This is a genomic window from Bradyrhizobium sp. SZCCHNS3052 (assembly GCF_032484495.1).
Classification (GTDB): Bacteria; Pseudomonadota; Alphaproteobacteria; order Rhizobiales; family Xanthobacteraceae; genus Bradyrhizobium.
This window is the reverse complement of the sequence record NZ_JAUETB010000015.1, coordinates 115,068-172,738: the sequence shown is the minus strand read 5'-3', so window position 1 is coordinate 172,738 and position 57,671 is coordinate 115,068. Positions and strand designations below refer to the sequence as shown.

The 57,671-nt window shown below is 65.7% G+C and carries 41 protein-coding genes (1 of these 41 only partly in view); 19 read left to right on the top strand and 22 right to left on the bottom strand.

Features of this window, described 5'->3' with window-relative positions; genetic code table 11:
• Positions 1-563 precede the first annotated feature (563 nt).
• Positions 564-2,126: an AMP-binding protein gene (locus QX073_RS31145; protein WP_316226905.1), complete on the bottom strand. Its 1,563-nt coding sequence runs from the start codon at positions 2,124-2,126 to the stop codon at positions 564-566.
• 154 nt (positions 2,127-2,280) lie between these two features.
• Between QX073_RS31145 and QX073_RS31140 the strand changes: the two genes are divergently transcribed.
• The 4 genes from QX073_RS31140 to QX073_RS31125 all read left to right on the top strand — a co-directional run bounded on the left by QX073_RS31140 (position 2,281) and on the right by QX073_RS31125 (position 5,097).
• A complete protein-coding gene (locus QX073_RS31140) occupies positions 2,281-2,910 on the top strand; it encodes a hypothetical protein (RefSeq protein WP_315826567.1) in 630 nt (209 codons plus the stop codon).
• Positions 2,911-2,967: 57 nt separating this feature from the next.
• Positions 2,968-3,939, top strand: a complete 972-nt coding sequence (locus tag QX073_RS31135; protein ID WP_316226904.1) for a nitronate monooxygenase — start codon at positions 2,968-2,970, stop codon at positions 3,937-3,939.
• An 82-nt stretch (positions 3,940-4,021) separates the two neighbouring features.
• A complete protein-coding gene (locus QX073_RS31130; protein WP_315716274.1) occupies positions 4,022-4,288 on the top strand; it encodes a hypothetical protein in 267 nt (88 codons plus the stop codon).
• Between the two features lie 182 nt (positions 4,289-4,470).
• Positions 4,471-5,097, top strand: coding sequence for a hypothetical protein (locus tag QX073_RS31125; protein WP_315716458.1), 627 nt, complete (start codon positions 4,471-4,473; stop codon positions 5,095-5,097).
• Between the two features lie 98 nt (positions 5,098-5,195).
• On the opposite strand, the gene QX073_RS31120 is transcribed toward QX073_RS31125, so the two are convergent.
• Together QX073_RS31120 and QX073_RS31115 are read right to left on the bottom strand one after the other, a co-directional pair.
• The gene (locus QX073_RS31120; RefSeq protein WP_316188203.1) at positions 5,196-5,675 is read right to left on the bottom strand and encodes a hypothetical protein; all 480 of its coding nucleotides are present in this window, start codon (positions 5,673-5,675) and stop codon (positions 5,196-5,198) included.
• A gap of 126 nt (positions 5,676-5,801) precedes the next feature.
• Positions 5,802-6,653, bottom strand: a complete 852-nt coding sequence (locus QX073_RS31115) for an NAD-dependent epimerase/dehydratase family protein (protein WP_316226903.1) — start codon at positions 6,651-6,653, stop codon at positions 5,802-5,804.
• A gap of 191 nt (positions 6,654-6,844) precedes the next feature.
• Here QX073_RS31115 and QX073_RS31110 point away from each other — a divergent pair, with 191 nt between their 5' ends.
• The 5 genes from QX073_RS31110 (at position 6,845) to QX073_RS31090 (ending at position 12,061) form a co-directional block, all read left to right on the top strand.
• A complete protein-coding gene (locus QX073_RS31110) occupies positions 6,845-8,884 on the top strand; it encodes an NAD(+) synthase (protein ID WP_316226902.1) in 2,040 nt (679 codons plus the stop codon).
• A gap of 94 nt (positions 8,885-8,978) precedes the next feature.
• Positions 8,979-9,668 carry a substrate-binding domain-containing protein gene (locus QX073_RS31105; protein WP_316165525.1) on the top strand — a complete coding sequence of 230 codons (690 nt, stop codon included), beginning with the start codon at positions 8,979-8,981 and terminating at the stop codon, positions 9,666-9,668.
• A gap of 100 nt (positions 9,669-9,768) precedes the next feature.
• Positions 9,769-11,001, top strand: a complete 1,233-nt coding sequence (locus QX073_RS31100; protein ID WP_316226901.1) for an MFS transporter — start codon at positions 9,769-9,771, stop codon at positions 10,999-11,001.
• Positions 11,002-11,127: 126 nt separating this feature from the next.
• The gene (locus QX073_RS31095; RefSeq protein ID WP_315716269.1) at positions 11,128-11,349 is read left to right on the top strand and encodes a hypothetical protein; all 222 of its coding nucleotides are present in this window, start codon (positions 11,128-11,130) and stop codon (positions 11,347-11,349) included.
• A gap of 85 nt (positions 11,350-11,434) precedes the next feature.
• Entirely contained in the window at positions 11,435-12,061 is a 627-nt protein-coding gene (locus tag QX073_RS31090) for a hypothetical protein (RefSeq protein WP_316226900.1), read from the top strand.
• A 114-nt stretch (positions 12,062-12,175) separates the two neighbouring features.
• Here the strand turns inward: QX073_RS31090 and QX073_RS31085 are convergent, their stop codons facing one another.
• Positions 12,176-12,418 carry a hypothetical protein gene (locus QX073_RS31085; protein WP_315716267.1) on the bottom strand — a complete coding sequence of 81 codons (243 nt, stop codon included), beginning with the start codon at positions 12,416-12,418 and terminating at the stop codon, positions 12,176-12,178.
• A gap of 1,272 nt (positions 12,419-13,690) precedes the next feature.
• Between QX073_RS31085 and QX073_RS31080 the strand changes: the two genes are divergently transcribed.
• The 6 genes from QX073_RS31080 to QX073_RS31055 all read left to right on the top strand — a co-directional run bounded on the left by QX073_RS31080 (position 13,691) and on the right by QX073_RS31055 (position 34,616).
• Positions 13,691-16,207, top strand: coding sequence for a M64 family metallopeptidase (locus tag QX073_RS31080; RefSeq protein WP_316226899.1), 2,517 nt, complete (start codon positions 13,691-13,693; stop codon positions 16,205-16,207).
• Positions 16,200-19,706 carry a DUF6603 domain-containing protein gene (locus QX073_RS31075; RefSeq protein ID WP_316226898.1) on the top strand — a complete coding sequence of 1,169 codons (3,507 nt, stop codon included), beginning with the start codon at positions 16,200-16,202 and terminating at the stop codon, positions 19,704-19,706. Before QX073_RS31080 ends, QX073_RS31075 begins: the two co-directional genes overlap by 8 nt.
• Positions 19,707-19,757: 51 nt before the next feature.
• Positions 19,758-23,054, top strand: a complete 3,297-nt coding sequence (locus QX073_RS31070; RefSeq protein WP_316226897.1) for a hypothetical protein — start codon at positions 19,758-19,760, stop codon at positions 23,052-23,054.
• Positions 23,055-23,091: 37 nt separating this feature from the next.
• A complete protein-coding gene (locus QX073_RS31065) occupies positions 23,092-28,761 on the top strand; it encodes a hypothetical protein (RefSeq protein ID WP_316226896.1) in 5,670 nt (1,889 codons plus the stop codon).
• Complete coding sequence (locus tag QX073_RS31060) at positions 28,754-30,637, top strand: hypothetical protein (protein WP_316226895.1); 1,884 nt, start codon at positions 28,754-28,756, stop codon at positions 30,635-30,637. The genes QX073_RS31065 and QX073_RS31060 overlap by 8 nt, the downstream gene beginning before the upstream one ends.
• 874 nt (positions 30,638-31,511) lie before the next feature.
• Positions 31,512-34,616 (top strand): DEAD/DEAH box helicase, encoded by a 3,105-nt coding sequence (locus QX073_RS31055; RefSeq protein ID WP_316226907.1) that lies wholly within the window; start codon positions 31,512-31,514, stop codon positions 34,614-34,616.
• 297 nt (positions 34,617-34,913) lie between these two features.
• On the opposite strand, the gene QX073_RS31050 is transcribed toward QX073_RS31055, so the two are convergent.
• From QX073_RS31050 to QX073_RS30965, 18 genes are all read right to left on the bottom strand, one after another.
• On the bottom strand, positions 34,914-35,411 hold the full coding sequence (locus QX073_RS31050; protein WP_315751462.1) for a 2Fe-2S iron-sulfur cluster binding domain-containing protein: 498 nt from the start codon (positions 35,409-35,411) through the stop codon (positions 34,914-34,916).
• Between the two features lie 21 nt (positions 35,412-35,432).
• Complete coding sequence (locus QX073_RS31045; protein WP_316226894.1) at positions 35,433-35,963, bottom strand: hypothetical protein; 531 nt, start codon at positions 35,961-35,963, stop codon at positions 35,433-35,435.
• 7 nt (positions 35,964-35,970) lie between these two features.
• On the bottom strand, positions 35,971-36,960 hold the full coding sequence (locus QX073_RS31040; protein ID WP_316226893.1) for a 2Fe-2S iron-sulfur cluster binding domain-containing protein: 990 nt from the start codon (positions 36,958-36,960) through the stop codon (positions 35,971-35,973).
• A 57-nt stretch (positions 36,961-37,017) separates the two neighbouring features.
• The gene (locus QX073_RS31035; RefSeq protein ID WP_316226892.1) at positions 37,018-38,043 is read right to left on the bottom strand and encodes a toluene hydroxylase; all 1,026 of its coding nucleotides are present in this window, start codon (positions 38,041-38,043) and stop codon (positions 37,018-37,020) included.
• A 21-nt stretch (positions 38,044-38,064) separates the two neighbouring features.
• Positions 38,065-38,364: an MmoB/DmpM family protein gene (locus QX073_RS31030; protein WP_316226891.1), complete on the bottom strand. Its 300-nt coding sequence runs from the start codon at positions 38,362-38,364 to the stop codon at positions 38,065-38,067.
• 9 nt (positions 38,365-38,373) lie between these two features.
• Positions 38,374-38,754 carry a Rieske 2Fe-2S domain-containing protein gene (locus QX073_RS31025; RefSeq protein ID WP_315826578.1) on the bottom strand — a complete coding sequence of 127 codons (381 nt, stop codon included), beginning with the start codon at positions 38,752-38,754 and terminating at the stop codon, positions 38,374-38,376.
• Complete coding sequence (locus tag QX073_RS31020; protein WP_315716251.1) at positions 38,747-38,992, bottom strand: toluene-4-monooxygenase system B family protein; 246 nt, start codon at positions 38,990-38,992, stop codon at positions 38,747-38,749. The genes QX073_RS31025 and QX073_RS31020 overlap by 8 nt, the downstream gene beginning before the upstream one ends.
• An 89-nt stretch (positions 38,993-39,081) precedes the next feature.
• Positions 39,082-40,566, bottom strand: coding sequence for an aromatic/alkene/methane monooxygenase hydroxylase/oxygenase subunit alpha (locus QX073_RS31015; protein ID WP_316226890.1), 1,485 nt, complete (start codon positions 40,564-40,566; stop codon positions 39,082-39,084).
• Between the two features lie 427 nt (positions 40,567-40,993).
• Positions 40,994-41,317 carry a 2Fe-2S iron-sulfur cluster-binding protein gene (locus tag QX073_RS31010; RefSeq protein ID WP_315751474.1) on the bottom strand — a complete coding sequence of 108 codons (324 nt, stop codon included), beginning with the start codon at positions 41,315-41,317 and terminating at the stop codon, positions 40,994-40,996.
• A 16-nt stretch (positions 41,318-41,333) separates the two neighbouring features.
• On the bottom strand, positions 41,334-42,095 hold the full coding sequence (locus tag QX073_RS31005) for an SDR family NAD(P)-dependent oxidoreductase (protein WP_315751476.1): 762 nt from the start codon (positions 42,093-42,095) through the stop codon (positions 41,334-41,336).
• Positions 42,092-42,709, bottom strand: coding sequence for an HD domain-containing protein (locus tag QX073_RS31000; RefSeq protein ID WP_315751478.1), 618 nt, complete (start codon positions 42,707-42,709; stop codon positions 42,092-42,094). The genes QX073_RS31005 and QX073_RS31000 overlap by 4 nt, the downstream gene beginning before the upstream one ends.
• Complete coding sequence (locus tag QX073_RS30995) at positions 42,706-44,151, bottom strand: aldehyde dehydrogenase family protein (protein ID WP_316226889.1); 1,446 nt, start codon at positions 44,149-44,151, stop codon at positions 42,706-42,708. The genes QX073_RS31000 and QX073_RS30995 overlap by 4 nt, the downstream gene beginning before the upstream one ends.
• A 16-nt stretch (positions 44,152-44,167) precedes the next feature.
• Complete coding sequence (locus QX073_RS30990; RefSeq protein WP_316226888.1) at positions 44,168-44,770, bottom strand: HD domain-containing protein; 603 nt, start codon at positions 44,768-44,770, stop codon at positions 44,168-44,170.
• A 54-nt stretch (positions 44,771-44,824) separates the two neighbouring features.
• On the bottom strand, positions 44,825-46,633 hold the full coding sequence (locus tag QX073_RS30985; protein WP_316185420.1) for a PEP-utilizing enzyme: 1,809 nt from the start codon (positions 46,631-46,633) through the stop codon (positions 44,825-44,827).
• 43 nt (positions 46,634-46,676) lie between these two features.
• Positions 46,677-47,756: a PEP/pyruvate-binding domain-containing protein gene (locus QX073_RS30980; RefSeq protein ID WP_315751486.1), complete on the bottom strand. Its 1,080-nt coding sequence runs from the start codon at positions 47,754-47,756 to the stop codon at positions 46,677-46,679.
• Positions 47,757-47,838: 82 nt separating this feature from the next.
• Positions 47,839-49,095, bottom strand: coding sequence for a cytochrome P450 (locus QX073_RS30975; RefSeq protein WP_316226887.1), 1,257 nt, complete (start codon positions 49,093-49,095; stop codon positions 47,839-47,841).
• Positions 49,096-49,292: 197 nt separating this feature from the next.
• The gene (locus tag QX073_RS30970; protein ID WP_315751492.1) at positions 49,293-50,792 is read right to left on the bottom strand and encodes a bacterial transcriptional activator domain-containing protein; all 1,500 of its coding nucleotides are present in this window, start codon (positions 50,790-50,792) and stop codon (positions 49,293-49,295) included.
• A 300-nt stretch (positions 50,793-51,092) separates the two neighbouring features.
• Positions 51,093-52,796 carry a hypothetical protein gene (locus QX073_RS30965; protein ID WP_316226886.1) on the bottom strand — a complete coding sequence of 568 codons (1,704 nt, stop codon included), beginning with the start codon at positions 52,794-52,796 and terminating at the stop codon, positions 51,093-51,095.
• A gap of 230 nt (positions 52,797-53,026) precedes the next feature.
• On the opposite strand from QX073_RS30965, the gene QX073_RS30960 reads away from it, so the two are divergent.
• From QX073_RS30960 to QX073_RS30945, 4 genes are all read left to right on the top strand, one after another.
• On the top strand, positions 53,027-54,151 hold the full coding sequence (locus QX073_RS30960) for a phosphatase PAP2 family protein (RefSeq protein ID WP_316226885.1): 1,125 nt from the start codon (positions 53,027-53,029) through the stop codon (positions 54,149-54,151).
• A 17-nt stretch (positions 54,152-54,168) separates the two neighbouring features.
• Positions 54,169-56,286, top strand: a complete 2,118-nt coding sequence (locus QX073_RS30955; protein ID WP_316226884.1) for a S8 family serine peptidase — start codon at positions 54,169-54,171, stop codon at positions 56,284-56,286.
• Between the two features lie 260 nt (positions 56,287-56,546).
• Positions 56,547-56,852 (top strand): hypothetical protein, encoded by a 306-nt coding sequence (locus tag QX073_RS30950; RefSeq protein WP_315716237.1) that lies wholly within the window; start codon positions 56,547-56,549, stop codon positions 56,850-56,852.
• A 100-nt stretch (positions 56,853-56,952) separates the two neighbouring features.
• Positions 56,953-57,671, top strand: the 5' portion of a protein-coding gene (locus QX073_RS30945) for a hypothetical protein (protein ID WP_315716236.1). It continues 298 nt past the right edge of the window; the window shows 719 of its 1,017 coding nt (coding positions 1-719); its start codon is at positions 56,953-56,955; the stop codon falls past the right edge of the window.

Here is a 57,671-nt window from a genome sequence, read left to right as displayed (position 1 = left end):
ATCGCGCAGGGAAGGCCGGGTCTATCCGGCCGAACCTGTGGTTCTGCCGCGTGCTTTTTTGCTGCACGCGGACCGCAGGCCTCGGTCGAGGCCTGGCCTTCCCTGCACCCTCCGTGAGTTGGAGGGGAACGACACCAGCAAGACTCGGACGCAGATGCGCCGCGAGGCAGCAATGTCATGTCTGCAATGGGGGCAGCGCATTCAGTGTTGTTTGGATACAGCGGATCGCGTGGCGAGTATCGCGCCACACAAAGGCTGTCGTCCCGGCGAACGCCGGGACCCATGATCATAAGACGACGGTCGAGGCACGCGGGTCGCTACGTCAGCGCTTACGACGCTGCCCTGTGGTTATGGATCCCGGGTCGCGCTTCACTTGCCCGGGACGACAGCGGAGCGCGGCGGCTACGGGCGAGAGCTTCCATCGGCATTGCAAAGCCGCGAGTCTGGATTGCCGTCGTTGCGAGCGGAGCGAAGCAATCCAGGGCCTCATCCGCGGCCCTGGATTGCTTCGGCGCAAGAGCGCCTCGCAATGACGGTGGCGATCGAGGGAGCTGATGATGCCGCTACCCCACCATCCGCCCGCGGCCCTCCCAGAACCGTGCGCGCAGCACCTTCTTGTCGACCTTGCCGACGCCGGTCATCGGCAGCTCCTTGACGAACGAGATGCTCTTGGGCGCATGGGCCGAGCCCTTGCGCGCCTTCACGAGCTCGATCAGCTCGGCAGCGTCGATCTGCGCGCCGGCGCGCGGCACCACGATCGCGGTGACCGCCTCGCCCCATTTGTCGTCGGGCACGCCGACCACCGCGCACATCGCCACGTCGGCATGTTGCGTCAGCACGTCCTCGATCTCGCGCGGGAAGATGTTGAAGCCGCCGGAGACGATCATGTCCTTCTTGCGGTCGAGGATGTACATGTAGCCGCGCTCGTCGCGGCGGGCGATGTCGCCGGTGTGCAGCCAGCCGTTCTTCAAGGTCTCGGCGGTGATGTCCGGCCGCTGCCAATACTCCGCCATCAGATGCGGTGCGCGCACGCAGATCTCGCCGGCCTCGCCCAGCGCGACCTCCTGATCGTGGTCATCGAGGATCTTGACCTCGCAGGCCGCGATCGGGAAGCCGCAGGACAGGAACAGCTCCGGCTGCTTCGGATCATGATCGGCCTTCCGCAGCACCGAGACGGGATAGCATTCGGTCTGGCCATAGAGCTGCGAGAACACCGGGCCGATGCGCTCGATGCCTTCGACCAGCCGTGTCGGCGACATCGCCGAGGCGCCGTACAGCACGAGCTCGAGCGAGGAGAGATCTGTCTTAGCTAACGCGGGATGATCGAGCAGCACGTAGATCATCGTCGGCACGAACAGCGTGAAGTTGATGTGCTCGCGCGCGATGGTCGCGAGCACGGCCTCCGGATCGAAGCTCTTCAGCATGTGCACGGTGCCGCCGCGCATCAGGGTCGGCAGCACCTTGGTGCCGGCGACATGGCTGATCGGGGCGACCGTCAGATAGCGGGCGCGCTCCGGGATCTCGAAATCGGCGAGGATCGCGGTGGCGAAGCCGCCATATTCCCGGTGATGGCGCAGCGCGCCCTTCGACTTTCCGGTGGTGCCGCCGGTGTAGTTCAAGGTCGCGATGTCCTCGGGCGTGGCGAAGTTGCGCGCGCTGGCGTGGCCTGACTGCTCGATCGCGGCGAGGAGGTCGACGCCATAGCCGGCTGCGCCCAGCGTGAACACGTGGCGCAGGCCGCCCGAGCGCGCGGCCAGTTCGCCGCCGCGGTCGTGGAACGCGGCGGCATCGATCACCAGCACCTGCGATTCGGAATCGGCGAGCTGGAACAGCTGATCGTCGAGCGAGCCCAGCGGATGCAGCCAGGTGATGGCGAGCCGCGACAGCTGCGCCGCCGTGCCGGCGCACCAGGCATCGGCGCGGTTCGCGCTGAGGAACGCGACGCGTGTTCCCGGCGGCAGGCCGAGCCGCATGAACACGTTCTGCATGCGGCCGATCAGGTCGATCGCGCCCTGATAGGTCAGCGATCCGTCCGGCCAGCTGAAGGCGGTGCGCGACGGATGACGCGACAGCGTGAGCAGGGTCTGCTCGCAGACGACCGGAAACGAATGAAGCTGTAGGCTCATGGACGATCCTCCCGAGATGCCGCGATCGTTATGGCGTCGCGGGGCTTGTTGCCGACGCTATCAGAAAGCCCATCGCGCTCAAGGCGCGCTTGTCGTCCTCGGAACATCGCTGCGCGCGCCGCGTTGCCCGGCCGAACAATAGCGGAGCAAGGCCATGCGCACCTCGACAGCTTTTTTTGCGGGAGCCGGAACGGTCGCCATCGCCGTCGCGGCCGGTCTCGGCGGCGGGCTCATGATCGCGGAGGGCATGCATCCGAGTTCGCAGGCGTTCGAGCAGGCCAAGCTCGCGCGTTCCGTGCCGGAGACGCCGTCGCCAAGTCCGACGACCACCTCGTATCTTGCGGCAACGCAGGCGGCCGCGACCACGCCGATCAAGGTGGCGCCCGCAGCAGCGGAGACGGGGCCGGCGACGCCGGTATCGCCCAATCCCTCGCCCCCGCCGCAGGCTGCCGTGCCGGACGCGACGGCTGTGCCCGCCGCCTCTTCGGCGCCGGCCAGCACGCAGGCCGGTACCGCCGAGGACGTTCAGGAGAAGGGACAGGACAAGGCCGCAGCGAAGGCCGAGGACGCGGATATCAAGGCGCGCGGGGCGGAGCGCAAGCGCGTCGCGGAGCAGCGCCGCACCGAGCGGCACCGGCAATATGTCGAGCGCCGGCGCCAGCGCCGCGAGCAGGATCTGCGCGCGGTCGAGCAGGCCGTGCGTGAGGATACGACGCCGCGCGCCTATGCGGCGCAGCCGGTCGGCATGGAGGGGCCGCGCTTCAGCTTCTTCGGCGACGATTGATCGCACGCGGCGGCGCCGTTATCCCTGAGCCCAACAAGGATCAGGGAGGGACGCGCCGTGCAGGACACTCGATGGGACGGGCTGCGGGCGCGGCTGCGCCTGCCGCTGATCGCAGCGCCGATGTTCCTGGTGTCGGGAATCGAGCTGGTGAGCACGGCCTGCACCAACGGCGTGATCGGCGCGTTCCCGACGGTCAATTGTCGAACCCCCGACGAGCTCGACGCCTGGCTGCTCCAGATTGCCGATCGGCTTGCGCGCGGCAGCGATGCGAGCGGGGCGGCGGCTGCGCCGGTCTGCCCGAATCTGATCGTGCATCACTCCAACGCGCGGCTGCAGGACGATCTCGCGGTGCTGTTGCGGCGCCGCCCGGAGATCGTGATTACCTCGGTCGGCTCGCCGGCAAAGGTTGTTGCGCCCTTGCATGATGCGGGCGCGCTGGTGTTCGCTGACGTCGCCTCGATCCTTCATGCAGAGCGCGCGGTCGAGGCCGGCGCAGATGGCCTGGTGCTGCTCACGGCCGGGGCGGGCGGCCAGACCGGCTGGCTCAATCCATTTGCCTTCGTGCGCGCGATCAGGGCGTTCTTCGCCGGGCCGATCGTGCTCGCCGGCGGCATCAGCGACGGCGTGGCGTTGCGGGCGGCCGAGGTGCTCGGCTGCGATCTCGCCTACATGGGCACGAAGTTCATCGCCACGCGCGAAAGCCTTGCCGATGACCGGTACAAGTCGATGCTGGTCGCGAGCTCGGCCGACGACGTGCTGCTCACCTCGGCCTTCACCGGCCTGCCGACCAGCATGCTCCGGCCGTCGATCGTCGCGGCCGGGCTCGATCCCAAAGCCTTGCCGGCGCGTGGCGCGATCGAGATCGGCAGTGACATCGACATCGCTGCGCGCGAGGCGCGGCCGAAACGCTGGCGCGACATCTGGAGCGCCGGGCACGCGACCTCGGGGGTCACCGACATCCCGTCGGTCGCCGTGCTGGTGGCGCGCACGGCTGATGAGTACGGCGGCGCGGGTGGCCTCCGGCCATGAGAAAACGTGATGTGTGTCCTTAAGGCACCATTAACCATCGGGTCCCACAATCCGCGGAGCTTGAACTTGGCGGAATCGTGCGATGGGCATCGGGCTACGGCAGGACAAAGAGCGGGTGACGCTCGAGGAGATCCGGATCCGCGTCGGGCATGCTCTGCAGCGGCATCCGCTATGCCGCAACGTCCAGTTCGACATCATGAGCGTTCCCCGCACCGCCCGCGGCGGGAACTGGACCATCAGCTTGCATTCGGTGGAACCGGCCGCGCTTTGGGAAGCCTCCGACATCGTTGCCGACATCCAGGCCGCGTACGATCTGCTGATGCCGGCCGAGCTGTCTTCGGCGGCGTGAAAAAAAATGTCCGTCATGTTCACAGGGCAGAATGGTGGCCTCTGTGTTTCTGTGGCATCGTAAAGCCTTAATTAACTCCCACTTTTCGGCAAAGTGCGGCTTTCCGCCGGGATACGGAGAATTGCGTGACGAAGTCGATCGCTTTTGTCGCTTTGCTGGGCGTGCTGATTGCAGGCGCGGCCGTGACGAGCGTCCTGATGCAGGACAGCGTGCCTTCGGCCGGTGCGATGATGCCGCCGGTGGTGGCGAAGAGCCCGCTCTCCAATCGTGAAGCCAAGGGCGACCGCCTGGCGATGGTCACACTTGCGACCCCCGAGGTGCAGCAGCCGAGTGCCCCGTCGAAGGCGACGCTGCGTCAGGCCTATGCCTATGCGCCGTCCGAGCCGGAGATGGCAAAGGCGTCGGCTGCCGCGGTCGTCGCTGCCGAGCCGATGGTGCCGAAGTCCAAGATTCTCGCCAGGAGCGAGCCGGCCCCGGCGCCGCTGAAGCCGGAGGTGCAGAAGGCCTATTCGTTGCTGTCGGACGGCCAGATCGCAGGCATCAAGGAACGGCTGCGGCTCTCGTCGAGCCAGGAATATTATTGGCCGGCGGTCGAGACGGCGCTGCGCGCCGTGGCCCGCAAGATCCACGCCGGACGCCAGGGCGCGGCGAAGCCGGGCGCGGTGGCGCTCGATCCGGATTCGGATGAGGTGCAACAGCTGAAGTCAGCCGCGATGCCGCTGCTATGGCAGTTGCGCGAGGATCAGAAGGACGAAGTGCGGCGGCTTGCGCGCACCATCGGCCTCGACAAGGTCGCAGCCGCGATCTGATCGGGGGGGGGGATCCTCCCGGCGTGAACATCAAACTTGGAGTGAACATCAAGAAGGCCGCGCATTGCGCGGCCTTCTTGCTTTCGAGAGGCGCTTTTTCACCTCGCCGGGGGATTGGCCTCCGGATGCCCGCCGCTCTCGGGGCCGGCTCCCGTCGGCGACGATGCGGGCGCGGTACGCAGGTCCGGGCCGGGCCGTGCCGGCTGGGTCATGGTCGGGGCTTCCGGCGGGGTGATCGCGGCGCCGGCGCCGACCGTAGTGCCGCGGTCGGTGTTGGTCGGCGCTGACGGCACTGGCGTCGGCTTGTCGCCGCCGGCGAAGCGCGTCGCGTCGCCGCTCTGATAGCCGGCAACCAGCAGGCCGGCGACCACCAGCGCGAGCACGAACAGGCCGCCGAGCTCGGGCAGGGCACCGGACGGGGCCACGCCGCGGCCCCGGCCGTCTCCCTCGAGCGCCACCGCCGCGATCTCTCGGTTGTGCCGCGACCGCAGGAAGGCCAGGAACGCGCCGGCGGCGATGATGATCGCGGCCGCGAGCGTGAAGAACATCAGCCAGCTGATGGGTTGATCGCCTTGCATGTCGAACATCCTTTGATCCGTGAGGGCTGCGCGACGTGCAGCCGCGTCAAACCCGCATGACAATCTCTGTTCGTTGCAATCGTCAGTGGCGTGAAAGGTTTCCCGCCCGGCGGCGGAAATCTCGCGTCAGCGCCCTTCGCCGGCGGCCCATAGCGCCTCGAGCCCGGCGCGATAGGTCGGGTAGGCGAAGCCGACGCCGAGCTCCTGCCTGGCGCGGATATTCCGGATGCGCCGGTTGCTGGCATAGAAGCTGCGCGCCATCGGCGACAGCTCGGCGCGGTCGAACGGAAGTTCCGGCGGCGGGGCGATGCCCATCAACGCAGCGGCATAGGCGATGACGTCCTGCGGCGGCGCAGGCTCGTCGTCGACGATGTTCCAGGCGCCGCCTGACCCGCGCTGGATCGCGCCCATGATCGCGCTGGCCGCGTCATCGACATGGATACGGTTGAACACCTGTCCCGGCTTGACGATGCGCCGCGCCCGCCCGGCCCGCAGCTCGACCAGCGCGTTGCGGCCCGGCCCGTAGATGCCGCCGAGCCGGAGCACCGCGAGCCGGTCGCCGATCCGCGCGCGCCAGTCCTGCTCGACGCGGACCCGGGCCTGCACCCGGTCGTGCTCGGGCGCCAGCGGCGTGTCCTCGTCGATCCAGCCGCCCTGATGGTCGCCATAGACGCCGACGGTCGAGAGGTAGACCACGTGCCGCGCGCGCCCCGCCGTGATGGCGTCGCCGAATGCGGCCAGCACCGGGTCGTCGCCTCCTCCCGGCGGCACCGAGATCAGCACGACGTCGGCGTCCGCCGCCTTCGCCAGCGTCGCGGCCGCGGGGGCCGTGCCGTCGAACAGGTCGATGTCATCATGCGCCAATCGCGCGCGCTTGTCGGCGCTGCGGACCGTGCCGCCGATGCGGGCGAACGCGCCACGGTGCAGCTCGACGAAGCGCTGGGCGGTGTAGCCGAAGCCGATGACGAAGAGGTTCATGGATGCCGTTCACCTGGACTTGCGCGAAGGAGCGAGCTTTCGAGTTACCCGGCACCGGGTGGCCCGCGCAATTCAAATGACGCGCGCGGAGTCAGCCTGCGGACGGGGCGGTGCTGACCTGCCGCGCTTGTTATGGCTCCCGTCATGGTCCATGTCGTATGATCAGAGGCGACAGGAGATGGACTGCCACGATGAATTTCCATTCGATCTACCGCCACGGCTTTGCCCGCGTCGCTGCCTGCGTCACCGCCTCGAGCGTCGCCAACCCGACCGCCAATGCGGCGGCGATCCTGGCCGCGGCGCGCGCCTGCCATGACCAGGGCGCGGCGGTCGCGGTGTTTCCGGAGCTCTGTCTGTCCGGCTACGCGATCGAGGACCTCGTCAAGCAGGACCCGCTGCTCGACGCCGTCCAGCGCGGGCTGCTCACCCTCGTCGAAGCCTCGCACGACCTGATGCCCGTCCTGATCGTCGGTGCGCCGCTGCGCTTTGCGCACCGTGTCTACAATTGCGCCGTCGTGATCCACCGCGGCGAGGTGCTCGGCGTCATTCCCAAGAGCTACCTGCCGACCTATCGCGAATTCTACGAAGGCCGCCACTTCGCCTCCGGCGCCGGCATCCGCGGCGAGATGATCGAGGTCGCCGAGACCATGGCGCCGTTCGGCACCGACCTTCTGTTCGCCGCCGCGGATGTCGCCGGCCTCGTCATCGGCGTCGAGATCTGCGAGGACATGTGGATCCCGGTGACGCCGGCGTCCGAGCTCGCGCTCGCCGGCGCCACCGTGCTCGCCAATCTCTCGGGCAGCCCGATCACGGTCGGCCGCGCCGAGTCCCGCTCACTGTTGTGCCGCTCGACCTCGGCGCGCTGCCTCGCGGCCTATGTCTATGCGGCGGCGGGCGTCGGCGAATCCACCACGGATCTCGCCTGGGACGGCCAGACCTCGATCTTCGAGAATGGCGTGCTGCTCGCCGAGAGCGAGCGCTTCCGCCAGACCGGACAGACCATCTTCGCCGACGTCGATCTCGATCTGCTGCGCCAGGAGCGGGCGCTGATGGGCACGTTCGACGACAATGCGCGCGCGCAAGGCGCCGGCATGCACTGGCGCCGCATTGGCTTCGAGCTGCAGCCGGCCGAGGGCGACATCGGCTTCATGCGCAGCATCGAGCGCTTTCCGTTCGTGCCGAGCGATGCCGCGCGGCTCGATCAGGACTGCTACGAGGCCTACAACATCCAGGTCGCCGGCCTGACGCAGCGGCTGCGCGCAACCGGCACCAAGCGCATCGTGATCGGCGTCTCCGGCGGGCTCGATTCCACGCATGCGCTGATCGTCGCGGCGAAGGCGATCGACCTGCTCGGCCTTCCCCGCACCAACATCCTGGCCTACACGATGCCCGGCTTCGCCACGGGCGCGCAGAGCAAGTCCTACGCGCATGCGCTGATGTCGTCGCTTCAAGTCAGCGCCGCCGAACTCGACATCCGCCCCGCGGCGACGCAGATGCTGAAGGACATCGGCCATCCCTTCGGCCGCGGCGAACAGGTCTACGACGTCACCTTCGAGAACGTGCAGGCCGGGCTGCGCACCGACTATCTGTTCCGCCTCGCCAACGACCGCGGCGGCCTCGTGCTCGGCACCGGCGATCTCTCGGAGCTGGCGCTGGGCTGGTGCACCTATGGCGTCGGCGATCAGATGGCGCACTACAACGTCAATGCCGGCGTGCCGAAGACCCTGATCCAGCATCTCATCCGCTGGGTCATCGCCTCGCATCAGTTCTCGGCCGATGTCGACCCCACGCTCGAGGCAGTGCTGTCGGCCGAGATCTCGCCGGAGCTGGTCCCGGTGAAGGAGGGCGAGACGCCGCAGAGCACCCAGGCCACGATCGGCCCCTATGAGCTGCAGGACTTCAATTTGTTCTACACGCTGCGCTACGGCATGCGCCCGTCGAAGATCGCCTTCATGGCGCATCACGCCTGGAAGAATGTCGGCGACGGCGCCTGGCCGCCGCATTTCCCTGCCGACAAGCGCCACGCCTATACACTTCCCGAGATCAGGAAGTGGCTGGAGGTGTTCCTCAAGCGCTTCTTCGCCTTCAGCCAGTTCAAGCGTTCGGCGATGCCGAACGGCCCGAAGGTGGTGGCCGGCGGCGCCCTGTCGCCGCGCGGCGACTGGCGCGCCCCGTCCGACGGCAACGCCACCGCGTGGCTGGAGGACCTGGAGCGCAACGTGCCGAAGTGACGACCATCTTGCTCCGCCGCCGCGCTTGCCATATCCGAGACGTGCGCGTCCGCCTTTGCGGCGTCGTCATCGACATCGTTGAACGGAGCAGATCATGAGCGTGACCGCCGCCGGCATTTCCTCGATGGCGACGAGGCAGATCCTCGCTGAGCTCGCCGCCGCCTATGAGGAGGCGACCGGCGAGGTGATCACGATCGAATCCGTCGGCGGCGTCGATGCCGCCAAGCGCATCCGCGCCGGCGAAGCGTTCGACTTCGCCGTGCTCGCCTCCGATGCGCTGCAGAAGCTTGAAAGCGACGGCCATCTCGTTCCCGGCAGCATCATCGAAATCGCGGAATCGCCGATGGCGATGGCGGTGCGCGCCGGCAGCCCCAAGCCCGATCCGCTCGACGAGGCCGCCGTGCGCAGGGCGATGGAGAACGCCAGGGCGATCGGCATCTCCACCGGCCCGAGCGGCACGTATGTGCAGAAGCTCGCCCGCGACTGGGGCCTGGAGAGCGAGGGCACTTCGCGCCTGGTCCAGGCCAAGCCCGGCATTCCCGTCGCTAGGCTGCTCGCCGACGGCGAGGTCGAGGTCGGCTTCCAGCAGCTCAGCGAAATGCTCGGCGCGCCCGGCATCGACATCGTCGGCCTGCTGCCGGACGCGCTGCAGCCGGGCACGGTGTTCGCTGCCGCCTTGTGCAAGGCCGGCGCGCACGCCGAGGCCGCGCGCGCCTTCATCGAATATCTGGTCTCGGAGGAGACCGCCGAAACCAAGCGCCAGCACGGCATGACGCCGGTGTGAGGCGCCGGCCCCACAGCCCGCGAAAAAATCCGATCGCCGCGTGTCGTCTCGGCCTTGTCCCGATCGTCTTCCAACCGAACAATCGGGAAGGAGACGGCGGATGAGCACATCGTACTATCGCTGGGTGATCGTGGCGGCCGGGGGCGTGCTCGGCTGCGTCGCCGTCGGCGGCCTGTTCTCGCTGCCCGTGTTCCTCAAGCCGATGGCCGCCGAGACCGGGTGGTCGGTCGCGGGGATCTCCACCGCGATGACGATCGGCTTCCTGGCGATGGCCGTCACCAGCATGGGCTGGGGCACGCTGTCCGACCGCATCGGCCCGCGTCCCGTGCTGCTGATCGGATCGATCCTGCTCGCCGTCAGCCTGCTGCTGGCAAGCCTGACATCCTCGCTGTTGGCGTTCCAACTGCTGTTCGGCCTGATCGCAGGCATCGCGACGGCGGCGATCTTCCCGCCGGTCATGGCGACCGTCACCGGCTGGTTCGACACCCATCGCAGCCTCGCGGTGTCGCTGGTCTCGGCCGGCATGGGCGTGGCGCCGATGACGATGTCGCCGCTCACGGCCTGGCTCGTCTCCAGCTACGACTGGCGGACCGCGATGCAGTGCATCGCCGCGATCGTGGCCGCCATCATGATTCCCACGTCGCTGCTCGTGGGCCGTCCGCCATCGTCCGCGCCCGGCGACGCCGTCGCGTCGGGTCCCGCCGCCGGGCCGGCCGAGATGACGCGATCGGCGGCGCTGCGCTCGCCGCAGTTCCTGATCCTGCTCGCCACCAACTTCTTCTGCTGCGCCACGCATTCCGGCCCCATCATCCACACCGTGAGCTACGCCGTCACCTGCGGCATCCCGCTGATGGCGGCGGTGACGATCTACAGCATCGAGGGGCTCGCCGGGCTCGGCGGCCGCATCGCCTTCGGCCTGCTCGGCGACCGCTTCGGCGCCAAGCGCGTGCTCGTTCTCGGCCTGCTCGCGCAGGCGTTCGGCGCGCTCGCCTACGTGGTCGTGCGCGACCTCGCCGCGTTCTATGCGGTTGCGGCCACCTTCGGCTTCCTCTATGCCGGCACCATGCCGCTCTACGCCGCGATCGCGCGTGACAATTTTCCGCAAGGCATCATGGGCACGGTGATCGGCGGCACGGCGATGGCCGGCAGCCTCGGCATGGCGACCGGCCCGCTGGCCGGCGGCCTGATCTACGACAGCTTTGCGAGCTACACTTGGCTCTATGTCGGCTCGTGGGTGATGGGCCTCGGCGCTGTCATGATGATGATGACCTTCCGGCCGTTTCCCAAGCCGGTGTCGCAGCCTGGCGCCGTGCCCATGCAAGCGCCGGCCTGACGCTGCTGCATCGCACCTTCACGCGCGCCGTCGGAATCGAACAACAACGCTTGATCCCCCGGCAGGAACCGTGATGTCGCAGCCGGGTTGGGCGGCGTGGAGTTCAACCGGATGGAGATCGGATCCATGAAGAAGACCCAGCTTGCCATTGCCACCCTCGTCGCCGCCACCCTCGCCGCCGTCCCGCTCGCCGCGCAAGCGAAGCACCACAAGAAGCACAACGCCGCGACGTCGACCACCTCGTCGCAGACCACCGGCAGCAACATGAAGTCCGGCCGCGATTCCACCTCGTCGAGCCAGGGCAATGTCGGCCCGGGCACGAACCAGGCGGGAAGCATGGGGAAGTAACAAGCCGGGCACTTTCGTTCAGCGACGGGAAAGCAGCGCTGGCCTTCCCGTCGCCGCTGGACAGCATTCTTTTCCAGACGGCGTGTTGCAGACCTTGCTGCCATCGTTGGCGCTTGATGCTAAACGAACGTTCAGTGACGTCAGTGATCGCCGTGTTGCGCATTCGTGCGGTGGAGGTGCATCGTCGATGTTGGCGAGGGGGCGAGATTATTATCTCGGGCTGAGACGCCGCTATGAGCCGGACGTCGCCAAGCTTGTCATCGTCGCGGAATCGCCGCCGGCCTCAGGAAAATACTTCTATGACTCGGCCGGCTCGATCAGCGAGCCGTTGTTCACGGCCCTCATGCGCCAGATGGGAGCCACCCCTGCGACGAAAGAAGAGGGGCTGCGACAATTTCAGCGCAAGGGATGGGTGCTGGTCGATGCGACCTACCAGCAAGTGGACAAGCTGCCGAAAGACGCGAGTCAGGATAGGAATGCGTTGATCGAAGACGATTACCCGCTGCTCGTCGCGGACCTATCCAGCCTTGTGTCGGATCGCGGCGTTCCCCTGATCTTGATCAAGGCAAACGTCTGCCGGATTCTGGAGCCTCGACTGACAAAGGACGGCTTCAACGTGATCAACGCCGGCCGCCCGGTCTATTTTCCGAGCACGGGACAGCAGAAAAGGTTCGAGCAGCAGTTCGCCGACGTCCTGAGGTCGGCTGACTGAGGTTTGACGGTCAAGGGCGAGGCACTGGTCGGCGATGTGCCGTCAGTCTCGGTCAGCATCCCCCATCTTGCGTGGGTCCAGCAGGTGACGGCAACGTGCGATGCACGCTGCCGATCATTTCGACGCCTCCTTGATCTTGTGCTCCAGATGCCCGGTGCCGTGATCCCTACGCAGCTGGCTCAGCGAGGTCTCGTTGAGCTGAAGCAGCACGTCGCTGAGTTTGGTCGAATCCGGATAACCGGCCGCGAACGACTTTCCGTAGATCTTGCGCAACGTGCCGACCAGCGTGTTGCCATGCTTCCTGCTGATCTCGCCATCCTTGTCGCGGTGGCGGCCGTCGAGGCCCGGTTCCTTCATGCGTCTCTCCCCTGATGCGGCTGGTGCCGTAATGCGACTTGCGCGCTTAGGAAGGGGAGCCTGCGCTCAATCGATGCGATTGGCAATGCTGCGGCGTGATACGCGGGGTTCACGCGCGGTGCACCAAGAGAATCTGCGAATGAGTTGCTTGTCATACCGGGCTCCGTCCTTCCTGCGCGGCCGCAACCGCCTCGACTCGGCGAAGGCTCGGGCATGCACGTCGTTCAATCATGTTGGTCGAAGTGAATGGCCGGGACGGAGCCAGGCTATTACGGTGGAAAGATATCTGGGCGGAAACCCGGGTTCTTGGATGCGATCGCCGGGCCGCTCGACGCTGGCCAAAAATCCCTCGTTCTTTTTATCGGAAATCATGCTTTACTCCGTTCATCCCGCCTCATGCAGAGGGCGTACGCGTCGTCACGATACGTGGAGGTGGGCTGCGATGGACGTGGATGCTGCGCCAGACGAGCGCTTGCGTCGCGGACGGCGAAGTCGTGTGGTCCCGGCCTCCCGATGCTGAGGTCAAACCTGCTGTTGATGCGCAAGCGTCGCGCGGGCGATGGGGGCAAGAAAGCCCGGTCCCCAAGGAGAGCACGAAGGACACCGTTAAAACTGATCGCGCAGGGAGGGCCGGGTCGTCCGGCTGGACCTGTGGTACCTGCCGCCTGCATTTTTTTTCGCAGGCGGGCCACGGGCCTCAGTCGAGGTCCGGTTCTCCCTGCGCCTCTCGTGTTTCGAGACGCGCGCGACCAACGCATTCCTCGGACTCATCGAGCCGCGAGACCGCGCGCGCACGCCTGAACCGACCGCAAGTGGCTGTTTGACATCTGAGTGACGTGACGATGCCTGTCGGCGCCCGTGACAACGCCGAGCAGCGTCGGGCCGAACCCATGGATAGGAGACGCGGTCAGTCGCAGTGCGTCTCAAGAGGCGTGACGCGGTCAGAAACCGGGTCACGCATCGGTCTCGTACCCCGCGGGGACAGCGACGAACCCAGCGCCTTCCAATCGCTTCTCATCGGAAACCACGGAGCGTTCGTGTTCATCTGTGAACGATGACAACGAGATGCTCTACGCCGCCGGCATATGCAGCAGGATTGGCCCCAGTGATGGAGAGCTCCACTCGGCAAACGACGATTGCAGAAGGATATCGAAACAGTATCACGTTGAGGTTGTATTGAGAAGGCTTGGGTGTACAATCTTCTGATGCCAGATTTCCGATGGGAACGACGGGCTTCCCAATAGTTCTGCTGGCTGAGAGGGTTGTGCCGGCATGCCTCTCATCGTCTATCCGCATTGCGACATGCACGTCGCGCTGAAGAAGCCCGCGACCAAGGTGCTGCCGTTCCGCGTGTTCGACCAGGATCTGCCGAACGGCTCGACGACCTACACGCTGACCGACGTCACCGCGGACTGCAATTTTCGAATCCTGGCGCCGTACAACCCGGTCGGGTCCCGGCTGACCAGCTTCGTGACGATCGATCCTGCGGCGCGCACCATCACCGGCGACGACGTCGGCACCAACCTCGTGGTGATCGAATACGGCCCCGGCTACATCGTCGCGCGTATCCAGGTGCACGACGATGTGCTCGGCTGGTGGTTCGGCAACTCCTCGATCACCACGGCGCTGCATCCGACGGTCGCCCACAGCCAGCCGACGCTGTGCGCGCTGTTCAGCGACGATCCGACCGGGACCGATCTCGTCGGCGACATCACCGGGCACGGCTTCGTCACGCTCAGCTCGGCAAGTCCCGGTACCTTCGTGGTGGCAAATACGAACAGTGAGGGACGGTTGAGGGGCGTGAGCGAGGGGGCGGCCCAGCTCGACGGCAGCTTCCTCGGTGTCAACCAGAGCCTGCCGGTGAAGGTGGTCGACTACGCCAAGATCCGCGACAACATCTCAACGGTGCGCGCCGGCGACCTCGCCAATGCCGCCGAGATGCACAACATCCTGTTCCTCGCCGAAGGCTTTCGCGCGTCCGAGAAGGACAAGTTCGACAAGATCGTGCAGGAAGCGGCGGACGGTCTGTTCTCGCAGAAGCGCCACGAGCCCTACGGCACGCTCGCGGGCAGTTTCAACGTATTCAAGGCGTTCCAGGCGTCGGAAGAGCAGGCGGTGACCTGCGGCTGGCGCGTCAACGACGAGGAGACCTCGGAGCTTAGCAGGGGCGGACCGATTCCGTGGAATTACAGCGTTTCGGACGACAAGAGCATCTACGAGGTCGACGAGCTCGTGGCCCGCGTCGGCCTGCCGCTCCGCAACGAGACTGCGACGCCGGCGCAATTGAAGGCGCGCTGGGCGGGTCAGTCGCTGCCCAACTACGATGCGGCGAAGGTCAACGACACCCTGATCGAAGCGTGGAGGAAGCAGAAATCGCTCGGCATCCTGGAGGCACGTGACACTTTCTACGGCCTGATGCTCGGCTCCCGCTGGGGCGACCGGTCGGCGAAGTCCGGGGCCGCTTTGACGATGCCGGCGGCGGATGCGGCGGGCGATGCCAACCTCGCGCCACTGATCGCCCGCGCCTATCAGTTCTTCAAGCCGGCCAGCGTCACCCGGCACCTTGCTCCGGATCCGCGCCGGCATCCGCCGGAGCTCGCTCGGAACGGCCGCGCGAACGTTGCGGCGCCGATCATGGCCTACCTGTCCGGACTGCGGCTCGGGTCGTCGCCGCATACCGCGCTCGGCGCCGAGTGGATACCGGACGGCACCTTCAAGCGCAGCCGCGGCCTGATCGCCATGATCACCAACGAGGACATGATCGGCGGCACCAATTTCAACCAGTCGACCGTGACCGCCAATTCGTTGCAGAGCCTGAAGACGCTCGACTTCGAATATCCGGCGACCAACACGGCGACGAAGAAGGTGATGCGGCGCAAGCCTGCCAGCGACATCGACGCCGACCTCACCGATATCATCGACACGGTCGCGCACGAATTCGGCCATTCCTTCAATCTCGGCGACGAATACGAGACGAGCGCCGAAGACAATGCGACCGCTTCGAGCGAGCAGGACAACATCGTCGCGCTCGCCGACATCTTTCAGGATCCGAGCTACGCCGCCAATCACTCCCGTCTGGTCGATCCGTCCAAGGTGAAATGGTTCGAACTTCTCAGGGTCCAGCTTTCGGCCAAGCTGACCCAGGCTTCGACCCAGCAGGGTGGCTCGATCGAGGTCAGGATCGACCCGCGCCAGATCCCGCGCTGGGTGCAGGCGAAGGCGGCCGGCCGCCAGGCGTTTCTCCGCCGCATCCAGATCACGGCGATCGGCCAGCAACTGCCACTCACGTTCACCGATTCCGATTACCTCGTCAGACTCGACATCGGCGACATCGACCAGAACCTCGGCTCGATCCGGCTCGGCGGGCTGGAATTGCCGCCGGCGCCGTTTCCCGTGTTTCCGAAAGGCTCGCTGCTGTTCGTGCCGCGCCGCGACGATGCGGACGCGCTGGTCTATGTGGTGGAAAAGAAGGTGCGCGACTTCATCGCAGGCAACCATCTGCCGCTCAACAAGGATCCCGACTTCGCTCATGTGAACGACGAGGCCGACGACCCGAAGGACATCCCGAATTTCAAGCCGCCATGCAAGGCGCAGCGGCTGGTCGGCCTGTACGAAGGCGCATACAACTTCACCGGGCTGGTCTATCGTCCGGCTGGCGACTGCAAGATGCGGAACAACAGCGGCACCTTTTGCCATGTCTGCAAATGGCTGATCACCAACCGCGTCGATCCCGCGCTGCACGACGTCGTCGACCGCGAATTCTATCCGGAGGCCAAGAAAAATGGCTGAACCGGGTGCCCTCGAAACGATCGTCGCCGAGATCGGCAAGCTGCTGCTGCCGCTGCGGGCGGCGGTGGAGTCGCCGGCCGCGTTCCAGGGCCTGCTGCTCAAGCTGGGCTGGGATTCCGACGTGATTCCGAAGCCGATCGCCGATCTCGCGGTCGACTTGCAGCTGCTGTTCGATCGGCTCCAGGCGCTGGTCGGCGGCGGGCTGTCGCTCGACGGCGAAGTGGCGTCCGACGGCGAGACGACGGTCGTGTCCGGCTCGCTCGAAGACGCCTTCAAGACCATCGAGGCGATCGCCGGCGTCGTGCAGGCGATCGACGACCTCGTCTCGGCGCCCGGCGGTGCATTTTCGGCGACGCTGAACGCCGATAATTTCAAGGGCGAGTTTCCGGGGCAGCTCGTCGGCTATCTCTTCATCACCTATCTGCGCAACCATCATCCGGGCATCGGTTTCGCGCTGCAGGCGCTCGGCGTCATCCGCACCCGCTATACCGCGCCCGCCGGTAACCGCCCGGACTACATCGACTACAGGTTCAGCTTCCCGGACCTGCCGAAGATCGTCTCCGACCCGGTGACACTGTTCGAGAACGCCTTCGGCTGGGGCACCGACAGCTTCGACTTCTCCAGCTTCGCGCGGCAGATCGACAGCCTCGCGGCCGGGCTCGGGCTCGACGTCCGGATGGTGGAGGTGCCGGATCGGGTCGCGCGCGCGCTCGAAGGCGGCCCTCCGATCGGGCGTGCCGCCGTGCGCAAGCGGCTCCGCTTGGTGTTCTTCGAGCGGGCGCGCGACGCGGGACGGCTATCGGCCGAGCTCGGACTGTTCCCGCTGCCAAAGTCCGGGAGCAAGAAGCCGGGCTTCGCGCTGCTGCCGTCGTTCAGCGGGCTGCTGTCGGTGCGGATGCAGCTCGGTCCGACGATCGCGGTGACGATCTCGAGCGACCTCGATCTCACCGGCGGTGTCGGCCTGATGGTGCGGCCGGGCAGCGGCATCGACATGGTGATCGGCTTCGCAGGCAGCGGCGCGCCGACGTCGGCCAAGGGCACCGCGCGCGTCGAAGTGGAATACTCCGCCGCCTCCGGCAGCCCGACCATCGTTCTCGGCACCGGCGAGGGCACGCGGCTCGAATACCAATCGGTGAGCGGTGCCGGCGGTTTCACGCTGGTGGCGGGCAAGGACGTCGAGGTGTTCGCCGAGGCGGACCTCAAGGGCCTCGCTTTCGTCCTCGACGCGTCCGGCTCGGACGGCTTCATCTCGACCATCCTGTCGGGCATCTCGACGCGGTTCGAGTTCGATCTCGGCCTCGGCGTCGCCTATCCGCGCGGCGTGTATTTCCGCGGCACCTCGCATCTCGAGATCCAGATCCCAGCGCATATCGACCTCGGTCCGATCCAGGTGCAGGGACTGGCGCTCGCGGTGACGCCGTCGGCTGACGGCCTCCCGATCGATATCGGCGCGACGCTGAAGGCGGCGCTCGGTCCGCTGGTCGCGGTGGTGGAAAACATCGGGCTGCGGACCGATCTCGCTTTTCCGGGGAGCGGCGGCAACCTCGGCCCGATCGATCTATCCTTCGGCTTCAAGCCACCGAACGGCGTCGGGCTGTCGATCGATGCCGGGGCGGTGAAGGGCGGCGGCTATCTCTTCATCGATCCGGACCGCGGCGAATATGCCGGCGCGCTGGAACTGAAGATCCTCGACTTCCTCTCGGTGACGGCAATCGGCGTCATCACCACCAAGATGCCGGACGGGTCAAAGGGCTTTTCCTTCATCGCCATCATCACGGTCGAGTTCAATCCCGGATTGCAGCTCGGTTTCGGCTTCACCCTGCTGGGAGTCGGCGGACTGGTCGGGCTCAACCGCTCGATGGACCTCGACGCGCTAGTCAACGGCGTGCGCGCCGGCTCGCTGGACTCGGTGCTGTTCCCGCACGACGTCGTCGCCAACGCGCACCGGATCATCTCCGATCTCCGCACCTTCTTCCCGCCAGAGCAGGGGACCTTCCTCATCGGCCCGATGGCGAAGTTCGGCTGGGGCACGCCGACGCTGATCAGCCTGTCGCTCGGGATCATCATCGAGATTCCCGGCAACATAGCCATCATCGGCAAGCTGACGGTGGCGATCCCGGACGAGCGGCTGCCGCTCATCATCATCCAGGTCGCCTTCATGGGCGCCATCGAATTCGACAAGAAGCGCGGCTGGTTCTTCGCCATCCTGTACGAATCCCGCGTGATCTTCATGCCGCTCGACGGCGGCATGGGCGTGCTCGCGTCGTTCGGCGGCGACGCCACTTTCATCGTCTCCGTCGGCGGCTTCCACCCGGCCTACAATCCACCGGCGCTGCCGTTCCCGCCGATCCCCCGGATCGCGATCAACATTCTCAACACGCCGGTGGCCCGCATCCGGGTCGACGCCTATTTCGCGGTGACGTCGAACACCGTGCAGTTCGGCGCACGTGCGGAGCTGTATTTCGGCGTCTCGATCGCCAACATCGAGGGCCATCTCGCCTTCGACGCGCTGTTCCAGTTCTCGCCGTTCTATTTCATCATCACGATCTCTGCCTCGCTGTCGGTGAAGCTGTTCGGCGCGGGGCTGTTCAGTATCCGCTTCCGCGGCTCGCTCGAAGGCACATCGCCCTGGCACGTCGAGGGCACCGGGAGCATCTCGCTGCTGTTCTGGGACGTCGACGTCGACTTCTCCCACACCTGGGGCGACAAGGAGGACACCAGCCTGCCGCCGGTCTCCGTGCTGCCCCTGCTGGTGGCGGAATACTCGAAGGCGGAGAATTGGACTGCCGCGCTGCAGAACAGCAGCAGGCTGTTGGTGACGCTCAAGACCGTGGACGCGGGCTCCGACCTTGTCCTGCATCCGGTCGGTTCGCTCAAGATCACCCAGCGTGCGATCCCGCTCGGCATCACCCTCGACAAGATCGGCGCGCAGCGCCCGGACGACGCCAATTACTTCTCGGTCGCGACCGCGACGTCGGGCATCGAGAAGCGCGCCATCATCCGGGAGTCGTTCGCGATCGCCCAGTTCAAGGACCTCAAGGACGGCGAGAAGCTCAGCGCTTCCGATTACGAGGCCGAGGAGGCGGGGCTGGAGCTGTCGGTCACTGGCAACCAGGCAAAGACCAGCTATGTCACCAAGCGCATCGCCCGCTACGAAGAGATCATCGTAGACAACAATTTCAAGCGGGCACGCCGGCGCTTCGTCACGCTCATCTCCGGGCTGTTCACGCACTTCCTGGCCAACAACGCCGTGGCGCGGTCGGAGATCTCGGCGAAGTCGCGCGATCTGAAGCACGCATTCGACGACAAGATCGCGGTCGATCAGGCGTCCTATGTGGTGGTGAGCCTGGCCGACAATTCGCCGATCGCCGGCGCGCCTGTGTCGTTCCAATCGCGCGCCAGCGCCGGTGAATTCATGGCGGCGGAGACGCGACGCAATCCGAACTTCGCCAGCGAGGCCCATATCGTGCGCCCGCACGAGATGAAGCGCGCGGCGTAGCGGAGGCACGATGATGGCGGGCGATCCGGCGAGGCGGCGGGGAGGAGCGGGATGAGCGACACGATCGGCACCTATTCCTTCCTGCCCTGGCTGCGGCTCGGCGTGGCGAACAGCATCACGGCGTCCGACAACGACAACTCGGTGGCGCTGCGCGCGACGATCAGGGTCGACTTGTCGCTGGCCGGGCGGCCGGTCCAGGGCGACACGGATCTGGCGGCGACGATTTCGCGCGATGTCGCGCTCTATGGTCCCGGGGACGTCGTCGGCATCGATCCGATGGCGGTGGTGAAGGTGGAGCCGCGTGACTGGATCACCAATTTCGAGCCGAACTACCTGCCCTTCGTTGAGTTCTACGACGAGGATTTTCCGTGGCGCTACACGCCAGCGGCGCCGGACGAGTCGCGCCACCGGCTGCGCCCGTGGCTCGCACTCCTGGTGCTCGAGGTGGAGGAGTTCAAGGAAGTCGCGGTGTCGTCGGCGCGGCCGCTGCCGGCGATCGAGGTGACGGGCGATCCGGCCTCGGTATTTCCGCCCGCCGACCAGCTTTGGGCCTGGGCGCACGTCCACGTCAACCGCGACCTGATCCAGCAGGACGGCGTGGTGGAATCGACCAATGCGGACCAGGCAAGGGCGCGACTGGAGAGCCTGCTGGCCAGCAATCCGGACTACGCCTATTCGCGCGTCCTGTCGCCACGTCAGTTGAAGCCGAATACGTCCTACCATGCGTTCGTGGTGCCGACCTTCGAGAGCGGCCGTCTCGCCGGCCTCGGAATCGCGCCGGCGGCGAATCCCGCACTCTTCGCCACCCTGTCGGCCTGGGCGGACTATACCGACCGGCCGTTCCCGACGCTGCATCCGGTGTACAAGCGGTGGTACTTCAAGACTGGGACGGTGGGCGATTTCGAGTACCTCGTCCGCCTGTTGAAGCCGCGTCCGCCGGACTCGCGGCTCGGCCGCCGCGACATGGACACGCAGACGCCCGGCTCCGGGATGCCGCCCATCGCGGTCGCCGGGCTCCACGGGGTGCTGCGGCTCGGCGGCGCGCTCAAGGTGCCGGACGAGGCGCTGACCGGCGCGCAGGAGGCGGAAGCCGCGGCCTACGAGGGCTGGGACGAACCCTACGCGCACGAATTCGAGAAGGCGCTGGCAGGCTTCATCAACCTGACCGACGACTATGCCCGCGAAGGCGCGCCCGACCCGGTGATCACGCCGCCGCTGTACGGTCGCTGGCACGCGCTCACCGAACGGCTGCTTGAGGAGGCGGACGGCAGCGACGCGCCGCAGCCGCGCAATTGGGTGCACGAGCTCAATCTGGACCCGCGGTTTCGCGTTCCCGCCGCGTTCGGCACGGCGGTCGTGCAGAAGAATCAGGAGGCCTATATGGACGCCGCCTGGGACCAGGTCGGCGACATCCTTGCGGCGAACCGGCGGATCAGGCTGGCGCAATTCGCCAAGGCCGCGGCCGCGATCTGGCATGCGCGCCATCTCGGGCCGCTGAAGGACCTCAGCGCGGAACGCGGGCTCACGATGATGGCGCCGGTGCAGCGCCGGGTGATCGCCGACGGCTTCACGCTGCGCCATCGGCTCAAGGAAAGCACGGTGCCCCGCGCGGCGCTGTCCGCGCCGTTCCGGCGCGCGGTCCGGCCGCGCGACCAACTCGCGGCGACGCTCGGCTTCGACTCGCCGAGAGGCGCCGAAGAGCTGCTGGAGAAGATCAATCGCGGCGAGGTCAGCGCGGCGCCGCCGCGGGTCACCCCGGACGCCTTGCCGGTGGTGGAGGATGTCGCCGCGCAGCTTCAGCCGAAGTCGCTGCCCGCGGAGCTGACCAACTGGCTCACCAAGCACCGCTGGGCGAAGTGGGTCCTACTGGTCGTTCTGCTGCTGCTCGCCGTGCTGCTGCTGGCCGTCGCCATCCCGCTCGCGATCGTGGTCGCGGCAGCGGCGCTGGCGCTGTTCCGATGGCTGGTGCGGCTGGAGAAGCAGGCCGGCATCGCGACCGGCGTGTTGCCGCAAGGGGCTTCGCCCGAGATCATCGACGCGCTGCCGGGCTTTCCGTCGTTCACCATCCGCGATCCCGATCCCGCGGCGCCTGAGCCCGTCGGCGGCGCTTCGTCCGCCGACAGCCCGGAGGCGGCGCGCTTCAAACTGGCCCTCAAGGATCTCAACCGGCTGCTCACGGTCAGCGCCGATCTCGGCAAGCCGCCGTTGCGCAAGCCGATCGACATCGCCGCGCTCGGAGCGTCGACTTTCGCTGCGATTGATCCCGACAAGACGGTGCCCGCCTTCACCTTTTCCTCGATCACCATTCCGCCGCGAGTGCTGGCCATCAACGGGATCGCGACGCTGCTGCAGCCGGAAGTGTTCAAGCCTGTGATGGCATATCCGGAAATCGACCTGCCGATGTACAAGCCGCTTCTCGGTCTGTCCGACGAGCACTTCCTGCCGAACATCGACAAGATTCCGCAGAACACGATCACGCTGCTCGAGACCAATCAGCGTTTCATCGAGGCCTACATGGTCGGCCTCAACCATGAATTCGCCCGCGAGCTGCTGTGGCGCGAATATCCCACCGACCAGCGCGGCAGCTGCTTCCGCCAGTTCTGGGACCCGAGCGGCGTGATCGACCGGGAGGGCCTGTCGAAGGACGAACTGCGCGAAAAGCTCCGCGATATTCCGCCGCTCCACACCTGGTCGCTGTTCTCCAAGCTCGGCGATCACGACCATCGCGAGAAGCCGGGCGAGAACGAGGAGGAAGTCGTCCTCGTCATCCGCGGCGAGCTGCTGAAGAAATATCCCACCGCGGTGATCTACGCCCAGAAGGCGCGCTGGCAGCGCGACGACGGCGGCGCGATCAATCCCCGCGTCGAGCGGGTGCTGGAGACCGACGGTCCGGTGGAAGACCGCCTGCGCACGCCGCTCTACGAAGCCAAGGTCGATCCCGACATCACCTTCATTGGCTTCGACCTGACATCGAAGGAGGCAAAGGGAGGCACCGGCCGCGGCAATTCGACGGCGCCGGGCTGGTTCTTCGTCATCAAGGAGCGGCCCGGCGAGCCGCGCTTCGGCCTCGATATTTCTCGCGACGGGCCGCTCAACGTTTGGAACGACCTCGCTTGGCCTGATGTGCTGTCCGACGCCGACAAGGGCTTTCTTCAGATCAGGCCGGGCGGGCCGACCCTCACCCTGGACGATCCGTTGGCGCCGGAGCTGCAGGAGAAGAAACAACAGTACGACGAGGACAAGGCGCTACGCTGGCATCCGGACAGCAACTCCGCGGAGCTCGCCTACATCCTCTACCAGGTTCCCGTGCTGGTCGCGGTGCACGGCAGCGAGATGCTGCCGAACTGATCGCGCAGCGGACACGACAGGGGGCGGCGGAGGCGAAATGTCCGAGTTCGATGATATCCGCAAGGAGCTGGAAGCGTCGCGCGCCGCGGCCGATGCGACGTCGCGCGAGATCGGCCGGCTTCGCCACACCCGCGCGCGGCTGATCCGCGACCGCGCACGGGCCGCGCGCGTCAGCAAGGGCGCCGACGATCCGGCGCTGGCGGCGATCGACAAGGAGACCAAGGCGGCGGCCTCCGAGATCGGGCGGCTGGGCGGTGCGCTGAAGGCGGCGAAGGACGAAGTGGTCCGCAATAGCGGGCTGTTCGCGAACTTCACCGACCCACGCCGCAACATCGGCCTGCTGTCCGATCAGGCGCCGATCCTGCTGATGCCGCTGCGGATCGAAACGCGTTTCAAGCAGGCGGCGGAATTCGGCGGCGACCGCGACGAGCTGTGGGTCCGGGCTTATCCGGACGACATCGCCGTCGACAGCTTCGAGGAGGCGTTGTCGGAAGACGAGGTGAAGCGCGCCCAGGCCTATTGGGCCGACGTCTGGCGGGCGAACCACGACCCCGCCGGGGAGCGGGCCGCCTGGCGAACGCTCGTGAGCGGACAGGGCTCGGGGCGGTCCTACTACGTGACCCAGACTCATCGCCCGCTCAACGAGGCGGCGCGACCGGCCAGGGTGGAAGGCGTGCCGACCGTGATCCTGACGGTGGTGACCAGCGCGCCGCTGGCCGATTCCGAGCGAGGTGCGGTCAGCACGTTCTGGACGGCGCTGTGGCGCGCCGGCACGGATGCGGCCGCGCAGACGGACGCGATCGCCGCGCTCGACAACGCGCTCGGCGCCGAGCGCGCCGCGGCGGTCCGTGAGGCGTACCGGCCGCGGAATCTCGCCGACGCGCCGCCCGAGGGCGCGGACCGCGCGACCACCACGGTCATCGCGGCGTATCTGGAGTTTCCCGCCGCGGACGCCACGCCGATGCGCGAGACCGGCTGGTCGCAGCCGGCGACCGCCCGGACCTTGCCTGATCGCCTCGTCCTGCTCGGTTACAACGGCGGAACGCTCGAACTCGAGCAACTCGGAAAACCGATTCCGTCGCCGCTGCCGGTCACGCCGTCGCCGACCGGAACGGACGACGCGTCGGTCGCGCACGACGGCGACGACATCACGTTCGGTCCGGAGCTCGAATGGGTGCGCAACTTCGACCGCGCCGTCGAGATCGGCATGGGATTCCGGGTGCCGCTAACGCCGCCCGCCTTCCGCCGTGGCTTCGATCAGTTGATGGTGCTCGGTGTACGGCTCGGGGCCGATGCAGACGCCGGCCGGGTCGCGCTGGAGCAGTTGTTCGCCCATCATCATCAGTCGAAGGCCGGGTTCTCGATCCTGCCGCAGGGCCAGCCGACCAACAACGTCGAGGGCGAGGGCGCCGCCTACAGCTGGCGCGAGGAGTCCGACGTCAGCTTCGATCACTACTTCGGCACTCCGCCCCTGGACCCCGACGGATGGTTCGAGCGGACAGACGGACGCTGCCTCGCCGCCACGCTCGGTCTCGATCCGGCCGCGCTGGCGGCGATCCCCTTCTACCATCGCCACGACGTCAACGACGCCCGCGCCATGAACACGGCACTGTGGCCGGCCACGCTCGGTTACTTCATGGAGAGCATGCTTCATCCGGTCTTCGACGATTCGACGGTGGAGCGGACCCGCGACTTCTTCGTCCGGCACGTGTCGGCACGCGGGCCGATGCCCACGATCCGCGTCGGTCGTCAGCCCTACGGCATCCTGCCGGCGACGCCGCGCTCGCGCATCCAGTGGATCTTCGCGGGGGCGAACGTCGCAGTCGGGGCCGCGCACGCGCCGGACGATCCGGAATTGCGGTTCCTGACGCGGTTGTATCAGTTGCTGCGCAAGGTCGAGGCCGATCTGGAGCCGCTGATGTCGCGGGTGTCCTACATCGGCAAGCCGGACGGCGACCGTCATCAGATATTGCTCGATGTCCTCGGCCTGCACGCCGGATCGGTGGAATTCCAGCAACGCTTCGCCGAAAGCTTCAAGGAACTGTACAACCGCCTCGCGATGCAGGGGGCGGGCGGCGCCTTGGTCGCGCTCCTGCTCGCCGCGGGCTATGTCGGAAGCGGGCTCGATCTGCTGAAGCAGCTCGGCTACACGCCGCCCGAGGGGATCGAGGTGCCGGACATCCTCGAGAAACTCTTTCTCAAGGCGCCCAACCAGCTCAAGGGCCCGCTGATCGACGACCGTCCGTTGTCGGAGACCGAGCAGATCCGCGCCTACACCGCCGGCGGCGACAACTACATCGGCTGGCTGATCAAGGCTGCGGCGACCTCACACGATGCGCTGCGGCTGCAGCAGGGCTTCACCCAGCGCCCGAACGCGCTGCTGTATCTCATGCTGCATCACGCGCTCGACCTGAGCTTCGTCGAGACCAGCATCCGCCTGTTCTTCAATGCCGGGCTGATCGGCGAGACCGAGTTGAAGGCGGTGCGGCGCGAGCCGAAGTTCTTTCAGGTCGAGGAGGCGAGCCTCGCCGTGCCGGCTGCGGCCGGCGGCAGCCGCTGGCGCTACCTCCACCGCAGCGACGCCGCGGTCACCGGAACGGGACTGAGGACGGTCGGCGAGTTCATCCCGACGGTGCTGACCTCGATGGTCGCCACCGCGTATCTCAAGCGCCAGCTCGATGCGCTCGAACGGCTGAAGAGGTCCCCGACAGCGGTTCTGGAACGGGTGTTCGCCGAGCATCTCGACCTCTGCACCTACCGGTTCGACGCCTGGTACGGCGGCATCATGAGCCGCCAATTGGAACGGATGCGCTATCCGCACGGTGCCGGCCGGGGGACCGCCCAGCCGGGCGCACCGGCCGGCGAGGCGAAGACCGGGATCTATCTCGGCGCCTATGGCTGGCTCGAGAACGTCAAGCCGGAGTTCAAGAAGCTGACGGCGGTCGAACTGCCGGCAAACCTCGCGGCGATCTTCGCCGATCCGGATGCGCCGCCGCTGATGCGCGACCGCAGCAACCAGGGCTACATCCACGCGCCGTCGCTGAACCAAGCGGTGACCGCCGCGGTGCTGCGCAACGGCTATCTGTCCAACGCCACGCCCGACAATCCCGGCAGCCTCGCCGTCAATCTCAGCTCGGAACGAGTCCGCATCGCGCTGTCGATCATCGAGGGAATGAAGGGCGAGCAGAGCCTCGGCGCGCTGCTCGGCTACCAGTTCGAGCGCGGCCTGCACGACCGCCACGACGTCGAAGTGGACGGGTTCATCTACGACCTCCGCAAGGTGTTCCCGCTGGTCGGCGACCGGCTGACTCCGACGCGTACCGGCCGGCTCGACGCGTTCGGTCGGCGACTGCGGATCAACCGGGTGGAGGCGCGCAACGTCATCGACGGCCTTGCTTTGGTCGAGCACATCAAGACCAGCGGCGTGAGCAGCTACCCGTTCGGCCACGATGCCGACCTGCCGGCGGCGAGCCCGCAGCAGGCCGCGGCGATCACCGCCGAGGCCGCGCGGATTGCCGACATCGCCGACGCGGTCGCCGACCTCGCGATGGCAGAGAGCGTGCATCAGGTGGTGCAGGGCAATTACGACCGCGCCGGCGCCGTGCTCGACACCTACTCCAAGGGAAAATTCCCGGCGACCCCCGACGTGGTGCGCACGCCGCGGTCGGGGGTGACGCTGACCCATCGGGTGGCGCTGCATCTCAAGGCCGGGCTCGACCCGAACGACGGCGCGCTGACATCGCCGCGGGCGAAGGCGGAGCCCGCGCTCAACGCCTGGCTCGCGGGCATTCTGCCGCCGCCGGCAGCGGTCGCCTGCTCGGTGACGGTCACCGACCCGCTCGATCTCTCCTCCGTCACCTACAACGTGACGCAGGCCGATCTCGGCCTGCTGCCGATCGACCTGCTGTATCTGCTCGATCCGGACAACGATCCAGCCGCCAAGGCGCTCGACGATCTGATCGAAGCGCATGTGATCGCCGTCCATGCACCGCGCCCGGACGCAATGCTGACGATCGCCTACCGCGAGAGGATTGCGGCGATCGCCGGGCATGTGCCGCTGTTCGAACTGTCGGCGTTGGTGCGGCATCTCAGAAGCCTGCTACTGCGTTCACGTCCGCTCAAGGCGAGCGACATGGCGATGGCCGGCGAGGCGAACGAGGCGGTCGATCTCGACGCGGCGCTCGCGCGCGAGCGGGCAACGCTGCCGCGCGATCTGCTCGCCGCGCGGCTTGCGGATCTCGACGCCTTCCGTACGGCGCTGCAGGCCCGCCTCGACGCCAAGCAGGAGGCCCAGATCGCCACGGAGATCGAGCAGACGATCACCGGCTTCGTATCGGTGATGCAGGGTCTCGGTCCATTCGCGGCGTTGCAGACCGGTACCGGTGCCGTCTACGCCGACCGGCGGCGGATCTTCTCCCAGTTGCACGCCGTACTCGCCGGCTACATCGCTCGATGGACCAGGCAACTCGCCGAGTTCGACGCACGCATACTCGCCTACGACGCTGATTCCGGCGCGCCGGACGCGGCGAAGTTCCTGGCGCTGCGGGTGGCCGAAAAGCTGATCGCGACCACGGCGACCGACCCTCTACCGGCGCAGCCGGACGATTTCCGCGACGATCTCATGGGCGGCAAGCGCGCCGCCTTCGTTGGACAGCGCGCCGTTCTGATCATGCTCTACGATAATGCGTCCGATCTCGCCGCCTTGCATGACGGCATCGAGGCGTCGAAGGCTGCGAACGCCGCGTTCGACGCGGCGGCGATCGACATCGCGGCACAGCGCACGGCGATCGTCGCCCTCGCAGAGGACATGGCGAAGCGCACCGCCGCGTTCGCGCTCGAACTGACGACGCGGCTGCCGGCGATCCAGGCCCGGCTCGATCAATGCGATGCCGCGGCGGAGGCGAAGAACAAGATCGAGGCGTTGACCGCGGCGGCGAAGCTGCTGTTCGGCGAAGATTTCAAGATCGTTCCGGATTTCGGTCTGCCAGCGGCGCAGGCCGGTGAATGGAGCAACGCCTGGGGCGCGGGGGCGCAGGCGGACGAGACCATTCTGGGGTTCCTCAAGACGACGATCGGACGCCGCTTTCCGCTCGACGACTGGTTCACGGGCGTCGCGCGGGTGCGGTCGAAGCTGCACGATCTGGAAGCTTCGCAGCACCTCGCCGACGCGTTCACGGGGGCGGGCGTCGCGCTGCAGGCGCTGCAATTTCCGCATCGCCCCGAGTTGCCGTGGCTCGGACTCGAATTCCCGGAGACCGATGCCGACGGAAAGCCGTTCGTGATCCACGAGGACAAGCTGCTCTATACCGCGCATTTCGCCGAAAGCTTCGATCCGGCGCGGCGGCAACTCGGGCTGTTGCTCGACGAGTGGACCGAAGTGATCCCGCGCCCGACCGAGGATACCGGTCTGGCGTTCCACTTCGACCGGCCAAACGCCGAACCGCCGCAGACTCTGCTGCTGGCGCTGCCGCCGAAATTTGTCGGCTCGTGGCAGTGGCAGGATCTCGTCGACACGGTACGCGAGACGATGGACCTCGCCAAGAAGCGCGCGATCGAGCCCGACCACGTCGACACGACTGCCTATGCCCGCTTCCTGCCGGCGCTGGTGTCCGCCGTGGCCTTCCATCCGATCACGGCCTCGCTCAACTTCGCTTTCAACAACAACCTCGCCGCGGTGCTGGCCGAGACGGAGACGGGCAATGGCTGACTATGTCGCGGTTCAGAACCTCTCCGCCGTGTTCTCCGGCAAGGTGAAGCTGCCCACCATCACGTTGTGGAACAGGCTCGAGGGCCGTCCACGCACGCACGATTTCGACCGCGCGCTCAAGGCTGAGGTCCGTGATCCGCTGTGGCTGCTGACGAAGCAGTGGCAGATGGGCGAGTTTCAGGGCGACGACGCCGGCTCGCCCGTCGTCGCCAAGGTGCACATCGAGACCACCGAACTGACGAAATACCGCGCGGCCGGCAATCCGCCGGAAGCGTTCGCCGACGACGTGCCGCTCGAAGCCAAGGTCGAGCGGCGGCCGATCCCGTTCCGTCTCGCCGGCCAGAAGATCGCGTTCGATCTCCGCATCGCCCTGGGCCGGCGCTGGCTGAAGCTCGTCGCCGGCATCGAGCCGGGGCTTGCCCAGCAATTCATCGCGGCGCTGCCGGTCGCCATGCCAGATCCGGCGCTCAAGGCCGATGCGCCGGTCGCCGCCCATCGCGAAGCCTGGCAGACGATGGCGGCGCTGGCCGGCCGGTCGATGGACGGCTACGACCTCGTCGAGCATCTGACGGCCGCGCCCGGCAATCACGCGCACGACCTCGTCGTGCTCGGCAATCCAGCCAGCACCGCTGCGATCGAGACGGCGGAGGCGGAATTCCTTGGCTGGTACCGGGAGGCGTTCTACCAGCCCGCCGCGGGTGCCGCCGATGCCTGGCTGCCCGATCGCCTCGAATACGCCTTTGCAGCGTCGGCGCCCAAGGCGGGCGGCGAGAAGCTCGTGGTCGCCGACGAATACTTCCAGGGGCATCTCGACTGGTACAACTTCGACGTCGACGCCTCCGGCGCAGGACTCGGTGACCTGGCGGACGCGCCGCCGCCGGCCGCCGTCGAGACGACCTTTACGGCATCGTTCATCCCGGCGCCGATCCAGTTCGACGGCATGCCGAACACACGCTGGTGGACCTTTGAGGAGGGACGAACGAATTTCGGCGACATCGATCCGGAGACGACGGACGTCAACAAGCTGCTGCTGATCGAATTCGGCCTCGTCTACGCCAACGATTGGTTCCTGATGCCGTTCACTGTGCCGGCCGGGGCGATTACCCGGGTCGCCGGCATGAGCGTGACCAACGTCTTCGGCGAGCGGATCTGGGTTGAAGCCGCGGGCAAGGGCACGGACGCCGATTGGCAACGCTGGTCGATGTTTACACTGGCGACGAAGGGGAGCAACGACATTCCCGCCGATCTCAGCCTGTTCATCGTGCCCAGCGTGCCGAAGATCCAGGAGAGCGAGCCGCTGGAGTCGGTGGAACTGTTCCGCGACGAGATGGCCAACATGGTGTGGGGTGTCGAGTCGCGGGTGATGTTGGCTTCGGGCGACAGCAAGAGCGGGCGCAGCGCCGCGCTCGACACCCGCCGCTATTTCCGTCGCCTGGTGGAGGAGAGCCTGCCGCCGGACCCAGCACCTGCGCCGCCGATCGAGAACGACGCCGCGATCCGCTATCGGCTGATGAGCGAGATGCCGGAGAACTGGATCCCATTCATCCCGGTGCACATCGACAACGACAGCCGCGAGATCCAACTGCGTCGCGCCGCAATGCTGCGGGTCATCGACCGTGACCCGGATCCGCCGGTGCGCGTCGAACCTCGCACCGATCTGCTGCGCCACGGTCTCGACCTCCCGCAGCAGCAGGGCTACAATCTCCATGAGGAGGAGGTGCCGCGCGCGGGCATTCGTGTCACCCAGAGCTTCCAGCGCACGCGCTGGTACAACGGCCGCACTTTCGTCTGGCTCGGCATCCGCAAGGAGACCGATCGCGGCGAGCGGTCGAGCAAGCTTGCTTTCGACGCGATCCTTCCGAAGCGGAAGGCATGAACGCATGAAACGTCACCGTCGATATGGCGTGGCGCGGCCGCCGGCGGTGGAGCGTTGAACGGGCGCGCGTCATTCCCAAGTCGGCAATTTCTCACGCGACGGCAGACGCCCGGCGCCACAAGATTACGTAGCGGCCAGCAAGTGTGAATATCCGAAGACCCGTTCTCAACCTCAGCGCTTCCTTCATGACATAGGAGCAACGGAGAGCGAGCACGAGGAACGCCGTTCAAGATTGAGCGCGGAGAAGTTCGCCTTGATTGTGCCGAATCGAGGGTTACTGCGTTATTGTACGTTGCGGCTTCAGCAGCTTCGGCAGAAGCCCTTAGCCATAAGGGCAGAGATCACGCGGGATCGCTCATAGCACGGGCAACCGCAGGCTCTGCTCAAACCTGGTGATGGGTAGTCCCACCGCAGGCCGTCTCAGCCGGGCTCGTGAATTCTGTGCAGCCCAGTCACCAAGGCGGTAATCACGCTTATCACGGCGCTCGTACCATGGTCATTCAAGAACGAATCTCTGCGTCATAGTTGTCATGGCACCCCAGTCTGCCACGCGGAGCGCGACGATGGTGCTGGTTGGTGACACCGTCGCACTTAAGGGGAGAACGGTGATCGACACTCCGAAGTTTGGATCCCTTGAAGCCGTCGAATCCGCTAAAGCTCGACAAAGATTCGCAGGCTTGCCTCGCATTCGTCAATTCAGCACGAGAATTCAGTGACCACTGCTCTTCGTACGCCCCGTGGCTCAACGCCGCGCAAGAACACATCAGCAAAGCGCTCCGCGTCACCAAAGGCCGCCCCGCGGAAGAAGACATCTGTTGCGGCAACAACGAAGGCTCCGATTCGGACTGGCATTTCCTCCTCGTCGCCGCTGGGCATGTTGGCGCTGTATCTTACGGCGCAATGGCGCGCTTCGGGCCGGGGCGGACTTGTGTTTCTCGCCGAAAATGAGAGCCGAGCCGAGCTGTTGGGTTCGATCATCCCAGTTATCGAGCCGGCCTGTGATGTGCTCGTCTATCCCCGTTTGAACACGCTTCCGTTCGATCAGCTTGAGCCTTCACGTGATATCGCGGGCCGGCGGAGCTCCGTCTTGAGACGCCTTGCCAGGGCAAAGAAGCCGATCCTGCTGATCGCGACGGCGGAGGCCATAATGGAGCTCCTGCCGTTGCCTGCGAACTGGTCTCGTATCGGATTTCTCCTTCGGACCGGGGCCGTCTTTTCCGAGGAAGACCTTGAGGCCCGTCTGAAAGCTCTCGGGTACGACCTGGACGACAGTCCGGATTATCCCGGTGGAGTTTTGTTTCACGGCAACACCTTCGAGATATTCCCGGCCGGCGCGTTCGGACCTTTTAGGATAGAGCATTCCGGAGGGAGAATCCGGCGTATTGCAGCGATCAATCCGATAGACCAGGAGGTGATTTCCGAAACGAAGGAACTCCTGATTGACCCGATGTCCGAGCGGCTGGCGTTCACGGGCCGGGCTCGAAGAAGGTCCAGCCTATTGGACTATTGTGCACGCGCCAAATGGATCGCCGACAGCACCGTGCCCAGGCACGCCGACACCTGGTTGAGCACGATCGAGGATGCGGCCGCCCGCAGTGAGCGTGACCGTGCCTATCTCAGCCGACGCGAATGGGAGCTGGCGGCCAAGAAGATCACTGTGTTGCCGCCAACCACTCCGTATCGTGCGACGCCAGAGTTCTACAAGGCAGCCTCTCCGCGGAAGGCGCTCCGTGCATTTATCGAGGAAGCCCAGCGCGGAAGCGCACGTGTGCTTTTCGTCGCTGCGGTCGAAGCTGATTTGCGTGTGATGGCCCGGATGAGCGCTATCAAGGCCGAATGCGTGCCCGATTGGACGCACGCGACCGCAAGGGGCAGGCAGCAGGCCGCATTGTTGGCAGGCTTCGATGCGGGCTTTGTCGTTCCTGGAAAGAAGCCGCTCGTGGTCATCACTGCTGCCGACGTGCTCGGCAGCAGGGCACACCAACCGCAACCGATGAACTGGGCATGGACGCCCGGCTTCGATTCGGGAGATCTCCCCGAACTCGGATCCGTGGTCGTTCATCTGCGACGTGGACTCGCACGCCTTGGCGGCCTGAGATCCATGGGCACGGGAGATCTTTCGGCGCGCGAGATGGTCAGGTTGGTATTCGCCGGAAACGACGCCGTTCTCGTTCCTCTCGCAGAATTGGCGCTGATCTGGCCTTACGCCGCTGAGCTCGGAGACACCTCGCTGGACAAGGCCGACGGCAGCTCGTGGCGGCCGCGGCGAGCCGCTGCCGAGACGGAGATTCACGTGGTCGCAAAGGAGCTGGCCAAGCAGATGAGTCAGCGCCGGCGGCGCCCGGCTCCGAAGCTCGTGCCGCGCCCCGCTGTCTATGAGAAGTTCGTCGCGCGGTTTCCCTATTTCACCACCGCCGATCAGGCGAAGGCCATCCGCGACGTTCTGGATGATCTTGCATCGGGGCACCCGATGGACCGGATCGTCTGTGGAGACGTCGGCTTTGGCAAAACCGAGGTGGCGCTGCGCGCAGCGGCAGCCGCCGTGCTGGCCGGAAAGCAGGTCGCTATCGTCGTGCCGACGACAGTGCTGGCACGACAGCATGTCGAAACCTTCCGCAAGCGCTTTGCGCCTCTTGGCATCGATGTTGGAAACCTGTCGCGGGTTGCCTCGACCGCCGAAGCGCGAGAGGTAAGGGAGCGCCTCAAGAGCGGAGAACTCAGGGTCGTCGTCGGGACCCTCGCGCTCGCATCCAAGGAAGTGAGATTCGCCGAACTTGGCCTGATCATCATTGACGAGGAGCAGCATTTCGGCGCTGCCGAGAAAGCCATGCTGTCGGGCCTCAATAAGAACGGCCACCGGCTCTGGATGAGTGCGACGCCGATCCCCCGCACACTTGCGGCCGGCTTGACGGGCTTGAGGGATCTCAGCGTGATCGCAACCCCGCCGGTCCATCGTGTTCCGGTTGCCACCAAGGTGGCACCGCTTTCGGACATAGCTATCGCCGCTGCGCTGGTTCGTGAGCACAGACGTAACGGTCAGAGTTTTGTCGTTTGTCCGCGGATCCAGGATCTCGATCCCATGCTCGCCAGGATCTATGCGCTGGCGCCGGAACTACGTATCATTGCCATTCACGGCAAGATGCCAACGGACGAGATTGACGAGAGGTTGATGGGGTTCGTCGAAGGCCGTGCCGATGTACTACTTGCGACCAACATCGTGGAAAGTGGCCTCGATATCCCACGTGCGAACACCATCGTTGTGTGCTGGCCCGAAAAATTCGGCCTGGCACAATTGCATCAGCTCAGGGGGCGAGTAGGACGGGGCGGCATCCGGGCGTTTGCACATTTCCTGACGGAAGGTGGCTCCGAACGCTCGGAAAAGCGGCTATCCGTTCTCGAGGAATTGAGCCGTCCGGGCGCTGGCTTCGCGATCAGCGCTCGCGACCTCGATCTCCGCGGCGGCGGCGACCTGCGCTCCGATCGACAATCCGGCCACATGCAGGTGTTCGGACCGACGCTCTACGGCCACCTTCTTACGCTTGCCCTTGAGGGAGACCGCGATGGAATGTCCGCCCTCTGGATCCCCGAGTTGAATCTTCCCATTCCTGAGCTGCTTCCTTCGAGCTATGTGCAATCGGAGGCGGTCAGGCTGGAGATCTACGCTCGAGCCGCTCGGTGCCGGAGTGATGACGAACTGGAGGAGCTCGAGGATGAAACGCACCGCCGATTCGGCAAGCTGCCCTCCGAGGCCAGCAATTTCTTTGCTGTCGCCAAGCTCAGGATAAGTTGCAGGCAACGGGGGATCATGCGTCTCGATGTCGGCCCGGATGCGATTGCTGCAACGATGCTCGCAGGGAGGATCGGTAAATTACGCTCGCGGTCACTGCAGCGCGAGGGCGATCGCGTCGTCTATCCCGGGCGCAGCGATGAACCTGCTTTACGACGGGTCGAACAGTTCTTGGATCTGCTGGACGAATGACGAGGGATGCGCCACTCAACTTGAAGCGGTCTTGTGTGACCTCCTCAGGCCCCGAAATGAAAGCGATGGCGCTTGACCCTTGGCAAGGACGATTGAGAGAACCCGTGTTGCGCTGACGCAGAGACGATCGTTCGAGGCTGTTCTGAAGCAGCTCGTCGGATGCCGTGGATCGTTCGAGTTCAGAGCTGCGCTGGCGGCCGACCCAGCCCGGACCCAACAAACGAATGCGCCAGTGATAGAACCAGCTTCACCTTCTGCGGCTTTGATGGTCGCCAACTCATACTATGCAAAAGAACGCTATTTTGGTTTTGATCCAATCAGCCCCATCTGAGCGGATGTCGCCGGCTCATCTGTTCGAGTCCCTGTTGCTGAACGGGTGCACGCGTCGACTCGCGCCTTAGCGCGTCCGCGGCGAAACCGGAGACGCGCGCCGGGCGGATAGGCTCGCGCCAACTGATTGTGCTCGATCCGGTGTTGCATCATGTCCCGTCGGGTCTGGCGCTCGTCGAGCATCAGGACCAGATCCGAGCAGGGCTTGGTCGAACACAGCAGCAGAAAGCCGGCTTCAGCGTCCTGAGGGTAGACCGTCAGCGCATCGGAGCGGTCGACGTTGCCCGACACCAAGCGCGCGGCGCATGCGAGGCACCAGCCCTGCTCGCAGATGTAGGGCGTCTCGATGCCGGCGTCGATCATGCTGTACAGCAGATATTCGTCGGATCTGGCGTCGAATGTGAACGTCCCCTCCGGACGTTCCAGCCGTATGCGAAACCGCCTGATGTCGCCTTCATTGGTCATGGCCGAGAGCTCCCTCATCGCTCACCACCGGCTGTCGGGCAATGCGACGTCGCCGATGCGGCCGCTCGCGTAGCAGTGCGCGGCCGCGATGATCCGCGCCGCAACCGCCAGCTCGCTTTGATCGCGCGGCGCGTAGATCACGAGGCTCTGCGGCGGCACGGCGCCGGCCATGTAGCGTGCGAACGGATGCACCGTGCCCCAGCCCTTGGCCGCGACCTTCTGCGCCCATTCCGGCCGCAAGGTCAGGTGCAGCGACCCGTCGAGGCGAACGATGAGCCACACCGGCGCGAACACGAAGGCCTCCGGCTGGCCCATGGCATGGATGTCATCGAGCGCGAAGGCGCGGCCTGCGGCGTTCATCGGCGCCGGCACCTCTTCGACGCCAGCCAGCGCGCAGGCGCAGGACACGAGCTGTGCGGCGTATCCGGCGGGCGAGGTGTCGCCGAGCTGGTGGCAGGGCCATGTCGGTGCGAGCCGCGGCGCACCGCCGGGACGTGTGGCGAGACGGCGCAGCCCCGGCGCCATCGTCCAGATGGGTGCAGCACCGCGCACGCCTGCTCTAGCCGAAGCTGTCATAATGAACCTGCGTGATCGGAACATCGGCGGCGCGCAGCAGCGACCTGACCGCGTTCACCATGACCGGCGGGCCGGCGACGTAGAACTCGGCCGCCGCGGGATCCAGGACTGCGCCCTGGATGACATCGGTGACGAAGCCGGCCGCATGCGGCCAGCCGGACGGCGCGTGCTCGACCACGGGCAGGTAGCGCGCCCGGGGCGTTTGCGCGATCGCCGCCGCCAGCATGTCATCAGCGGCGAGATCCGCCGGTGTACGGGCGCCGTAGATGACGTCCGCGGGCGATCCGAAATCGAGGCGCGCATCCGCGGCCTCGCGCAGCATCGCCAGGATCGGCGCGATGCCGGTGCCTCCCGCCACGAACACCTTGCGGCCCGGCTGTCGACGCAGCGTGCAGGCGCCGAACGGCGCCTCGATGGTGATCTGCGCGCCTGGGATCAACGCGGCGAGCGCGTTGCTGCCCGTGCCGCCATCGTAGCGCTTGGCAATGAACTGCAGGACGTTGCTGCCCGGCAGGTTGCACATCGAGTAGCAGCGCCGCAGCCCTTCGCCGAGATGCAGGATCGCATACTGACCCGGCCGGAAGTCGATCGGCTCGGCCGTCTCGAAGCTGAATTGGCGGATCTCCGGCGCGAGATCGTCGATTCCGCGTAGGATCGCCTGTTGCTCGACGCATCGCGGCGTCGGCGCGGACCAGTCGCCGGGACCGCGGGCGATCGTGACGTCCGAGATCGCGCGGGACTGACAGGCCAGGATGCGGTTGCGTCGTGCGTCGCGCGGATTGACCGCCGGCGCGCCGGGAAAGATCAGATCGACCTGCCCATCGATGAGCGTCACCTTGCAGGCACCGCAACTGCCCCAGCCGCATTCGTAAGGCAGCGCGACGCCCCCGCGTCGCGCTGCCTGAAGGATGGTGTCATGGCCGGCCGTGTCGATCGCGACACCGTCGGGCTCGATGCGGAGTTGCCGGGTCATCCACGCCATCCTTTCGGCTTGGGCGGTCGGCGCAGCACGCCGACCGCGTCTGCCAGACTACAAGCCGCAATCCGCGATCAGCCTCGCCTGGGCCGTCATGGTCCGCTCCAGGATCGCCCGTGCATCGTCGGCGCCGGGCGCGGTCGAAAGTGCCTCGCTGAGGCCGCGCGCGGCGCGTTCGCCGAGCGGCATCCACTTCGCGACCCACTCCCGCAGCAGAACCGCGTGCTCCGGGACCTTGCCGGTGGCGTAGCGCACCAGGGTCTTGGTGGTCTCGACCGCATAGGCTTCGTCGTAGTTGCGAAAGTCGTCGTGCAGCAGCGCCAGCAGGTCGTCGTCGTTCGTGCGCGCCAGATCGGCGATCTCGCGATTGAAGACGTGATCGAAGATCGGCCGCAGCACCAGATTGCGGGACACGAACGCTTCGCCCCAATCGTAGGCGATCAGCTGCTTCTCGATCAGCTCGCGCAGACCCTGCCATTGCGGCGCCTGCGTCCAGACGGTACGCGCAATACCGCTGTCGGCGAGCTCCGGGCGTCCGGTGTCGAGCGCGAGCGCCTTGGCCAGATAGGCCTGGCGCTGCACCCGCCGCATCTCGTTGCCCATCTGGAAGTAGAAGGTGTTGGTCACGAACGCCGACGGCGCCATCTGCGCGACATAGGCCGCGCTCATCTGCATCGCGTGTCCCGGGAAACGCACCGGCAGATAGGCCTGGCCGAGGAAGTCGAGCCACGGCGCAGACAGCTTGCGATAGCTGTCCTGGCGCTCGAACTCGTCGATCAGGTTGTCGCAATAGACCTCGCGATCCTTCTGGTCAGTGACATAGCGGCGATAGGTGTAGGTGAGGGGATCGCGATAGCCCTCCCAATCGTCCAGCGTGAGCCTCGAGCCTTCGCGATTCCTGAGATAGAACTGGTTGATCGACCAGTTCTCGGACAGCTCGAACGGTGCCGGCGCGCGGCGGAAGTGGCTGTGGAACTTGTAGGTGACGGCCTCGTATTCCGACGGCAGCCGGCGCTCGGTCCACAGGCTCCAAGTCTTCTTCTGCTTGCGCGCAGCCGACTTCGCGGTCATCGCGGTCATGACGTATCCTCCCGGAATTTGTTATGTGTGGATGGTCCAGACCCATTCGTCGTCCATCGACTCGAGCCGTCCGCCGAACGACACCAGGCTCGGCTCGATCTCGGCGAGCCGGAATGGCCGCCCCAGCGCCGCCTGCATGCTCTTCTGCGTCAGGCGGAAATTCCGGTCGGCCTGGACGCGGACATAGCCGCCGCGGTCCTCGATGACGATCTCGACGTCCGGATTGTCCTGCTCGCTCGCCGCGATCACGGCGTCGATGATGTCCTCGTCGACGCCCCTGATGACGGGGCCGACCAGTCTCGGTGCTGCTGTCGTGGTCATGGGCTTGTCCTATGCGTCCTGCTCGGTCTTGTGGCGGAGGCGGCGCAGCCGTCCGTCGTTGGGCACGCCGACCAGAATCGCTTCGCCGTCCTTCTTCACCGCGTAGCGGAAGAGGCGGCAGTCGCGCGGGTTGAGGCCGCGGCCGTCATCCATGCTGAACTCCCATTCATGGGCCGAGCAGGTGATGGTGCCGGCTTCGAAATCGACCTTGCCGTCCGCCAGCAGGATCTCCTGGTGCGGGCACATGCCCTGGAAGCAACGCAACTCGCCGCCAGGAAGGTGCATCACGATCACTTCCTCGCCGTCGACCTCGACGCCGATGAAATCACCTTCCCAAAGGTCGTCCAAGGTCGCGACCTGCCTCCACGTCACGTCGGCATCGTCAGACATAGGCCACCTCGATCCAATCCATCGGCTGGATTCCGGACTGCGCCACCGTCATCGCGGACGGCAGCTCGCGACCGTTGTAGTAGACGCATTTCGACGCGTTCTTCTCGGCGACGCGCAGTCCGACCGCGTGCTGGGCGACCTTGTCGGCCACGATGCTCATGCTATCGCCGTCGTCGACGGGGATCAGCAGGACGACGAAGTCGCCGCGGAAGTTGGCTTGGAGCGGGAACAGGGCCACGCTTACCTCCCAGATTTGTTGTTATATCTGTGGTCGTGTCGGGTGGTGCGTCGCTCGTAAGCGGCGCCTGTCAATTCATGCTGGGCGGATCATTCGGCCGCGAGGCGAGACGCGCCATTCCAGGCGTAGCTCTGCGCGTCATTGCCGGCGACATCTGGCGTGATGCCCATATATTGCAGCGCGCCTTCCAGGGTCGGCGGCTGGATGTGTCCGGCCAGGAAACGGTCCACGATCGAGAGATGGGTGTCGTAGCGCTCGGGCTGGCTCTTCCACACCCATTCGCAGACTTCGCAGCAGAAGTTCAGCTTGCGACCGTTGTGCGTGGTGATCCGCGGCGCCTGGCCGATGCTCGGGCTGCAGATCGGAATGTGGCAGCAGTTGCAGACGACCGGCAGCGTCGCCGGATAGGTCTTTTCGATCTGGCCTGTGCGGACATTGTCGCCGATCACGTCCCACAGCTTGCCGAAGCGATCGTTCCAGCCGGGATATTTCTGCTCGAGCCAGTCGCGCTCGGCCGCGGACACGCCCGCATCGGGATTCCACCACACGGTCGGCCGCCAGAACCAGACGCCCATGTGATAGGCGTGATGGACCCAGTCGAGCTCGGGCAGGAAGTGCTTTTCCCAGTACCATGGCACGTTCATGCCGAGGTCCTTGAACTGGTCCATGAACTGCCGGCAGATCCAGTCCTGCATGAACTCCTTGAACGACATCGTCCGGCTTTCCAGCGGCGTGTAGTAGTCCATGGAGATGCCGGTCAGCAGCGCGAACAGCTTCCACGACCGCCAGAACATCTGGTCGACCATCTTCTGCGCCTCGGCCTTCTTGCCGTTGTTGATCATGATCTTCAAGGTCGGCTCGCCCTGCTGCGAATGCCGCGCCTCGTCGGTCTGGATCGAGGAAATCAGCGCACCGAACTCGATGTCGCCGACATGCAGCGCATCCGAGGCCATGCCGAGGAACTGCAGGTTGGTGAAGCCGGTCTCGAAGGTGAAGGTCAGCTGGATCGCCGTCGACACCGCATCATTGGCGGTGAACATGTCGTCGAACAGGCTGCGCGCCGCGATCACGCCCCACTCGTTGGTGTGCATCGCCTTGTGGGCCCAGTCGAATTGCGGGTCCTTTCCGAGCAGGCAATAGGGGAAGTAGATCTGCGCCTGGCCGTGGCGGCATTCGTCGAGGGTGCCGAAGGTGGCCATGTTGCGCCAGGCAGCAGCGCGGCCGAACCGGGCCATGCGCGCCTCGCCGATCGAGGCGAAATATTCCGGAACCGGAATGGCGCCGTAATGCGCCTTGATCGCCGACTTCCAGCCGGCATCGAGATTGTCGTACAGATTGGAGCGCGCGATCGTCGAGCGGATCGAGTAGATGCCGTCGTCCTTGCCGGCCTGGTTGTGGACGTACTCGCGATAGGTCAGCTTGTACGGCTCGTCCCAGTCCCACCACTGCTCGCCGTGGATGCCGAAGCTCTTGGACAGCTCCTCGGGAAAGACCTCCTCCTCGCTGACATAGGAGAAGGCCCAGTTCATGTCGCGGGCCGTGTCGTAATAGTCCCGCCGCTGCAGCTTCGGCATGCGTTGCTCCTCCCGAGCTCTGTGATCGCGTTCGTTGCTCTTCGTTGCGGTCCGCTGCCGCCCTTGAACGGGCGAACGTTGTGCGGCGCGTGGCGATGGCGTACGAGTCAGGCGGTTAGACCTGATAGATCGTCGCGCGATGTTGTAGGATCCAGTGTAGGCCGCATTCTTTGGTTTTTCTTTAGGCCGCGGGTGCGCATGAACATCGGGCGTATTCGGGCGCGATTGTGAGCGTAGTCGACCGCATTCCTGCTGCTGCGCAAGCGACGAGATGATGCGATGCGAAGGGAAAGCGGCGGCGAGGATCGGCGCGGCCGTATCGACCAAGCGGGTCGATCTGTTCAAGCGAGCAGCTCGATGCCCGTCATCGTCCCACCGCCGATGATGCGTGCGGCGTGATCAAAGACCGGTGCAACCCTCCGGCCGTTCAGCGGCTGAGGCCGACGACCTGCAGCACCAGACCGTCGAGCGCGTCGGTGATCGAGATCTGGCACGCGAGGCGGCTCTCCGGGCGCACGTCGGTGGCCTCGAATTCGAGCAGGTCGACCTCGATGTCGCCGGCGGAGCCGACGCGCTCCAGCCATGCCTTGTCAACGTGGCAATGGCACGTGGCGCAGATGCAGGACCCGCCGCATTCGCCGATGATGCCATCGACACCATTGCGCTTCGCCGCCTGCATGGCGCTCTCGCCGGGCTCGGCCTCGACAAGGCGCACGGTGCCGTCGGGCTCGATGAAGGTGATTCTGGGCATGGGTCGTTGCGTGTCCCTAGATGAACTGCCGGCCGCCGTCGATGATCAGGGTCTGACCGGTGATGAAGGTCGCGGCCGGCGACGCGAAGAACAGCGCGCCGCCGACCATGTCGTCGACGTCGGCCGCGCGCTTCAGGGCTCCGCGGGACACGCCATATTCGGCGGCGTTCTCCATCAGGCCGAGGCTGGCCTCGGTGAGCGTGAAGCCGGGCGCGATGACGTTGACCGTGATCTTGTCGTCGCCGAGCTCGCGCGCCAGCGCACGCGTCATCGCAATGACGGCGCCTTTCGACGAGACGTAGTGCAGCCACATCGGCGAGCCGCTCATGACGGTGGCCGACGAGACGTTGACGATCGCGCCACCGCCGGCGCGTCGCAGCAGTGGCGCGGCCGCCTTGCTCATCATCCACACGCCCTTGATGTTGACGCGCATCACCCGGTCCCACTCGGCCTCCGGGATTGCCTCGAAGCCGCGGCGTTCGAGCCCGGCATAGATCGCGGCATTGTTGACCAGCACGTCGAGGCCGCTCATGCGCGCCAGCGCGAATTGCGCCAGCGCCGCGGTGGACGTCTCGTTCGCGACGTCGACCTCCGCCGCGTGCGCCTTGCCGCCGCGGTCGCGGATCAGCCGCGCGGTGTCGTCGGCGCCGCCGAGACGGATGTCGGCGGCGACGACCTCGGCACCGGCCGCAGCAAAGGCGAGCGCGAATCCGCGGCCCAGCCCGCCGGCCGCGCCGGTGACGATGACGCGCTTGCCTTGCAGTTGGATCGGACTCATGTGGCAACCTCGATGTGCAGCAGATCCGCCATGAACGCAGACGCCGTGCCCTCGGCGATCAGCGCCCGGGCCATGGTGGTGCCGGCCTCGGTCAGCATCGACGGCAGCACGAAGCTTTCCAGCATCGCGAGCGTCTCCTTCGGCGGCGTATCGAACCAGCCGCCGATCGTCGCGACCCCATGGCCGGTGAAGCGCCATAGCTTGTCGGCGTCCTTCATCAGCGCATCCTCATGCGAGATCGCCGTCTTTCGGGTGTCGTGGCCGTCGATGATCGCCAGGATGGTCTCGACTCTTAGCCCGGGGATCGCCAGCCGTGCGAACGCCTCGGCTGCGATCTTCACGCCTTCGATCTCGTGGGCACGTTGCAGCTCGGGATATCTGGGATTGGGGCCGACGGCGGCGGCGAGCTGCTCGGGCGGGAATTTCTTCCAGCCGACGTCGTGCATGAGGATCGCCGGCAGCACCACGGCGGCGTCCGCTTCGGGATGGATCCGTAGCAGCGCCTGGCCAAGACGATAGGAGATCAGCGTATGCTCGTCGTTGGAGCGGACGTCCAGCCACGGCCGCGCCGCAAGCCAAATCGGCAAATCCTGTTCGCGCAGAAAATGCATCATCGCAGCTCCGTGTCGTAGCTGAGATAAATCGTCTTGTATTCGAGGTAGTCCTCGATGCCGTAGCGGCCCTTCTCGCGGCCGATTCCGCTCTGCTTCATGCCGCCGAACGGCGCGCGCTGGTTCGAGCGCTGGATGTCGTTGACCCACACGGAGCCGGCTTCGAGGCGCTCGGCCAGGGTCAGTCCTGTCGCCAGGTTGCGCGAGAACACGAAGGCGGCCAGTCCATAGACCGTCGCATTCGCGAGCCGCAGCGCCTCGGTGCGATCGTCGAACGGGGCGACACCAAGCACGGGGCCGAACGTTTCCTCGGTCATGACGAGCGCGGAGGGGGGCGCATCGGCGATCACGGTCGGCGGCAGGAACCAGCCCTTGTCGTAGAGTCCGCCCGTCAACCGAACGCCGCCGGTCAGCACGGTTGCGCCATTGGCACGGGCATCGGCGATCTGCCGCTCGCTGTTGCGGTAGATCTTCTCGTTGATGAGCGGTCCCAGCGCGCAATTCGAGGTCAGGCCGTTGCCGACGTCGAGCTGCGCGACCTTGTCGGCGAGCGCAGCGAGAAAGGCCGCGTAGATGGGGCGCTCGACATAGACGCGATTGACGCGGTAGCAGAACTGGCCGGAATTGGCGAAGGCGTGACGGGCGATCGCAGCCGCGGCGGCGCCGATATCGGCGTCGGCGCAGACGATGGCCGGGCACTGGCCGCCGAGCTCGAGGGTGACGCGCTTCATCGTTCCGGCTGCAGCAGCAGCGATCGCCTTGCCGGCCCTGGTGCCGCCGGTGAACGCAATCTTGCGCGGCGTCGGATGCGCGATCATCTGCATGCCGAGGTCAGGGCCGCGACCGGTCACGGCATTGAAGCAGCCGTCCGGAAACCCAGCGGCCCGAAAGAGTTCAGCGAGCCGCAAGGTCGACAGCGGCGTGTCCTCGGCGGGCTTGGCGACGACGGTGCAACCGGCCATCAGCGCGGCGCCGAGCTTGAAGCAGAGCAGCGTCACCGGATAGTTGAAAGGCGTGATCGCGACCACGACGCCGACCGGCTCGCGTGTGATGACGATCTTTTCGCCGGCCACACCCGTCAGCGGCATCTCGGCGTGCAGGCGCAGGCCTTCCTCGGCATAGACGTCGAGCAGTTCTGCCGAGCGCTGAATTTCGCTGACGGCTCCCGCCAGCGGACGGCCAAGCTCCCTGGTCAGCAGGCGACCGAGCTCACCGGCACTCTCGCGCATCAGCCGCGCCGCGTTCCTCTGCAGGCGGGCGCGCTCTGCCACGGGCGTCGTTTTCCACGATTGGAATGCAATGTCGGCCGCGTTGATGGCGGCATCGACATCCGCGCGCCCGGCCTCCGGAACGCTGTCGACCGTCTCGCCCGTTGCCGGATCGATAACGTCGAAGGTCGCTCCGCTTTGGGCTGCAACCCAGCGGCCATCGATGAACATGTCCATGTCCGCGACCTCTCGTTCAGATCAGGTCGAGCATCAGCGCGGCTCGGGTCTCGCCCAGCGCCTCCTCAGCCATGAGTCGTCCGGCTTCAGTCTCGAGCACGGCGAGCTGCGCCGTCAGGCGCGACGCATATTGGCGCGGCGTCATCTTGAACCAGTCGCAGGCCACCGCAACGCCGGTGGTCGTGTAGCGCCACAGCTTGTCGGCGTCGCGCACGATCCGGTCGTTCAGCGAGCGCGGGTAGGGGCGAGTGTCGTGGCCGTCGATGATCTCGCCCACCGCGACGATGATGTCCTCCGGCCAATCGGCCTGTTCGAGGACGTCGCGTGACATGCGGACGCCTTCGCTTTCGTGGAGAAAGCGCACATCGGACTGCATCATGTTGGGACCGAATCCCTTCTCGATGATGTCCTTCATGTCGATCGTGTACCAGCCGATGTCGTGCAGGATGATTGCGAGCGAAACGATGTCCTCGTCTGCGTCCGGATATTGAGCGAGCAGCTTGCGCGCATAGGCATAGGACAGGGGAATGTGGACGTCGTTCTTGCGCGCGCGCATGTACGGCTCGCTGATGCGCCAGACTTCGTCATAGCGGTTGCCGACATCGGACCTATCGAGCATTGCAATGTTCCATATGCGGAGAGAGGCCGGCGCCGCCGGCCTCTCTCGATTGGGTCAGGACAGGATGGTCACTTCGCCGGTCGAGCCGTTGACGCGCAGCATCTGTCCGTTCTTGATCGAGGAGCTGGCGCGTCCCGTGCCGGTGACGGCGGGCAGCCCGTATTCGCGGCACACGATCGCGGCGTGGGACATCATGCCGCCGATGTCCGTGACGATCGCGTTGATCTTGCCGAAGATCGGTGCCCAGCTCGGCGCTGTGACCGGCGCAACCAGAATCTCGCCCTGCTGGATCTGGCCGAGCTCATCGGCGGAGCGCACCACGCGAGCGCGGCCCTCGACGATGCCGGGGGAAGCGGCCATGCCGGACAGCTTGGTGGTGTTGGCGGCGCCATCGAGCCAGCGGCCGATGCTCTCCGTGGTGATGCCCCACAGCATGATCGTGAACGGCTCGGTGATGACATCGGGCGGATTGTTGAGCGCGGGCTGCGGCGGCGTCGTCGCGAGCGCAGCCAGGATCTTTTTCCGCCGCTCGATCTCGGGCGGCCAATAGGTCGGACCGATCGCCGGTGCGCCAACGGCCCAGCCGTTGCCGTAGTCGAACAGCGCGTCGCGGACTTCCTGACGGTTCAGATAGAACAGGTCGTCGGCGTCCTTCCAGAAGCCGGCATCGCGGAAGATGGCGCCGAGCTCACGCATCTTGCGCCAGAATACGCTCATCGACCAATGCTCGATGTAGAAATTGTGGTTCTCGACATAGGGGAACACGGTCCGGGCGAGCCCGAGCTTGCCCTCGAAGGCTGCGCGGGCGTCGGTATCGAGCATCTCGGCATATTCGGACGTGATGCGGTCGCGCTCTTTGGCAATGGCCTCCGTCGGCCGGTCGATCTCCTCTCCCCGCTGCACGCGGACGACGTAGTCCCTGACATAGCCGAGCGGGATGTCGAGATGCTCGATCCAGTACTTGTCGGTCGAGTAGAAGCCGTTGCCGGAGGTGAAGTTGAACCAGGGATCCTGCGCCTCGTTCCAGGCCGTCAGCCATTCGGCGCCGTTCGGCGCACGGCCGACCGCAGCCAGCGCCTCGTCGACCGATCCGCTCTTCAGGGCATCGGCGACACCGAGCTTCACGGCGAGCTTGGCGAGCTTCTTCAACTCGTCGTCCGGACGGAACAGGTCGACTTCCACGCCCTGCACCATCTTGGCGATCGCCTGATCGGGAATGGTGGGGAATTGCCCCTTCATGAAGCTGAAGAAGTCGAGATAGGCCGCGTAGCCGAGATTCAGGAACTCGAAATGGTACTGCCAGGTCTTGTAGAGCAGCTGGATCGCCCGGTCGTAGGTCTCCATCAGCGCGTAGGTGTTGTCGAGGCCGACACCGGCCGTGATCCACTCCAGCGGCACGGCTTCGGGCAGCGGCTCGAAATTGAGCGCCTCGAGATCGGCGATGTTGGCGCGGACCTTCTTGTCCCAGTTCGCCAGCAGGCGGTCCCAGTTCTGGAAGTAGTAGCCGGCGCGCTCCATGAAATGCGGTACGCGACCAGCGATCAGCTCGGGCGCCACCGCCACCGGGCTCATGTAGCAATAGCCATTGTGGATGCGGTACTCGACGCCGTTCGCCGGCGGGATCAGATAGTGCCGCGTGTTGTACTGGCCGAGACACTTGACCGCGAACTCGACGGTGACGGCGTCGAACGGCTTGAACGGGCTCGGCCAGTGCTGCGAGTCGCAGAACCAGAACTTGCCGTCCTCCTTGTCGCGCAGGCTGTTCTGGAACTGGAGATAATAGGGATAGAGCTTCTCCCAGCCCTCGGCGCCGACCGGCGTCTTCAGGTCATAGGGACTTGGGAATTTCGCATGCGCCGTCATTGTCGTTTCCCCTCGGTTTCTCTGTTGCTTGTTGTCGTGATGCTCACCGCTTGGCCTGGACCGGGGCCAGCAGCGTTCCAAGTACACCCGCAATCCCGGTCTCGTAGATCGCGGTCGACTGCTTCTTCTTCTGGCTCCAGACGGTCTCCGGCCGGCTCTGCAGCGCCACGAGGTTCTCGTCTTCAGGGAGATCGGCGTCGATCGCCCATTCGACGTCCTGCGGACAGCCCATGCTGCGCTCGAGCGACTTGGCGAGCCTGGCGACGGCGAGCACCTGGGCATTGGTCAGGGAGGGCAGGGTGCGGCGCTCCGGCGCGATTACGCGCTCGACGGTCCGGCGCTCGGCGCGATCGGCGACGAGTTCGAAATCCTTCTCGGCGATGCGGTGCTTGATGACCTGCAGAAGCACCTTCTCGACGACGAAATTGTCGGGCGTGATTTCGCCGGAGACCACCGGCTCGCCGAGCCCGAAGGCGGAATCGATCACGATCTTGGTGCGGTCGCCGTTGATCGGATCCAGCGTCATCGCCACGCCCGCGGCGGCGGCGTTGACCATCTTCTGGACGCCGACCGACATCAGCACGTCGATCTGGCCGAGCCCGTTCTCGGCACGGTAGGAGATCGCGCGCGCGTTGAAGAGGCTGGCCCAGCACGCCTTGACCTTCTCGACCACGGCGTCCTCGCCGACCACCCAGAGATAGGTATCCTGCTGGCCGGCGAAGCTGGCGTCGGGCAGATCCTCGGCGGTTGCCGACGAGCGCACCGCCACCGGCAACTGACCGTCGGGCGACATCCGGCGATACGCCTCGCGGATCGCCTGCTCGACCGCGCCCGGCATCGGCTGCGCCATGATTGCGTCGCGGATCTCGTGCGACAACTTCTCTTCGTCATCGACATCGTCGAGCACGATCCGCGACAGGCGCTCGCTGATCGTCGCCTCGAGTCCGTTGCTTCGAAGATGAAGGGCGTAGGCGTCGGTCGCGACCGCAAATCCCGCAGGAACGCGCACGCCCTGTGCGATCATGCGCGCCAGGCTCGCGCATTTGCCGCCGATGCGCGGGAAGTCGTCCTCGCGTGCGTCTTCGAACGGCACGATGAAGGATGCGGCTGCGTTGGCGCCCATGCGTCTGTTCCCCACCTTATGGCCCGGATCGGCTCCGGACTTGTTGTTGCTTGTGAAACGCGGTCCAATGACGATCGTCGTGTCAGGCCACGTCCCATTCGATCCGAAGCGCCGTCGGCACGCGGAACGAGATGTTGTGAACGAAGTCGATGGTCTGGTCGGCAGCGAGCCGGAGGCCAGGAAGCCTGCGGGTCAGCTCGCCGAGCGCGATCGCGAACTCGATGCGGGCCAGCTGCTGGCCGACGCAGGTGTGAATGCCGTAGCCGAAGGCCAGATGGCTTCTCGCGTCGGTGCGCCGGACGTCGAAACGGGTCGGCGCGGAGAACACCGCCTCGTCGCGATTGGCGGAGCCGATGAGCAGCAGGATATTGGAGTCCTTCGGCACCGGCACGCCGCCGATCTGGGTGTCCTTCAGGGCGCGCCGGCGCCAGGCCACGATCGACGGGCTGAAGCGCAAGCACTCCTCGACCGCATTCGGAATGAGCTGCGGCTCGGCGATGATGGCTTCCCAGTTGTCGCGCCGCTGCAGCAGCTCGCGCATGCCGTTGGCCATCAAGGTCGTCGTGGTCTCGTGGCCGGCGAACAGTGCGCTGTAGAGCACGCCGGCGATCTCCTCGTCGCTGATCTCGGCGCCGTCCTTCTGCAGTCGGACCAGATCGCCGGGCAGATCGTCGGTCGGATCATCGTGGCGCTGACGCACCAGCGCGCGGCAGTAGGTCCAGTATTCGACCATGTTGCGCGCATGCACGATCTGCTCGTCGTCGCTGAGGTCGCCCCAGGTCAGCAGCGCGCGGCTCACCGCCCAGGACTTCACGCGCGGCACGTCCATATTGGGAATGCCGACCAGCTTGAACAGCACCAGCGCCGGCACATCATAGGCGAACTCGCGGAAGAAGTCGGCATGTCCGCGATCGGCGAAGGCATCGATCGCCTGGTTGACGATCGCCTTGATCTCCGGCTCGATCGCCCTGAACCGACGCGGCCCGAAGCAGCCCTGGACCAGCTTGCGGATGCGGGTGTGATCGGGCGGTACCCGCGCCGACAGGCCGGAATAGGCGGTGAAGCCGCCCTCGCGCATGATGCGCTTGCCTTCCTCGCACATCGGGCGAAGCGGGGCCTGGGCGTTCTCCGAGGAGAATGTGCGCCAGTCGTCGAACACGGCCTTGATGTCGGCGTGGCGCGCGACGACGTAGTATTTCAGCTCGTCGGAGAAGAAGACCGGCGCCTCGGCGCGGGCCCATTCATAGAACGGGAACGGATCGCGCATCTCGAAGGGATCGAAGTCTTTGGCGGCGTCGCTATAGGGGCACCGCGCCAGCTGAGCTGCCGAACCTGGCATGTCGTCCTCCCATTCGCCGCCTTTGCCGGCGACGTTGTCATGGGCTCACTCTAAGCGGCGGCCTTTGGGTTTTCTTTAGCCCATAACTCTATGGCAAATTGAGATAAATCGTCAATTCTGCTGGCGGCGGCACCCCCCATGGCGCATGGCTTGGCCGGCAAAGGTCGTGTGACCGAGCCGGTCGCGAACGAGCGGCCTCACGCCGTGAGCTTGCGGTGCAGCTCCTGAAGCGAGGCGCTCTTCGGCCGGTTGTCGAAATGCTTGAGCGAGTCGAGGTACAGCTTGAACTGGCGGTCGATCGCCTCGCGTCGGCCTTGCGCCTTGAACACCTGCATTGCCTCGGCATGCGCCATCTCGCACAAGGGGTCGATCGCCAGCGCCTTCTGGCAATGCGCGAGCGCGGCCGAGTGGTCGTTGCGTTCGAGATAGATCCGTGCCGCGTCGCGTTGCACCTTGAAGAACATGTCGCGCAGCCAATAGCGCTTGCTCCAGCACCAGTCGCGCTCGCCATCGTCGGCGTACTCGACCGGAATGTCCTCGAACAGGTCTCCGGTGTACAGACGGTCCGCCGCCTGCAGACAGATCAGCGCCTCGTCGCTGGCGCCGGCCTTGATGTGCCCCTGGGACTGACGGCAGAGCTGTTCGAAGGTCGAGATGTCGAGCCAGCTGCGCTCCGGAGGCACCAGCACGTAGCGCGATCCCTCGCGCCGGACATAGTTGCGCGTCTCGTCGCGTCCGTTGGGCTGGCCGAGCGCCAGCCGCAGATAGCGCACGGTGTGATAGAGGCGGTTGCGCGCAGCCTCAATGTCCTCGGCGTTGGGCCAGAGCAGATCCGCAAGCTCGTCGGTGGCTGCGCCATGGCCGCCCTTCTGCAGCAGATAGGCGAACAGGGTCTTAGTCTTGCGGGTCGCTCCGCCGGGCGGGTCCCAGTTCACCTGGCTGCCGTCGTTGCGATAGATCCGCAAGCGTCCGAAGCAGCGGATCTTCCAGCGGTCGCGGCTGTCGAGATGAACTGTACTGGGCTCTTCCGCCGATCGCCGCAACAGCCACATGGGGTCGGCGCCTTCGGCTGCGTGCAGCGCGGCCACCGATGTCCCGATCCGCAACTCCGGCGCGATCGCGCCGAGCCAGAAATCGACCTGCTCGCGCAATGCGCCGCGCGTCTGCAGCCGCGACGGCAGCCAATGCGGATTGTCCACCAGTCCGGCGCTGGTGAGGATCTGCGGATGGCCGCGCAGCGCGACGAGCAACTGCTCGTCGATCAGCACCCGGCGGTTATAGAGAGAGGCGATCGAGACCTCGGACTGCTGGGTGAGCGTTTCCGCAAGTGCGGGCCAACCCTCGAAATTGGCCGTCGCCGAGTTGGTCTCGAGGCCCCAGCTCATGTCGACGACGAGCAGGGCAGGACCTTGTTTGCGGGTTGGTGCCACCCACCTCTCGATTCGGCCTGCGACATCTCGAAACGAGATCGGCACCCGCAGCAGCGCCATCTCGACAAAGCTCTTGCCCTCGACGAATCCGGTCTTGTTGATGCGCTTTGCGAGCTTCTCGACCCGCGCGACCGCGTTGACGTCCGCCGCGATCACGAAGATCCGGCAGGGCTGTGCGACAGTCTGGTAAAGCTTGAAGAAGTCCGCAAAAAGAAGCTTTTGCTGCGTCGCGAATAGCGCGAGGTTGACACAACTATTCTTGGTCATGGGTACTCACCCGCGGCAACCCCATTGCAGTCAGCCAGACTGGGGGTAGTCTAAGAGCGGCCGCCGGAGGGTTTCAAGGCCCTGTTTCGCAAGCATTCCTGCAAGCTGGCGAGATCCAGAAGCCGTGAAATGCGGCAGCGAAATGAATCGCTTTCAGCAACGATGCATGTTCGGGTTTGCGGGAACGGGATGCGGATTGAGCACGCCAGCGGAGCTGATTGCCTCAACGCGAGGCTCTTCTAGACCGTCAGGCGCTCGTGGATCGCCGCTCCCTGACCTCTCGGATGAAGTGTGACGCCGCTAGAACTGTCGGGCTGGCAGCGAGTTGATGATTGACGTTCGATGCAGGCCAGCCGCGGGGTAGGCTTTATCCCTCAGCTTGTCATATGAGAAGTCCGGCTCCGTTGTCTGCAGCTTGCGAACCATCTCGAAAGAAAGCTCACGGTGCCCATTATGGGCATAGAGAGCTGACAAATATCGCAAGGGTGGAGCAAAGGTCGGAGCAAGAGCATGGCTGGCTTCTGCAAGATGGACGGCCTTGTCGAGTTCTCCCGCCATGGTCCCCGCAATGCAGCTCAGGGCATCGAGCTGAAAACGGAAAGGTGCCGCACCAGCGATCGTACGGGCAAGCAATGTGTGCTGGAAGCCGTCCTCTGGTTTGCCGAGATAGCTCTTTGCGATTCCCAGGCAGGCCCAGGCGATCGGGTTGGCGTGGTTCAGTTGAATGGCTCGCTCGGCCAGCTCATAGGCGGCAACATACGAGCGTCGCATCATGGAATGGACATGCGCGCTCAGGCCAGCAACATAGGAGTTGTAGGGTTCGAGCTCCAGCGCCCGGTACATCAGATCGAAAGCCTCCGCCTCAAGCGTCTGGCGGCAGTTGAATTGGCGCTCGGCGAGCATGAAGGTGCGCAAATAGGCGCGCCACGCGAGATAGATGCCGCGTGGCTCGGCCGCGAAAGCAGCCGCGAACAGCTTGTCGGCGGACTCGAAGTTGGCTCTGCCAAGTCGAAACAGGCGCAGGATACCAGCATAGCATAGATGGGAGGCAGACCTCGGAGCGCCATCCTTGATATGAGCGAGTTGATCGACGGCGAAGTTGACCACCAGGTTGATGGTTCTCATCACATTGGTGTCGTTCAGGTCGAGCGTACCCTCGCCGTTGATCTGCAATGTCGACGACCATGCCAGCGTGTTGGCAGGGCGCTGCAACAGCGCGAGCCGAACGATCTTGCTCGTGTCAGATCCGAACACATCAGAACGCAGGGAGAGCGTGCCGGCCGAGGAGCCATCGTTACCAATCGGGCCATCGCCAGGCAAAATGTCCGCCGGCCAGGCCGCCGACGCGCTCATGTCGCGCCGGTCTTGGATCGTGGCTACGCCCAGTTCCTTGATCGTCTTGGCGATGGAATCGACGAGGCTGTCGGTCACGACCGCAGTATCCGACGGGCCTGTCCGGCAGCCGGGGATCAGGACGATTCGGTTTCGCGAGGGCCGCTCATCGGCGGGCTGCAGGTGCGCTGCAAGATCGGTCGCGAGATTGGCAGCGTGGCGGAGGTCAGGCGACGGCGCGACGTGCATCTGGAATCGCGCACGCTCCTCGCGCAGCCAATCCTCGAACTCCTCCTCTGCTATGTCAAAGCCTTCAAGAAGCTCACCTTGGGGAGGCGCCATATCGTGCTGCGGTGACGCGGTAGCGTAACGGGCGATGTCGGTCTCAAATAGCTTTGGATCGAGCGAAATGGCGAAGCTGTCGGCGCACAGCAGGGAGCGGCAGTCGGCCAGCGCCTTGCGGATTTCGGTCAGGCTTTGGCGAAGGCTGGCCGCGCCTTGCTCCTTGCCGCGGCTCCCCCAGAGCTTGTCCTGGATCCAGACCCGCGACCGCTTGTGCTCACGCGCCAGCGCCAACATCGCAATGAGAGCGCAAGCCTTGCGTCCCCTGGGCGTGCAATCCTCGCCAGAAGCCTTGACCACGCGGAACGGACCAAGAAGCTTGATCAGCAATTTTGGATCTGAGCTCACATTCGTCGCCCACAACCATGATGTAATCAGTCGTGAAAATACGGAAACCAATGATTGAGTAGTGAAGTCTCCAACACCCTTGCTGTCAACGTGAAAAATCCGTGAAACGCCGTCATTTCGAAGGCCGGCGGCTTGACCGCGCGTGCCGTCAAAACGACCATTCAGTGGTAACGGGCGGAGCAAGTCCGCCGGGCCAGGCAGGGAGGCGGCAGATGGCATGGCTAAGCGGTGAGAGCGGAGAAAGCGGCGAAAGTGGTGAGAGCGGCGAAAGCGGCGAAAGCGGTGAGAGCGGCGAGGGCCGCCGTGTCCGCGCCTCATCGCGTGCACGCGCGCTGATTACCAGCCGGGAGGGCGTCGTCGGCTACTGGAACCAGCCGTCACACACGCCTGATCACTATAGTGCCGGGCCAGAGGCGCTCGATCGCTGGTCGCGCGACGTGCGACTGCGCATCTTCGCTGGCGAGCTGTTGTCGGGCCTTGTTTATGACGAAGGCGAGACCTCGATCTCGCTTCAGTACCGTGGCCGCAGCGATGAGACGTTCACGCCGATCGTGCACATGATCCGTCCCAATGCCTCGGACTTCGCCGAACAAGCGGCTTGGGTGTTCAACTATGCCGCGCTCCGGATGGAACGCAGTAGCGAGATCCTGGCCGAGCTGCACGATTTCACCAGCTTCTTGGGCCTGGTCGGATACTGGAATCCGAGCCGCAGCCCGCACACCGCCGAGCTGCTGGCGCTGATCCTGCAGGTGACGACCACGATCGAAATGCGGGTCAAGCATGCGCTCACCTGCCGGCGCCCAATCGAATATTCACCGCAGATACAGCCGATGATCCAGACGCCGGGGCATGGGTCGCTGCCGAGCGGCCATGCCACGGAATCCTTTGCCGCGGCCTTCGTGATCAATGCCCTCATGCGCAAGGCGAGGACGGGGCGGGACGATGTCGATGCGACCGATCCAGTGTTCGTGCAGCTGATGCGCCACGCCGAGCGCATTGCCATCAACCGGACGGTCGCCGGCGTGCATTTTCCGGTCGACAGCGTGGCCGGTATGGTGCTGGGCTGGACCTTGGCGGAGCTGTTCATTGCGCGCTGCTCTGGCTGCGGCCAGGTCACGATGCGCAAGTTCGACGGGCGGGGGTTCAACGACGATTTCCGCTACGACGATGTGCTGGCGATGTCCTACAGGCGATCGGCCGCTGCGAACGTCGCCAGCGAGCAGGGTGGCGGCGGCGCGATCATCGAGGCCGGCACGCCATCGACCGTTCCAGCCTCGCCGATCTTGCAGCATCTCTGGACGCAGGCGCTCGCCGAGTGCCGCCTGATCGTCGGCTGACACGAAAGGACAGGCGCATGAGAGACTGGCGAGGAGATCGGGCCGAACGAGCCAATCCCTATCTGGACTGGGAGTTGCGCAACAGGCCACTCGGCAAGAGGCTGGACTGGTGCAGCGTGCAGATCCAACTGCTGCCGGAGGCCAATGGCAGCTATGTGGCCCATCTCGGCCAGTTGGCCGCCATCGTGGCCGCCGGCCACGAGCCGGACGAGCCTGCTGACGCGCTGACCGTCCGCATGTCGGCCGACGAATTCGATCTGCTGACGAAGCTGATCGACGACATCCGCATCGGTCGCGTCCCGCCGCCGGACGATCCGCGCGATGTGCAGTTCTTCATCTACCGGCCCGAAGACATCGCCAATCGCACTGCCGCCAACGGTCTCTTCACGGCGATCCATGTCGGCCCGCCGATTCCAGGCCTGCGCTTCGACTCTGGCATCGCCGCGCCGACCGATCTCGGCAAGCCGTTGACGGATTTGACGCGGCAGGTCGCTATCGGCGTCATCGATGACGGCATCGCCTTTGCCAACCGCCGTTTTCGCAGCAGGAGCGGCAGATCGCGCATCCGAGCGATCTGGCTGCAGGATGTCGAGCGCCGGACCAAGGATTTCGGCGTTGCCGCCGGGCAGCGGCTCACCGGCGAGGAGCTCGACGCGCTGTTTGCGGCGAATGCGAGCGAGGCCGACATCTATCGCGCGTTCGGCATGACCGATTTCGGCAATGAACAACGCAAGCCGCTGGCGCAACGCGTCTCGCACGGCACACACATCCTCGATCTCTCCGGCGGCTACGATCCGACCGCGGAGGATATCGGCAGCAAGCGGCCTCTGTTGGCGGTGCAGCTGCCGTCGCCGGTGTCCAGCGATACGACCGGCGTTACCATGGCGAGCTACGTGCTGCAGGGGGCGCGCCAGATCATGCTGTGGGCCGACCGGATCAACCCGAAGCTGCCGCTCGTCATCAATTTCAGCTATGGCATCGCGGCCGGCCCCAAGAACGGCAGCCACGAGATCGAGCAGGCTCTGTCGCGGATGATCGAGCGTCGCAACCAACGCGGCGGCCCGACCTATCTGGTGCTGCCGGCCGGCAACAGCTATCGCGAGCGGACGACGGGGCGGATGGTTGTGCAGCCCGGCGCCTCCGATCAGATCGATTGGATCATGCTGCCGGATGACGGTACGTCCAATCATCTCGAGATCTGGCTCGACGGCGAAGCGATCGCGCAGCAATGGCCGCGCGTCGGCGTCAGCCTGACGCCGCCCGGCGATGTGCCGCGCAAGATCGATGGATTCGGTGATGGCGATGTGCAGGTGCTGGAGGATGACGGCAAGCCGATCGCCGCCATCAATGGCCACCTGGCCAAGGTGGCCGGCCAGCCCGATCGCGTCCGCTTTCATCTGTCGGTCAATCCGACCACCGCGCGCTGGAGCGTGAGGCATCCAGCGCCGGCCGGACGCTGGCGGCTTTCCGTCACCAACGGATCGGAGGCGCCGCTGACCGCACATCTCTACATCCAGCGCGACGATACCCCGCTGGGCTACGTGCAGCATGGACGTCAGTCCTATTTCGATCATGCAGGGGGCTATCAGCGTGCGGCGCTGGATGGCAGCTACAGCGATCCGGACAGCAGCGGCTGCCCCATGACTCGCGAGGACACACTGTCGGCGCTCGCGACCGGTGCGGGCGCGCTCGTGGTCGGCGCCGTCGATGCCGCGGGCCAGCCGACGGATTATACGGCGAGCGGTCCGACGCCGGGGCGCGCCGAGCCCGATTGTGCTGCCATCGCCGACCAGGGGCCCGCGCATTGGGGCGTGCTCGCGGCCGGTACCCGGAGCGGTTCGGTGGTGGCGATGCGCGGCACCAGCGTGGCAGCGCCGCAACTCGTACGTCGGCTCGCAGACTATCTCGCATCGCTGCAACCGGGCCCGGTGCTTGCGTCGCTTGCGGTGACCGACGGTCCCGTGGCCAGCTCCGACGGTCCGCCGCCGGGCGCCGCCGTGCTCGAGCCGATCAAGCAGGACGCGGTGGCCGCTTCGCCGTGTGACCATGCCCGTATCGGCAGTTTCATCCTGCGTGCGAGCGGCCACCCCGGCCTGCCGCCGCGGACCTATCCGCGCAGCCCAAACTTGCGCTGAGCCCGACTCCCTGGTTCGCCGCCGCGCAATTGCAGCATGCTGGCAGACAGTGAGCCAGCACAGGCGCGCGCCTCGACTCCCAGCCCGGATCCGATGCCTCTTGCGCTGCGCCCTTGCCGACGCGCGCGATAGCGCAAGTGCGTGAGTGCAGATGGCGTCGTTCCGATGCATTTTTGACGATGCTCTTGCGATGTCCTGACGATCGTCTCACACCACCTCGGCATAGTTCCTCCCGTGCAAACGAGACACAGGAGGATTCAATGCGCAGATCCAATATCCGTATCGTGATGGGCTTGATCATCTCGCCCTTGCTGATGTCCCAGGCCTCCGGTCAGAACCTCAAGGACCTGGTGCCGACCTATCAGCCGCATCAACAGACCGACAGCGAGCGGTTGCAGAACTTCCGCGCTCCAGCCCCGCCTCCGACCAACTATCCGAACATCAGCCGTGATCCTTCCACCAACGAGCCGCGGCTCAACGTCAACCGCGATGTCTCGCTCGGCGGCAACGTGACCCGGAACAGCGCCGAGGGAAACGTCCGCTTCCCGATTCCGGGATCTCGCTAGGCGCTGTTCGGCGACATGGATGACTGCTCGCCGTCCAGGCGCGGCGTCTCGAAAGCGGGACGCTGCTTCAAACAATCATGATGACGTGAGGAGATTGCAGATGAAGAGTCTTCGACTGATGGCCTGCTCCGCCATGCTGTTGCCCAGCGTCGCTCTGGCGCAACAGCAGATTCCGACAGGCTCACTGCCGCCCGACATCGCGGCCGCGATCAAGGCGGCTCCGCTGACGCAGACGCTGATTCCGATCAGCGGCGAGGAGAAATTCGCGCAGCAGATCATCAAGGCGGATGAGATTTCCTTCGCGGCGGGGGCAAAGCTGACGCTGACCGGATTGAACTATCCCTACATCGTGGTGGCCGCGCAACGCATCAAGTTCGCCAACCCGGACACCTACAGCATCATCCAGCGCGATCCGCAGGCCGTGGCCGCCGTCGGCAGTGACGGCCCCGCAGGTCCCAATGGCGCCGACAATCCCGGCGAGACCAACCGGACTGGCAATCCCGGTTACCCCGGCGGCCCTGGCGGGCCTGCCGTGGCCGGACAGACCCGGCAACTGCCCGACGTCTATCTGGTCGCCGGAGAACTCTCCGATCCGAAAGGGCCGATCCCGGCTGGTCTTCTCAACCTCGTCCTTCTCTTCCGCGGCATTGACGGCGGCGATGGTGGGACCGGGGGGAAAGGCGGCAACGGCGGCCGGGCCGGAAACGGCAAGGAGGGCGCTACGAGCCTGTTCGACTGCAAGGAGGGTGGCGGCCCCGGCGGGACGGGAGGCGCTGCCGGTCCCGGAGGACGCGGCGGTGACGCCGGCGCTGGGGGACA

Excerpts from the sequence above, each read along its gene's own strand:
- QX073_RS30960 (WP_316226885.1), top strand. The coding sequence starts at position 53,027 with ATGGCATGGCTAAGCGGTGAGAGCGGAGAAAGCGGCGAAAGTGGTGAG.
- QX073_RS31095 (WP_315716269.1), top strand. The coding sequence starts at position 11,128 with ATGAAGAAGACCCAGCTTGCCATTGCCACCCTCGTCGCCGCCACCCTC.
- QX073_RS30950 (WP_315716237.1), top strand. The coding sequence starts at position 56,547 with ATGCGCAGATCCAATATCCGTATCGTGATGGGCTTGATCATCTCGCCC.
- QX073_RS30990 (WP_316226888.1), bottom strand. The coding sequence starts at position 44,770 with ATGCTCGATAGGTCCGATGTCGGCAACCGCTATGACGAAGTCTGGCGC.
- QX073_RS31070 (WP_316226897.1), top strand. The coding sequence starts at position 19,758 with ATGAGCGACACGATCGGCACCTATTCCTTCCTGCCCTGGCTGCGGCTC.
- QX073_RS30955 (WP_316226884.1), top strand. The coding sequence starts at position 54,169 with ATGAGAGACTGGCGAGGAGATCGGGCCGAACGAGCCAATCCCTATCTG.
- QX073_RS31040 (WP_316226893.1), bottom strand. The coding sequence starts at position 36,960 with ATGACCCGGCAACTCCGCATCGAGCCCGACGGTGTCGCGATCGACACG.
- QX073_RS30975 (WP_316226887.1), bottom strand. The coding sequence starts at position 49,095 with ATGCCAGGTTCGGCAGCTCAGCTGGCGCGGTGCCCCTATAGCGACGCC.
- QX073_RS30980 (WP_315751486.1), bottom strand. The coding sequence starts at position 47,756 with ATGGGCGCCAACGCAGCCGCATCCTTCATCGTGCCGTTCGAAGACGCA.
- QX073_RS31065 (WP_316226896.1), top strand. The coding sequence starts at position 23,092 with ATGTCCGAGTTCGATGATATCCGCAAGGAGCTGGAAGCGTCGCGCGCC.
- QX073_RS31115 (WP_316226903.1), bottom strand. The coding sequence starts at position 6,653 with ATGAACCTCTTCGTCATCGGCTTCGGCTACACCGCCCAGCGCTTCGTC.
- QX073_RS31075 (WP_316226898.1), top strand. The coding sequence starts at position 16,200 with ATGGCTGAACCGGGTGCCCTCGAAACGATCGTCGCCGAGATCGGCAAG.
- QX073_RS30995 (WP_316226889.1), bottom strand. The coding sequence starts at position 44,151 with ATGGACATGTTCATCGATGGCCGCTGGGTTGCAGCCCAAAGCGGAGCG.
- QX073_RS31105 (WP_316165525.1), top strand. The coding sequence starts at position 8,979 with ATGAGCGTGACCGCCGCCGGCATTTCCTCGATGGCGACGAGGCAGATC.
- QX073_RS31110 (WP_316226902.1), top strand. The coding sequence starts at position 6,845 with ATGAATTTCCATTCGATCTACCGCCACGGCTTTGCCCGCGTCGCTGCC.
- QX073_RS31080 (WP_316226899.1), top strand. The coding sequence starts at position 13,691 with ATGCCTCTCATCGTCTATCCGCATTGCGACATGCACGTCGCGCTGAAG.
- QX073_RS31050 (WP_315751462.1), bottom strand. The coding sequence starts at position 35,411 with ATGACCAATGAAGGCGACATCAGGCGGTTTCGCATACGGCTGGAACGT.
- QX073_RS31010 (WP_315751474.1), bottom strand. The coding sequence starts at position 41,317 with ATGCCCAGAATCACCTTCATCGAGCCCGACGGCACCGTGCGCCTTGTC.
- QX073_RS31000 (WP_315751478.1), bottom strand. The coding sequence starts at position 42,709 with ATGATGCATTTTCTGCGCGAACAGGATTTGCCGATTTGGCTTGCGGCG.
- QX073_RS31145 (WP_316226905.1), bottom strand. The coding sequence starts at position 2,126 with ATGAGCCTACAGCTTCATTCGTTTCCGGTCGTCTGCGAGCAGACCCTG.
- QX073_RS31035 (WP_316226892.1), bottom strand. The coding sequence starts at position 38,043 with ATGACCGCGATGACCGCGAAGTCGGCTGCGCGCAAGCAGAAGAAGACT.
- QX073_RS31130 (WP_315716274.1), top strand. The coding sequence starts at position 4,022 with ATGGGCATCGGGCTACGGCAGGACAAAGAGCGGGTGACGCTCGAGGAG.
- QX073_RS31085 (WP_315716267.1), bottom strand. The coding sequence starts at position 12,418 with ATGAAGGAACCGGGCCTCGACGGCCGCCACCGCGACAAGGATGGCGAG.
- QX073_RS31030 (WP_316226891.1), bottom strand. The coding sequence starts at position 38,364 with ATGACCACGACAGCAGCACCGAGACTGGTCGGCCCCGTCATCAGGGGC.
- QX073_RS31055 (WP_316226907.1), top strand. The coding sequence starts at position 31,512 with ATGTTGGCGCTGTATCTTACGGCGCAATGGCGCGCTTCGGGCCGGGGC.
- QX073_RS31140 (WP_315826567.1), top strand. The coding sequence starts at position 2,281 with ATGCGCACCTCGACAGCTTTTTTTGCGGGAGCCGGAACGGTCGCCATC.
- QX073_RS31120 (WP_316188203.1), bottom strand. The coding sequence starts at position 5,675 with ATGCAAGGCGATCAACCCATCAGCTGGCTGATGTTCTTCACGCTCGCG.
- QX073_RS31005 (WP_315751476.1), bottom strand. The coding sequence starts at position 42,095 with ATGAGTCCGATCCAACTGCAAGGCAAGCGCGTCATCGTCACCGGCGCG.
- QX073_RS30985 (WP_316185420.1), bottom strand. The coding sequence starts at position 46,633 with ATGACGGCGCATGCGAAATTCCCAAGTCCCTATGACCTGAAGACGCCG.
- QX073_RS31100 (WP_316226901.1), top strand. The coding sequence starts at position 9,769 with ATGAGCACATCGTACTATCGCTGGGTGATCGTGGCGGCCGGGGGCGTG.
- QX073_RS30970 (WP_315751492.1), bottom strand. The coding sequence starts at position 50,792 with ATGACCAAGAATAGTTGTGTCAACCTCGCGCTATTCGCGACGCAGCAA.
- QX073_RS31060 (WP_316226895.1), top strand. The coding sequence starts at position 28,754 with ATGGCTGACTATGTCGCGGTTCAGAACCTCTCCGCCGTGTTCTCCGGC.
- QX073_RS31015 (WP_316226890.1), bottom strand. The coding sequence starts at position 40,566 with ATGCCGAAGCTGCAGCGGCGGGACTATTACGACACGGCCCGCGACATG.
- QX073_RS31025 (WP_315826578.1), bottom strand. The coding sequence starts at position 38,754 with ATGTCTGACGATGCCGACGTGACGTGGAGGCAGGTCGCGACCTTGGAC.